The following is a 45206-nucleotide window of genomic DNA, read 5'->3' as shown; positions in this document are numbered from 1 at the left end:
GAGTGGTGGGTGATGACGGGATCGAACCGCCGACCCTCTGCTTGTAAGGCAGATGCTCTCCCGGCTGAGCTAATCACCCTTCGTCTCGGTGTGGCGCGCATTCTACGGAGCGCCCCGCACCCTGGCAAGCACTTTTTAAACTTTTTGCAAAAAAAACCTCAGGCCTTTCAAAGACCTAGCGTTGTCGGGCGATTCTTTCATGCATAAGCCACTGCTGGCCCTCTGACAGGGCTGGCCTGAATTCACCGCTCGGAGAATAATGCCCGCCTTATGCATTAAGGAGAGATTGCCCCTCATGTGGTTCAAGAACCTGCTGACCTACCGCCTGACCCAGGAAGTTCCGTTCGAGCCTGAAGCGCTGGAAGCCGCCCTGGCCAGCAAGCCGGCCCGCCCCTGCGCCAGCCAGGAGCTGACCACTTATGGTTTCGTCGCGCCGTTCGGCAAAGGCGAAGACGCTCCCCTGGTGCATGTCAGCGGCGAGTACCTGCTGATTGCCGCGCGCAAGGAAGAACGCATCCTGCCGAGCAGCGTGGTCAACGACGCGGTCAAGGAGAAGGTCGAAGAGATCGAGACCGAGCAAATGCGCAAGGTCTATAAAAAGGAACGCGACCAGATCAAGGACGAAATCATCCAGGCGTTCCTGCCGCGTGCGTTCATCCGCCGCTCGATGATTTTCGCTGCCATTGCCCCGCGCCTGGGCGTGATCCTGGTCAACTCGGCCAGCGCCAAGCGCGCCGAAGACCTGCTGTCGACCCTGCGTGAAGTGATGGGTTCGCTGCCCGTGCGCCCGGCCACGGTGAAGATTGCGCCAGTGGCCACCATGACCGACTGGGTCAAATCGCAGCAAGCCGCCGAAGGCTTCTATGTGCTGGACGAGTGCGAACTGCGCGACACCGCCGAAGATGGCGGTATCGTGCGCTGCAAGCGCCAGGACCTGACCGGCGAAGAGATCCAGCTGCACCTGAGCACCGGCAAAGTGGTGACCCAGCTGGCCCTGGCCTGGCAAGACAAGCTGTCGTTCATCCTCGACGACAAGATGGTCATCAAGCGCCTGAAGTTCGAAGAGCTGCTGCAGGAGCAGGCCGAGCAGGACGGTGGCGATGAGGCTGCGCAGCAGTTCGATGCCAGCTTCCAGCTGATGATGATGACCTTTGCCGAATTCCTGCCGGTGCTGTTCGAGGCGCTGGGTGGGGAAGAGATCCCGCAAGGGGTCTGATTGGTATGAAATGCCGGTGCTGGCCTGAATCGTTTTCTGCCAGCACCGGCCTCTTCGCGGGTAAACCCGCGCCTGCAAGTGGTAACCCCTTGCAGGCGCGGTCTTGCCCGCAAGGCCGCAGACAGGCACCATGGTGCCCACGGTGAGGACGACCTCACGACGCACCGCGTGACCACTCCGGGGACGGCCCCATCATTCAAACGATGGAGACACACTCATGTCCTGGATCATCCTGTTTTTCGCCGGCCTGTTCGAGGTTGGCTGGGCCGTCGGCCTCAAATACACCGACGGTTTCACTCGACCGCTACCCACTGTCCTTACCGTCGGCGCCATGGTCATCAGCCTGGGCCTGCTGGGCCTGGCCATGAAGGAGTTGCCGCTGGGCACCGCCTATGCCATCTGGACCGGCGTAGGCGCAGTCGGTACGGTCATCGCCGGGATCATTCTGTTCGGCGAGTCCATGGCCCTGGTGCGGCTGGTCAGTGTGGCGCTGATCGTCTGCGGCCTTGTCGGCCTGAAAGTCAGCGCCAGCTAACCCCTATCGCAGAGGGCCGCGCAGGCGGCTGACCTGTTCGCGCAACACCTCAGGCTGCGCCGCCTCCACCGGGACGGCGGCGCCTGCCACGATGGTCACCCGCGACCACAGGCGCTTGAAGAAGCCCTTGGCCGGGTCGCGGCTGAAGAAGCTACCCCACAACCCCTGCAAGGCCAGCGGAATCACCGGTACCGGCGTTTCTTCGAGGATGCGGCTGACCCCACCCTTGAAGACATCGATTTCGCCATCGCCCGTCAGCTTGCCTTCCGGGAAGATGCACACCAGTTCACCATCCGCCAGGTATTCGGCAATGCGCGCGAAGGCCCGCTCGTACGTCGCCTGGTCTTCGTTACGCCCGGCAATCGGGATGGCACCGGCAGTGCGAAACACGAAGTTGAGCACCGGCAGGTTGTAGATCTTGTAGTACATGACAAAGCGGATCGGCCGGCGTATGGCCCCGCCCAGCAGCAACGCATCGACGAACGACACGTGGTTGCACACCAGCAACGCTGCACCTTCGTCGGGGATGCGCTCAAGGTCTCGGTGCTGCACGCGGTACATCGAATGGCTGAGCAGCCAGATCAGGAAACGCATGGTGAACTCGGGCACGATCCTGAAGATATAGGTGTTGACCGCGATATTGAGCAGCGACACCACCAGGAAAAGCTGCGGGATGCTCAGCTTGGCCACGCCTAGCAGGATGATGGTGAGCACCGCCGACACCACCATGAACAAGGCATTGAGGATGTTGTTGGCCGCGATCACCCTGGCGCGCTCGTCCTCGGCCGTGCGGGCCTGGATCAACGCATACAGTGGTACGATGTAGAAGCCGCCGAACACACCCAGGCCAATGATCGACAGCAAGATCCACCAGGCCTGGCTCATGCCCAGCAGTGCCAGCCAGTCGTGCGGCGCTGCTGCAGCCGGTACATCACCGGAGTGCCACCACCACAGCAGGCCGAACAGGGTCAGGCCGAACGAGCCGAACGGCACCAGGCCGATTTCCACCTTGCGTCCACTGAGCCGCTCGCACAACAGCGAGCCCAGGGCAATGCCCACCGAGAACAGGGTCAGCACCAGGGTCACCACCGTGCCATCACCGTGCAGCCAATCCTTGGCATAGGCCGGGATCTGCGTGAGGTAGATGGCGCCGACAAACCAGAACCACGAGTTGCCGACGATCGAGCGCGACACCGCCGGCGGCTGGCCCAGGCCCATGCGCAAGATCACCCACGACTGCTTGAAGATGTTCCAGTCCAGCGGCATCTGCGGCGAGGCGGCAGCCGCCCGAGGGATCCAGCGGCTGGCGAGGTAGCCGAGTACCGCCGTGCCGACCACGCCACCGGCTACCACCGTTGCGTAGCTGTCGGCCGACATCATCATGCCCGCGCCGATGGTGCCGGCGAGGATGGCGAGGAAGGTGCCGGTTTCCACCAGCCCGTTACCGCCCACCAGCTCTTCCTCGCGCAGGGCCTGCGGCAGGATCGAATACTTCACCGGGCCGAACAGCGCCGAGTGGGTTCCCATACCGAACAGCGCCACCAGCATCAGCGCCAGATGGTTGGTGACAAAGCCCAGTGCACCAATCGCCATGATCACGATTTCGGCCAGTTTGATTGCCCGGATCAGCGCATCCTTGGCGAACTTCTCGCCAAACTGCCCGCCCAGCGCCGAAAACAGGAAAAACGGCAGTATGAACAGCAAGGCACACAAGTTGACCCAGATCGATCGGTCACCATCGCCCAGGCTGAGCTTGAACAAAATCGCCAGGATCAGCGACTGCTTGAACAGGTTGTCGTTGAAGGCACCCAGCGACTGAGTGATGAAGAACGGCAGGAAACGCCGCTTGCCGAGCAAGGTGAATTGCGAAGAGTGACTCATCGTCCTTGGTCCTGAGGGCTTTTCAATTGGAGGCTCGCCAAGCGCGCCGGGCCACAAATCTGCATGGGAAATGCGCTGGCTGGCAAGCACCGGCTCAGGCATGACCACGCAAGCTTGCGTTCAAGGACCTGCTGGCAGTTGCAGCACTGGCGCTAGGTCACTCGAAGCCAAACAACGCCCGCGCGGTATCCAGCAACAGTGCCTGGCGCAACTGCGCTGAACAACCCAAGGCCTCGAACTGTTCGACAGCGCTGCCGAAACTGACCTCCGACTCATGCTGGGTATGCGGCCAGTCACTGCCCCACATCAACCGCTCTGCGCCGTAATGGGCTTCCAGCGCGCACAGCGCCTGACGGGCGAATGCCAGGTTCTCCTCCGGCGAGCCCTGCAGCCTGTAGATGCCGGACACCTTCACCCACACCTTGCCCCGACCGCTCAGGGTCAGCAGTTCGGCAAACCCCGGCTGGCCCAGGCCACGGCGGGCATCCGGGCGGCCGAAATGGTCAATCACGATGTCCAGCCCATAGGGCTGCAATGCCCGCACCAGCACTGGAATGTCCGCCACCTGACGGTGCAGTTCCACGTGCCAACCCTGCTCGCCGATGCGCTCCAGCAGGGGCCGCCACTGCGCGCCGGTCAGGTCAGGCATGTCTTGCCCCATGAGGTTGAGGCGTACCCCCCTGACTCCCAATCGGGCCATTTCCGCCAAGGTCGCCTGCTCGACATCCCGCTCCAGCATCACCACCCCGCGCAGTTGCCCTGGCACGGTCTGCAAGGCGCTGAGCAGGTAGCGGTTGTCGGTACCCAGGAAGCTGGGCTGGACCAGTACGCCATGGCTGAAACCATGGGCCCGCAGTTGGCCCAGGTAGTCGCCCAGCGGCGCATCGTAGTTGGGCGCATAACGCCGCTGGCTGGCCAGGTTCAGCCCACGGCTGAACACGTGGGCGTGGCTGTCGATGGCAGTCAGGTGCAAAGCGGGTGCGTCGGGCATGGTTCTCATACAAACAGGTTCAGGTTACTTGGCGACGGCACCGGCCGTTTCCGGCGCAGGTGCAGATTCAAGGTTGCGGCCACGGGTTTCGGGCAGGCACAGGGCTGCAATCACCGCAACGCCATAGGCGATGCCGGCATCGATGCCGATGGCACTGCCCAGCGACATCGACTCGCTCATGTGCCCGACCAGGAACGGGAACACGGCCGACAGCACGCGACCGAAGTTGTAGCAAAAGCCCACCCCGGCGCCGCGCACGTCAGCCGGGTACAGCTCATTGAAAAACGCACCCAGGCTGGCCGGGATGCCGGCGGCGAAAAAGCCCAGCGGGAAGCCGAGGAACAGCATCTGCGTATTGGTCAGCGGGAAGAACACGTAGGCCTGCACGGTCAGTACACAGCACAGGGCGAACAGCAGGATGTTCTTGCGCCTGCCAATACGGTCTATCAGCAGGCCGCTGACCACGCAGCCGCACCAGAAGGCCAGGATGATCACCGCCAGGTAACCGCCCGAGTTCAGCACCGAAAGGTTGCGCTCTGTCTTGAGGAAGGTCGGCAACCAGGTCATCACCGCGTGGTAGCCACCGTGGGCACCCAGGCCGAGCAAGCCGCCCAGCAGGGTCACACGCAGCAGTTCAGGGCGGAAGATGCCAGCCATCGACTGCAAGAAGCTGGAAGGGATGGCTTTTTCTTTCTGCAGGCGCTGGAAGCTGTCCGGCTCAGGCACGTTGCGGCGTACCCAAATGATCAGCAGCGATGGCAGCAGACCGACGAAGAACATCACCCGCCAGGCAAACTCCTGCGGCACCAGCGAGTAGATCAGCATAAACAATGCCACCGCCAGGCCCCACCCCACAGCCCAGGCACTCTGCACTGTACCCATGACCTTGCCGCGATACTTCGGGTTGATGGTTTCGGCCATCAGCACAGCGCCGGCTGCCCATTCGCCACCGATGCCAAAGCCTTGCATGGCCTTGACGAACAGCAACGGGTAGAAGCCGGTGACGAACGCCGAAAGAAAGGTGAAGAACGAAAACCAGAGAATCATCCATTGCAGGGTACGCACGCGACCATAGCGGTCGGACAGTGTGCCACCCAGCCAGCCGCCGATTGCCGAGGTCACCAGGGTCAGGCCACTGATCAGGCCGGCATCGCCCTTGGTCAGGGAGAACGCGGCGATCAGCGCGGGGATGGCCAGGCCGAACATCTGCACTTCCAGCGCATCGAGCGACCAGCCGCCGAAACAGGCCCAGAATGTCTTGCGTTCCCGTGAGGTGATCTCGCGATACCAGCTGAACATGATTGTTATCCTTCTAGTCGTGGGTGTGACGGGCAGGCGAAGCCACTGCGCCGTGGCAGCACGGCGCAGACAGGTGAAGGGTGAAGCGACCGGTTTAACGAATGTCGATGCGGTAGCGGAAGTGCTGCGCATGGCCGCGCGAGCGGCGCCATTCCAGAGGTTTGCCGGCGTAATCGCGGGCCAGGCGCTCGATCACGACCACCGGGCTGTCGGCCGGCAGTTGCAGCAAGCGGCCATGCACCGCGTCGACCGCTTCGGCGGTCAGGGTTTCTTCGGCGTAGGCGACCACCTGACCGCACAGCGCTTCGTAGATCGGGTACAGCAGCGGGCCCTCGCTGTTCAGATCCACGTCCAGCAGCGGCTGGAAGGTTTGGCGCGGCAGCCAGATTTCTTCGGCCAGCACCGGCTGCGCGCCGAGCAGACGTGTGCGAATGATGCGGATCACTTCTGCCTCCCCTGCCAGGCCCAATGCCTCGGCCACCGCGGAAGGCGCCGGCAGCGACTCGATGGAGAGAATGCGGCTTTCCGGCACTATGCGCTCGCCATTGGCGGCCTCGAAACGGAAGAAGCGGAACAGCGACGACTGGAACTGTGGGCGGCGAATGAAGGTGCCGCGGCCCTGCTGGCGCTCCAGCACGCCTTCGGCCACCAGGACATCGACGGCCTTGCGCACGGTACCGATCGACAGGTCGAACTCGGTGGCCAAGGCTGCCTCGGTCGGGATCGCTTCCCCCGGGCGCCAGCGGTTGTTGGCAATTTGCGCGACCATGTGGTCGCGCAGTTGTTGGTAGCGGGGCAGTCGAGCATCACCGGTCAATGGGTGCATGGGTCTCGCTCTCGTCTTGTTATATAAACATATATATGAATTTTTCGAGAGTATTCCCTGAGCCTGTCGGGCTGTCAATCCTCCGCCTGTCGCCCTTTGGTAGGCGAAACAGCCTTGTGTCGGGAGGACCGCATGTGGCTTATGCTTGTGCTCGGCAAACCCGCACAACAAGGACGTGGCAATGCTCGCCGCCATAAAACGCTACCCGCACACCGTTCGCCTGCTGCTCACCACCACCTTCACGCTTACCGTCGCCCGCGCCCTCACCCTGCCCTACCTGGTGGTTTACCTGGCTGACAATTTCCAGCTGCCGATCAGCCAGATCGGCCTGCTGATCGGTGGCGCGCTGATCGTTGCCTCGCTATTGAGTCTGTACGGTGGTCATCTGGTCGACACCTTGAGCAACCACACGCTGGTCAGCGCCAGTACCCTGCTGTTCGCCCTGGCCTTCGTCGGCGCGGTCGCCAGCCGTTCGGCACTGCCGTTCTTCTTTTGTCTGGTGTTGATCAACCTGGCCCTGGCAGTGGTCGACATCGCCGCCAAGGCAGGCTTCTGCGCGTTACTGCCGGTGGATGAGCGGGCCGAGGTATTCGCCATCAAGTACACCCTCAGCAACGTCGGCTACGCCGCCGGCCCGTTGCTGGGCGTGGCCATGCTTGAACTGAACGACCATGTGCCGTTCCTCGCCTCTGCGCTGCTTGGCCTGGCCATGTGCCTGGCTTATTGGCGCCTGGGTGATCGCAGCCTGCAGGCCAGCGCGCCGGACAAACCTGCGGCCGGCTTCGGCCAAGTGGCGCTGGGGCTGGCGCGGGATCGTCGGCTGGTGTGCTTTACCGTGGGCGGGGTGCTGAGCGCGGTAGTGTTCGGCCAGTTCACCGCCTACCTGTCCCAGTACCTGGTGGTCACCAGCAACCCGGCCGAAGCGGCACGGCTGATCGGCTATCTGGTCACCACCAACGCCGTGACGGTCATTGCCTTGCAGTACCTGATTGGCCGGCGTATCAGCCGCCAGCGCCTGATGCCGTGGCTGTTGGCCGGCATGGGCCTGTTCATCGCCGGCTTGCTGGGTTTTGCGCTGGCAGGCTCGGTACTGGCCTGGTGCCTGGCGATGCTGGTGTTCACGCTGGGCGAAATCATCGTGATCCCGGCCGAGTACATGTTTATCGACCTGATCGCACCGGAGCACTTGCGCGGGGTGTATTACGGCGCGCAGAACCTGTCCAACCTGGGGGCGGCGCTGGGCCCGGTGATGGTGGGTTTTGCACTGGTACACCTGTGGCCGGGGGCAGTCTTCTACCTGCTGGTGTTGTCGGTGATACTGGCAGGGGTGTTCTATTGGTTGGGTACCCGAAGGGGTTGATGTTGCCTGTTCCGGCCCATTCGCGGGTGAACCCGCTCCTACAACCATCGTCTGCGCTGACGAAGCGGCACTTGCGTGCCAGACTGATTGATCGGGACCGCGTTACCTTTTTGCTTCGGAGTCTTCATGTCGTTGTCCAGCGGGCTGATCGCCGTGGTCGCCCTGGCCTATATGGCCATCATGTTCGCCATCGCCTTCTATGGCGACCGCCGCAGCACGCCATTGCCGCCAAAGCTGCGTGCCTGGGTGTACAGCCTGTCGCTGGCCGTGTACTGCACCAGCTGGACCTTCTTCGGCGCGGTCGGCCAGGCCGCCGAACAGCTTTGGGCGTTCCTGCCCATCTACCTGGGCCCGGTACTGCTGCTGATCTTCGCCCCTTGGGTGCTGCAGAAGATGGTGCTGATCAGCAAGCAGCAGAACATCACCTCGATCGCCGACTTCATTGCCGCGCGCTACGGCAAGTCGCAGACCCTGGCAGTGGTGGTGGCACTGATCTGCCTGGTCGGTGTGCTGCCGTATATCGCCTTGCAGCTCAAGGGCATCGTACTGGGCGTGAACCTGCTGATCGGCGCCAACGCCGACGCCACCGGCACCCGCGTGCAGGACACCGCGCTGGTGATATCGCTGGTACTGGCGCTGTTCGCCATCGTCTTCGGTACCCGCAGCCTGGATGTGACCGAGCACCACCGCGGCATGGTCCTGGCGATCGCCTTCGAATCGCTGATCAAGTTGCTGGCGTTCCTTGCCGTGGGCATCTTCATCGTTTTCAACCTGTTTGACGGTTTCGACGACCTGTTCAGCCAGGCCCGCCAGTCGATCCACTTGCAGGACTATTGGAAAGAAACCATCAATTGGCCTTCCATGGTGGTGCAAACCGCCGTGGCGATGATGGCAATCATCTGCCTGCCCCGACAGTTCCACGTTACCGTGGTGGAGAACATCGAACCGCAGGACTTGCGCCTGGCGCGCTGGGTATTCCCGATGTACCTGGCACTGGCCGCGCTGTTCGTGGTGCCGATTGCCCTGGCCGGGCAGATGCTGCTGCCCGGCACGGTGATCTCCGACTCGTTCGTCATCAGCCTGCCCCTGGCCGAGGCGCACCCGAGCCTTGCCCTGCTGGCGTTCATCGGCGGTGCCTCGGCGGCTACCGGCATGGTGATCGTCGAGGCCGTGGCGTTGTCGACCATGGTGTCCAACGACATGCTGCTGCCCTGGCTGCTGCGCCGCAACAACGCCGAGCGGCCTTTCGAAGCGTTCCGCCACTGGATGCTTTCGGTACGCCGGGTAACCATCGTGGTGATCCTGCTGCTGGCCTATGTCAGCTACCGCCTGCTGGGTTCCACCGCCAGCCTGGCGACCATCGGCCAGATTGCCTTTGCCGCTGTGACCCAGCTCACCCCAGCCATGCTTGGCGCGCTGTACTGGAAGCAGGCCAACCGTCGCGGTGTGTTCGCCGGCCTGGCCGCTGGCATTTTCCTGTGGTTCTACACCTTGGTGCTGCCGATTGCCGCGCACAGCCTGGGCTGGTCGTTGCAGTTGTTCCCTGGCCTGGCGTGGCTGCACGGCAACCCGCTGAACCTGCCGATCAGTCCACTGACCCAAGGTGTGGTGCTGTCACTGGCGGGCAACTTCACCCTGTTCGCCTGGGTTTCGGTGCTGTCGCGCACGCGGGTTTCCGAGCACTGGCAGGCCGGCCGGTTCATTGGCCAGCAGACCAGCGCGCGGCCCAGCAGCAAGCCGCTGCTGGCGGTGCAGATCGACGACCTGCTGACCCTGGCCTCGCGCTTTGTCGGGGAAGAGCGCGCACGGCAGAGCTTCATCCGCTTTGCCTACCGCCAGGGCAAGGGTTTCAACCCTAACCAGAACGCCGATGGCGACTGGATCGAGCACACCGAGCGCCTGCTGGCCGGGGTGCTCGGTACCTCGTCGACCCGCGCGGTGGTCAAGGCGGCCATCGAAGGCCGCGACATGCAACTGGAAGACGTGGTGCGCATCGCTGACGAAGCCAGTGAGGTGCTGCAGTTCAACCGCGCCCTGCTGCAAGGCGCCATCGAGAACATCAACCAAGGCATCAGCGTGGTCGACCAGAACCTGCACCTGGTGGCCTGGAACCGCCGCTACCTGGAACTGTTCAACTACCCGGACGGACTGATCAGCGTTGGGCGACCGATTGCCGACATCATCCGCTACAACGCCGAGCGCGGCCTGTGCGGCCCCGGCGAGGCACAGGTGCATGTGGCGCGGCGGCTGCACTGGATGCGCCAGGGCCGCGCGCACTCCTCCGAGCGGCTGTTCCCCAATGGCCGGGTGATCGAGCTGATCGGCAACCCGATGCCGGGCGGTGGCTTTGTCATGAGCTTCACCGACATCACCCCGTTCCGCGAGGCCGAGCAGGCCCTGCGCGATGCCAACGAACGCCTTGAGCAACGCGTGGCGGAGCGCACCCACGAACTGTCGCAGTTGAACCAGGCGCTGTCCGAAGCCAAGAGCCAGGCCGAAGCGGTGAGCAACTCCAAGACCCGCTTCCTGGCCGCCGTCAGCCATGACCTGATGCAACCGTTGAACGCCGCACGGCTTTTCTCTGCCGCCTTGTCGCAACAGGCCGAGGGCATGAACGAAGAGGCCCGGCAGTTGGTACAGCACATGGACAGCTCGCTGCGCTCGGCTGAAGAGCTGATCAGCGACCTGTTGGACATCTCGCGCCTGGAAAACGGCAAGATCACCCCGGATGCCAAACCCTTCGCCCTCAACGAACTGTTCGACACCCTGGGCGCCGAGTTCAAGCTGCTGGCGGCCGAGAAAGGCCTGGAGTTCCGCCTGCGCGGCAGCCGCCTGCGGGTGGACAGCGACATGAAACTGCTACGCCGGGTGCTGCAGAACTTCCTCACCAATGCCCTGCGCTACGGCAAGAGCCCGATCCTGCTGGGCGCGCGCCGACAGGGCGAGCGCCTGTGGCTGGAGGTCTGGGACCGTGGCCCGGGCATTGCTGACGACAAGCTGCAAGTGATCTTTCAGGAGTTCAAGCGCCTGGACAGCCACCAGACCCGTGCCGAGAAGGGGCTAGGCTTGGGCCTGGCCATTGCAGACGGTCTGTGTCGGGTGCTGGGGCATCCGCTGGAAGTGCGCTCATGGCCAGGCAAGGGCACGGTGTTCCGCGTCAGCGTACCGATTGCACGCCAGGCCGCCGCGGCGCCAAGCACGCCCGTGGAACAACAGGGCGGCCAGCCACTGGCCGGGCTGCAAGTGCTATGCGTGGACAACGAAGACAGCATCCTGATCGGCATGAACAGCCTGCTGAGCCGCTGGGGTTGCCAGGTATGGACCGCGCGCAACCAGGCCGAATGCGAAGCCCTGCTGGCCAAAGGCATGCGCCCGCACCTGGCATTGGTGGACTACCACCTGGACGACGGCGAGACCGGCACCGGGCTGATGGGCTGGCTTCGAGCACGGCTGGGTGAGCCGGTACCCGGTGTAGTGATCAGCGCCGACGGCAGCAAGGAAACCATCGCCCTGGTACATGCATCAGGGCTGGACTACCTGGCCAAACCGGTCAAGCCTGCGGCCTTGCGCGCCCTGCTCAATCGCCATCTGAGCCTGGCTCAGTAACCGCTACCTCGGGCAGCGCCTCATCGGACAGCGCCCGCTCCAGCAGGTCTGCCGGCAAGCTCTTGCTGGCACGGGCGCCCAGCAGCTTAAGCTGCTCGCTACGGCTAACCAGGTTGCCACGCCCTTCGCACAGCTTGTTGCGCGCTGCCGCATAAGCCTTGTCCACCTGCTGCAAGCGGCTGCCCAGTTCGTCCAGGTCCTGAATGAACAGCACGAACTTGTCGTAGAGCCAGCCGGCCCGCTCGGCAATTTCGCGGGCGTTCTGCCCTTGACGCTCCTGCTTCCACAGGCTGTCGATAACCCGCAAGGTGGCCAGCAACGTGGTAGGGCTGACAATCACGATCTGCCGGTCGAAGGCCTCCTGGAACAGGTTCGGCTCGGCCTGCAGGGCCGCCGAAAAGGCCGCCTCGATGGGCACGAACAACAACACGAAGTCCAGGCTGTGCAGGCCTTCGAGGCGGCTGTAGTCCTTGCTCGACAGGCCTTTGACGTGGCTGCGCAGCGACTGCACATGCTGCTTGAGCGCAACTTCGTCGTTGCCGGCAACGAACTGCTGGTACGCCGTGAGGCTGACCTTGGCGTCCACCACCACCTGCTTGTCGCCGGGCAGCATGATCAGCACATCCGGCTGGAAACGCTCACCATCGGCGCTTTTCAGGCTGACCTGGGTCTGGTATTCGCGGCCCTTTTCCAGGCCGGCATGTTCCAGCACACGTTCGAGGATAAGCTCACCCCAGTTACCCTGGGTTTTCTGGCCCTTCAAGGCCTGGGTAAGGTTGGTGGCTTCGTCGGACAGGCGCAGGTTGAGCTGTTGCAGGCGCTCCAGCTCCTTGCCCAGCGAGAAGCGCTCGCGGGCCTCTTGCTGGTAGCTTTCCTCCACGCGTTTTTCGAAGGCCTGGATGCGCTCCTTGAGCGGGTCGAGCAACTGGCCAAGGTGCTGCTGGCTGGTCTGGGCGAAGCGCTGCTCGCGTTCGTCGAAAATCTTGGTGGCCATGTCGGCGAACTGGGCGCGCAAGGTGTCACGGGCCTCCTGCAGGTCTTCCAGGCGTTGCTGGTGGCTTTCCTGCTGTTCACGCAGCTCTGCGTCCAGGCGCGCGGTTTGCGCCTCCAGGCGACGCAGTTCGGCTTCGCGATTGGCGCGCTCAAGGCTCCAGGCGTGGGCGGCATCACGGGCGTTGTCGCGATCGATCTGCAGCAGCTCCAGCTCACGGCCTTGGGCGGCCAACTGGGCCTGCTTGACGGCGTTGGCCTCACTGAGGTCGCTGACCTCGTCGCGACTGGCGTCCAGTTGCGCCTGCAGGCCAGCCTGGGCCAGTTGGGCTGCATTGAGGCGTTCTTCGAGCAAGGCCTGCTCAGCTTGCCATGCGCCCTGGCGGCGCTGCACCTGCATGACCCACACCAGGCAGGGTATTGCGCCTGCCACCAAGCCCAGCAGAATGCTGGCCAGATCCACTGTCATGCTTACCCCGAACGCTCTGATGCAAATTGAGTGCAGCTTATCAGCCTGATGGGTGTGTTGCCTGCATCCGCCTCTTCGCGGGCAAGCCCACTGCGCAAGCCTGAAGGCAGAGGTAATGCCTGCACGGTCGCCCGTAGGGGCGGGTTCACCCGCGAAGAGGCCGGACCTGCTGGCCAATCCCCACCGGCCGTCCACCGTTGCCGCCGCCACCGTATTCGCGGGTAAACCCGCTCCTACCACGGAGGTAAACACACATCAGTGATTGCTCGCGAATGGGCCCGCGCAGGCAACAAGGCTCAGGCAGGAAACCACTGTCGCAGCAACCGCCGCGCTTCCTGCGATCCCTGCCCTGCCGCAAGCTCAAGCCAATAGCGCGCCTGCTCCGGCTCGTTGTGCTGACACAGCCGGGCGTACTCCAGCTGCGCCCGCCGATCCCCTGCGCGGGCAGCCTGACGCAGCAGCTCATGGCCTATACGCCGGTCACGGGCGTTGCCACAATCTCGGCACAGCATCTGCCCCAGGCGGCTCTGCGCCACAACCACACCTTGGCGCGCCGGCTGCTTCAACAAGCGCCCGGCCAGGTGCTTGACCTGAGGGTTGTCGCCCAGGCGCGGACTGTCGAGCAACCACAGGGCCACTTTCAGGGAAAAGCGTTTGGCGGGAGGTGCAGGTGTCGATGCAGCGGGGCTGGAAAGGTGTTTACCGCGAAACTTCATGAGCAACAGGTTTGGTAACTCGAAAGGCGCGCCACTCTACTCTTTTTTTTTCGCCCTGGCCTGTCGATTTCTGAAGGATTGAAAAAAAATTCAATGATCTTTTCTTGACGTTTTCAGGTGGATGACCAACCGGTCTGTTGGAGCATGGCGATTGTCGGACAGTCCATCCCATTGCTGGCACGCCCGTGCTAGAGCAAGCGCTCGGGACAATCCACAGTTCCTGTGGATAACTCGGTGGACAACCCCCTCTCATACCCCTCAAACCCCCGTGAAATGGGGGCTTTGGTCAAACTGACGATTTTTTCACCAGCTAAAAATAGTGTTTTTTTTCATTGACTTAACCACGCAGTCAAGGCATTGGCGAGGCTGCTGGGTGGTGTTGCCAAGCCGTTACAAGCGCTGCCCCGAATGTGAACAAGTGCACCATAAACCTCCATTTGGGTGCACGAAAAGGGCACATCGGACGGCATTTGGGCCATTTGCCCCCTCTTCCCAGCAGCGAAAATTCGCGCCATACTGCGCGGCTCACCTGAACAAACGTAGTGCTTGCCAAACACCTTCGCTTCCGGTAAGGTGCCCCTCGTTAGTACCAAGCTGAAAGTCAATTCTGGCCGCAAGCGTCCTTGCAGGCTCGCTCCCCCCAAGAGCGTCCCTGCTGAAACAAGGACCGGCCCATTCAATGATTCCCTCGCCAGCCTTACGCTGCGCAAGCACGAATCACATGACAGATTGATCAGGATCCCACCTCGACGGCCTAGAACCTTGGCCCCGGCGTGCTGCCTGCCTTCCGAAGTACCTACCAGTCAGCCCAAGCGCCTACATTTGATTGCGCCCCCTCTGGCTGCCCTGTTCCAGTCAGGTTCGTTCGTCCCTTAATAAAGGCGTCACTGGAACGTTTCTATCATGCACGGATCATAACCCCCGTGTTTAAAGCAGGAACCTCCAACAATATGCAAACTCATCATCAGATTCAGGCTGCCATTGGCACCCTCTCCCAGGCCTTCTCGCCGTTGAAGTGCCTTATCGTTGCCCCACGCAAGGGCAGCTTCAGCTTTACCTTGGTAGACGAACACGGCGTTGCCTGCCACACCGAACGCCTGTACCACGAGCAGTACAGCCGCCATGAACCGCTGCAGGCGGTGATCGCCCGGACGCGTCAGTCGCTCACCGCGTGACCGGCGAATACCGGGGTATTCAAGCGCTGAATCCTCCGATCGCAAGACTGCCTGAACGCCTTTGGCGTAATTGCCTTAGGGCATATAGCCCAGAGCATCAGGCAGTAATCGATTTAAAAACAGCTCTTTACACCACGATTATCACACTACACTTCAACTCGAGCGGTGCTTTCCGCTCCCGGCGGGCCTGATCATTCACCAGCTGCCAAGCTCCAGCGCCCGTCCGGCCCTTACCTGCTCGAGGGCATCATGGGTATTGCGGCGAATGAATTGTGTCAGTATGTGATCCGACCCACCCTGGTCTACCTGAACCGTCACTGCGCCAGCGCCGAAGCCTTGCTCCTGGGTATCGCTGCCAGCCAGTCAGCACTCGGCTCAGCCCTGCACGACCGACGCGGGCACGGCCTCTACCGCATCGGCGAACATCGTCACCAGGCGCTCTGGGACGAATTCCTGGCCCGTGACCCCGACCTCGCCAGCCTGGTCCGCGGCCTGGCCAGCCAGCACGCCTTCCTTGGTGGCCCGCACCTGGAGCTCACCGTCAACCTGCGCTATTCCACTGCCATTGCCTGGATGCTCATCGAAGAGCAGGCCACCCCATTGCCTGCGGCGGACGATCTGCTGGCACTGGCGCGTATCTGGCGACAGATTTTCAACCCCCAGGGTCGTCTGCGCGACTTCACCCATGCCTGGCATGCCTGCATAGATCAGAAATTGCCACAGGTATCTTGAGACGCGTCCTACAAGTAAACCGGAAAAAATGGAATTTTGGTCGGATTGTCCTACAAAATCGCTCTAACTCCTGCGATTGAGCCTATAGCGCAGCGCGTGATTTGTTGGTAGCTTTTCGCCCCGGAGATCCCAAGGAGTTTTCTAATAATGAAAAAAGTAATGCTCAAAACCTCCCTCGGCGTAGCCGTTGCGCTTGCTTCCAGCCAACTGTTCGCCAGCGGCTTCGCGCTCAACGAACAGAGCATCAGCAGCATGGGGACAGGTTTCGCGGGACGTTCTTCCTCTGCCGAAGATGCCAGTACCGTATTCGGCAACCCGGCCGGCATGTCCCGCCTCAAGCGCGAACAATTCACCGTGGGCGGCGCTGCCGTCATCGCCAAAACCGACATATCGGGCCCAGGCAGCAACCTCGGGGGGGAAACCGATGGTGACATGGTGCCTGTCGTTGGCGTACCCATGGGTTACTACGTCAAACCGATCGATGACCACTGGAGCGTCGGTTTCGGTATCTACGTACCGTTCGGCCTGGTAACCGACTATGGCAGCGATGATGCCGCGCGTTACTGGGGCAAGAAGAGCCACGTACAGGTTGTCACCTTCCAGCCGACTGTCAGCTATGCCTTCAACGACAAGGTCTCGATCGGTTTTGGCCCAACCATCAACCGCATCGAAGGCGAACTGGGCTCTAGCCTGATCAACCCGTTCACCCCGGGCCGTAACGACGGCGAAGTGAAGATCAAGGGCGACGATACAGCCGTTGGCTACAACATCGGCATCCTGGTACAGGCCACCGACCGCACCCGCGTAGGCCTCACCTACCACTCGATGGTCGACTACGAGCTCGAGGGCAAGACCCGTGTCAGCACCCCGCTGATCGGGCCATTCAACGGCAACAAGTTTGACGCCAGCCTGAAGATCAAGACGCCAGAATCCGTCGACCTTTCGGTTACCCATGAGCTGGATGACCAGTGGACCCTGTACGCAGGCAGCACCTGGACGCGCTGGAGCCGCCTGGAAAACATCACCGTGCAAAACGATGTCCCGGCGCCACTGGCAGGTTCGGCGTTCCAGACCATCACCGAAGAGCAGAACTGGCATGACACCTGGGCTCACGCCATTGGTGCATCGTACAAGGTCAACAAGGAGTGGGTACTGCGTACCGGCTTCACCGTCGACCAGTCGCCAACCAACAACCACGACCGCTCGCCGCGCATCCCGACTGGCGACCGCCGGATTTTCAGCCTCGGGGCCGGCTGGAGCCCGAACGACGACATGACCATCGACGTCGCGTACTCCTACCTGTGGGAGGAAGACACCAAGGTCAATCAGGTCAGCGCAACCAAAGGCAGCTACCAGGCCAAGTACGAGAACAGCGCTCACGGTATCGGTGCATCCCTCACCTACCGCTTCTGATTCCTGTGCGTTACATGAAAACCGCCTTCGTGGCGGTTTTTTCATGCCTGCACTTGCCAGCTGTCGCCCAGGCATTCGCGCAGGTAGTCCATGAAAGCGCGCACCTTGGTGGTCATGGCAAAGCGATCGGCCAGGCACAGGTAGATGTCCATGGGCTCGGTCTGGGCGTAAGCCTGGCTGCTGTCGCAGTATTCGAACAGCGGCACCAAGGCCCCCGATGCCAGGTGCGGTCGCACGATGAACTCGGCCAGACGGGTGATGCCACCATCGTGCAGGGCCATCTGGGTCAGGGCATCGATATCGTCGCTGATCAATACACTGCCGAATTCCGCTTCGAAGCGCAGGCCGTCCCGCATGAAGCCCCAGCGCAGGAAACGGCCATCCACCGGATAGCGAAACACAAGGCAACGGTGCCCGCGCAAGGCCTCGGGCGTGGCAGGTACACCAGCACTTTGCAGGTAACCGGGTGAGGCACAACAAATGAACGGGATGCGGGCGATGCGCCGGGCCAGCAGCTGGTCTTCGAGCTGCGGGGCAATGCGCAGGCTCACGTCAACGTCTTCACGGGCATGGTTAACCCGACGATCAGTCGTTACCAACTCTATCGAAAGTAAAGGGTAGCGGGCACTGAAAGCAGGTATCAACGGCGCCAGCACATGGCGCCCAAAGGCAGAGGTCGAGGCGATGCACAGCCGCCCCTGAGGCTCGCTGTCGGGTGTTGTCACTGCCTGTTCGGCCAGGGCCAGATCACGCTCGATATGCTTTACACGCTCGTAATACTGGGCGCCAGATGGCGTCAGGGCCATGCTGCGTGTGGTTCGGCTGAGCAGGCGTACTTGCAGGTGGCCTTCCAGCCGCGCCAGGTTCTGGCTGACGGCTGCCGGACTGAGGCCGAGAATACGGGCACCAGCAGCGATGCTACCGGCCTCGACCACCTTGATGAAGCAGCGAATGGCGTTGAGCAGGTCCATGGTGAGCGCTTGGATTCGTAAGAATTTCTTTATAAAGAACTCAATGCTGCCGGTCTACAGCTGTAGGCGCGCAGGTTGCTAATCTGCGCTTCCACTCAGCTTTCAGGAGTTCGCATGAGCAATCTGTCCCGGTCGCGCGGTCGACGTAAATTGCACCCGGTCGCTACACCCTACGTTTTCGCGTTCTACATGTCGTCAATCATGGCGCTGTTGATGTGCTTCGTGATCACGGCGGCCAATGCCGGGTTTACCCCTGAGTATCTGGGCAATGTGCTCAAGGCCTATCAGTTGGCGATGCCGGTGGCATTTGTGTGTGTGCTGGTGGTCCGGCCGGTGGTGGTACGGTTGGTGGCTATTACCGTGCATGCACGGTGAAGTGCCCCGCAGCCAGCCACTTCCTGTGCTTGATCTTGATCCCGCAACTTCAGGAGAACGGCCTCCTGAAGTCGCAATCTGCGTCGCCTGAACTGCCTCGCGCTTTAAAGCAACGCCGCAGCAAGCGCAGCCTGGTCACGGCTGTGAGGCAATGGCCTTTTCGATAGCAGCGCGGAACGCGGGATCATCCGGTTTGGTCAGGCTGGAGAAGTTACCGATCACCTTGCCCTTGCGATCGACAACATACTTGTAGAAATTCCACTTCGGCGCACTGCTTTGGCTGGCCAGCTCCGCAAACAGCGGTATCGCATCCTTGCCCCGCACCGCCTGTGTCTTGGTCATGGTGAAGGTGACACCGTAGTTGGCATAGCAAACCTTGGCAGTCTTCTCACTGTCGGCGTCTTCCTGCTTGAAGTCATTGGACGGCACGCCGAGCATTTCCAGGCCTTGCTCGTGATATTCCTTGTACGTCGCCTCGAGCCCCTCGAACTGCGGGGCAAAACCGCAATAACTGGCAGTGTTCACCACCACGAGCGGCTTGCCGGCAAAGCGCTCGCAGAGGTCGACCTGCCCCTTACCGCGCAACTCCGGCAGGCTGCCCTGCAACAACGCAGGGCAATCTGCAGCCCAGCTCGATGTACTGGCAAGCAGGGCCAGCACCGGCACCGTCAACCAATGTGCACGCATGACTCGTTTCTCCCGCATGACAATCCTTGAGCTTGCAGGGTAGCGCCTAACACACACTCATGCCCAGTTGCATCAGCGCCATCCCACCCTGATGCCAGCCCCACCACACCAGTGCCAGCAGCAACAGAGCGGCAATAGCCAACAGGCCGCGTATCAGGTAGCGGTTCATACAGCCTGGGCCTGAAGGCGTGAAACCGGACGTTCGCGCACCGGCCAGTTAAGGGCAGCGGCCAGCAAGCTGAGCAGGATGGAAATCTGCCAGACCAGGTCGTAGCTACCGGTGCGGTCATACACTATCCCACCCAGCCAGCCCCCCAGGAACGCGCCCAACTGATGGAACAGGAACACGATACCGCCGAGCATGGACAGGTTGCGCACCCCGAACACGGTGGCCACGGTCCCATTGGTCAGCGGTACCGTGGACAACCACAGAAGGCCCATGGCAATACCGAACAGGTAAGCACTGAACTCGCTCACCGGCGCCCACAGGAACAGCACGATCACCACCGCACGCAGCAGGTACAACCCGGTCAGCAGGCGCGGCTTGGACATGCGCCCGCCCAACCAGCCAGCGGTGAAGGTACCGACGATGTTGAACAGGCCGACCAGCGCCAGCACTGTCGTACCGGTGGCCGCAGCCAGATGCTGGTCAACCAGGTAGGCCGGCAGGTGCACGCCAATGAATACGACCTGGAAGCCACAGACAAAAAAGCCCAGTGCCAGCAACCAGAAGCCGGAGTGCGTGCACGCCTCGCGCAGCGCCTGGCCCAGGGTCTGCTCGGCACCGTGACTGGGTAACGGGCGATCGCGCAGCAGACAGACGAAAGGCACGATGAACGCCACCAAAAGGCCCAGTACCAGCAACGCTGCCGACCAGCCCAGCCACTGAATCAGGCCTTGGGTGCCCGGCAACATGGCGAACTGGCCGAACGACCCGGCGGCGCTGGCGATCCCCATGGCAATGCTGCGCTTTTCGGCCGGCACTGCACGCCCGACCACACCGAGGATGACCGAGAACGACGTGCCGGACAGGCCGATGCCGATCAGCAAGCCCGCACTCAGCGACAACGACCAGGGCGAATCAGCCAAGCCCATCAAGATCAAGCCGACGGCATAGAGAATACCGCCGATGATGACCACCCGCGCTGCGCCAAGCCGGTCGGCCAAGGCGCCAGCGAACGGCTGCGCCAGGCCCCAGATCAGGTTCTGCAGGGCAATGGCGAAGGCAAACACCCCACGCCCCCAGCCAAAATCAGTACTCATCGGCTCCAGAAACAGGCCAAAGCCGTGCCGTACGCCCAGAGACAGCGCCAGTATCAAGGCCGCCCCCACCAACACCCATCCGCTGGTTCGCCACACCGAAGTCATTGTCGTTATCTCCAGCACATCGCAAGGTTTACGGGTATATACCCGCTTATAGTCGTATCAAATCAGGCCAGTTGTTCCAGCAGTCGCACCAGTTCATCCCGCTGCCCCACCCCGAGCCGTTCAACCAGCTCTTTCTGGGCCTGCTCCCAGGCCGGGTGGGCAACGTGCAGCAGTTGCTTACCCGCCGCGGTCAACAGCACCACGCGGTTACGCTGGTCGTCGCCCTCGCCCAGTGCTACCAGCCCATCCGCCTCCAGCACACGCAGGTTGCGGCCCAGGGTACTGCGCTCGAGCCCCATGGCTTCAGCCAGGGCTGTGATGCTGGGTCGGTCGAGCCGCTGCAGGTGCCGCAGCAGGGAAAACTGGGCGACATTGACCCCGAAGCCGGCAAGGGCTTCGTCGTAATGCCGGCTCACGCCGCGGGCGGCGCGACGCAGGTGGGTACAGATGCATTCACTGGTCAGCATGGATACGTGTATATACCCGCGTACGGAGTGTTGCAAGAAGTTTCACGAAAGATTGAGAAGCGTCAGTCCGGGTTCAAGCGCCTGCGGATCGGCTCGAACTCAACCGTGGCCTTGCGCGCCAAGGGGTCCGGCGCGCCCTGCTCGACCGCCTGCCAGTAGCGCCACGGCACCTTCGCCGTGCCCAGCTCGTAGTCCATGCCATCCCAGTTGTCTTCACGAAAGCTATAGAACGCCCAGTGCAACCGGTTGCGATCCAGCACGACGAGTACATCTTCAAGGTACTGCCGACAACCCGGCAGCCTGCGCATGCAGCCAAACTCGCCCACCACCAGACGAGAAAGCGGCAGCCCCATGGCCTCGGCCCATGCCAGCGGCTGGCGCAAGTAGCCTTCAACTCGCCGCCCATCCCACAGCTGTGTCTGCCCGGCAAAAGATACGGGGCCTGGATAGGCGATGGGCTGTTTGCGCGCCATGTTCGGCGCACTGGTTGCGGCATAGGGCTCATACATGTGCACGCTGTACAGCACTCGCGGGTCTTCCAGCGGCACCGGCCAGTAGCCGAACGCGTCTGCGCCTGCATACCAGCCGGCATCGACCATGATCGGCGTATCAGCGTCTTCTTCGCGGATGGCCGCTATCAGTTGCCGGTACAGCAAGGGCAGATCGCGCGCACCGCCCTGCGCTTGCGCATACCACTGCTGCATCTGCCCGAGTTCGGCATGTTCAGCCAGGCCACCCTGTTTCTCCGGTGCTGGCTCATTGATCAGGTTGTAGGCCGCGATGGCCGGATGACTTTTCAGTTCGCGCGCCATATCTCGCCAGAACGCCGCAGCCTGGGACCAGTAGCGTTTGTCTTGCCACAGGCGATCATCGAACTGGCCCTGGTTGTTTTGCGACCAGCGCATACCCGGTAGCGAGAGTGGCGCGATGACCACCTTGAGCCCCGCCTGGTGCGCCCGGTCGAGGGTGGCACGCAGCACCGCCAGGTCGGCGTCGGACAGGCCTTCATAGGTATCGGCGCTGCCAAGGAGGAAATCACGTTTCACCGGATGCCATTTGTCGTACGACAGCCGCACCCATGTGGCGCCGTACCCCCTCAGGGCATCGAAGTAGGCTTGATCGGGTGGCAGCCGGTTGAAGCTGTTGCCGCCGTGGCGTGGGGTGTCCCAGAACGCCATGAGATCTGCAGCAGTGGCTGGGAGGGTGGACAGGACCAATAGACTGGCAAAGATCCAGTGACGCACGGGAAGCCTACCTGGTTGCTGGGGGGAGGCTGAGGATACGCCGACAAGCAAGAGGCAGGCGCTACCGGACCGTTTCTGGAAGTTACTGGCCCCCTCCCCCCGTATGGCCTGCTGCGAAAGCACTGCAAAGCGGCCCCGAAAGGGCCGTCCAGCTCAAAGCCCCAGCGCCAAACCGAGTACGACGGCCAGCTCCAGCAGCTCCAGCAACGCACCGGCGGTATCACCGGTGGTCCCGCCCAGGCGCCGGCACATCAGATGCCGCAACCAGGCAAACACCGCCAGCGCCAGCAGCACGCTCCATCCGCCCAGGAAGAGGCAGAACAGCACACAAACCAGCAATACCCACCCTGCTGCGCGCCGGGGCATATGTTCGGCCAACGCCTGGCCCAACCCGCCAGGTCGCACATAAGGTGTACAAAGGAACAGACCCAACATCGCCGCCCGCCCGATCAACGGCGCCAGCAGCAATTGCGCCCCGATGCCCTGCCCGACCAGCACCCACAATGCGCAAAACTTCAGCAACAACACCAAGACCAGCGTGACCACGGCAATCGGCCCACTGCGCGGGTCTTTCATGATCCGCAAGGTGCGCTCACGGTCGCCGAAACCACCGAGCCAGGCGTCGGCACTGTCCGCCAGGCCATCCAGGTGCAAGGCACCACTGAGCAGTACCCACAACGTCAGCAGCAAAGCCGCATGCAGCGGCGACGGCGTACCCTGTAGCAGATGACTGGCCAACCACAGCAGCAAGCCGAACAGCAGCCCGACCAGCGGGTAGTACAGCAGCGAACGCCCTACCTCGCGCGGTGCCGGCATGCCCGGCAGGCTCACCGGCAGGCTGCTGAGAAACTGCAGGGCGATCCAGAACGGCAACATCTCAGGGCGCCTCGACCAGTTGCCCATCGCCACCCGGCACCAGCCGCATCAACGCGCCATGGCCAACCTCGACCTGCAGCAACTGCTCCCTGGGCAAGCCACGGGCACGGGCCAGTAACAGCCGCATCACGCCGCCATGGGTCACCAGCAGCACGCGCTTGCCGGCATGCTGAAGGCGCAAACGCTCGACAGCCGCCAGCACCCGTTCGGCAAACGCCTCGACCGGCTCGCCATTGGGCGGTGTGAAGGCGTAAGGGTCGGCCCAGAAACGGCCCAGTGCATCGGCCTGGTGCTCCATGATCTGCGCGGCACTTTGGCCCTCCCAATCACCGAAGTGCAGTTCCTGCAGGGCGGGCTCACGCTGCACAGGCAGGTTCAACTGCGCACCCAGCTCATCGGCAAAGCGCCCACAGCGTTGCAGCGGCGAGCTGACCAGCACCTGCCACGGGCCGGCGTCTGCCACGGCGCCGCGCATTTGCGCCCAGCCCTTGTCGGTCAAGGCATCATCAAGGCTGCCACGCAGGCCGCCCTGTTCCGTTTCACCATGGCGCAGCAAGTCGAGGATCATGCCGGGCGGTCCGCCACCGCGGCCTCGGCAAAGGTCGCCATCTGCCCATGCAGTGCACAGGCCAGGCGCAACAGCGGCACCGCCAATGCAGCGCCACTGCCCTCACCCAGGCGCAAGCCCAAGGCCAGCAAGGGCTCGGCCTGCAGCGCAGCAAGCAAGGTCTTGTGCCCAGGCTCAGCCCCCTGGTGAGCGAACAACAGCCAGGCTCGACACTGCGGGTTGAGGCGCACTGCCACGAGCGCAGCGACACTGCAGATAAAGCCATCCACCAGCACCGTGACACCCGCCTGCGCGCAACCGAGGTAGGCCCCCGCCAACGCCGCGATCTCGAAACCGCCAACACAAGCCAGTGCCTGCAACGGGTCTTCAGCACGCAGGCCATGCAGGCGCAGCGCCCTCTCAATGACTTCAGCCTTGTGCTGCACGCCGGCGTTGTCCAGGCCGGTGCCAGGGCCGCTCAGCTCCGATGCCGGACAACCCAGCAGAACGCTGGCCAAGGCTGCGGCGGCTGTGGTGTTACCGATGCCCATCTCGCCACCGATGAACAGCTGTGCGCCCTGTTCGGCAGCGCGCTGGGCACTGTCGCGACCAGCCTGCAAGGCCGCTTGCAGCTGGTTTTCGGTCATCGCAGGTTGACGGGCAAAGTTGGCAGTACCGGTGCCCAGCCGCAGATGGCGCACGCCGGGCAGTTCCAGCTGCGCGTCAATGGTGCCCAGGTCGACCACGTCCAGGCTGGCCTGCAGCTGCCGCGCCAGCACACTGATCGCCGCGCCCCCGCCGACGAAGTTGCGTAGCATCTGCCCGGTTACCGCCTGCGGATAGGCCGAGATGCCCTCTTCGACCACGCCGTGGTCGCCGGCAAAAATGGTGATGGCGACCTGATCGAGCGTGGGTCGTTCAAGCCCCTGAAGGCCAGCCAGCTGAATCGCCAGCGCTTCAAGTTGGCCGAGCGAGCCAGCAGGTTTGGTCAGTTGCTGCTGACGGGCGCGGGCCTGGTCCATGGCGGCGTTGTCGAGGGGTTGGCAGGCGTCACGCCACCAGGCTTGGGTCATAGTGCAGGTCCTTTGAGGATTAAGGGCAGGCCGGCCACGGTCAGCACGACACGCTGACAGCGTTCGGCCACCGCCTGGTGCAGCCAGCCGGCCAGGTCGACATAGCGCCGGGTCAGCTCGCCCATGGGCACGACGCCCAGGCCGGTTTCGTTACTGACCAGGATAAGGGTGCCAGGTAACTGTTCCAGGCACGCCAGCAGGGCATCACGCTCCTCGGCCAGGCGCTGGTCATCTTCCAGCATCAACAAATTGGTCAGCCACAGGGTCAGGCAATCCACGAGCAGGCAGCGCCCTTCGGCCGCTTCGGCGCGCAGTACCGCGGCCAGGGCCAAGGGCTCTTCGATCAACCCCCAGTCATCCGGCCGGCGCTGACGGTGCAGCAACACGCGTTCGTTCATTTCGCCATCCAGCGGCTGGCTGGTGGCGATGTAGGTCACCGGTAAGCCGCTGGCGCTGGCCAGTTGTTCGGCCAGACGGCTTTTGCCAGACCGGGCGCCGCCGAGAATCAGGTTACGCATGTCAGGCTACCCCACACAGTTGGCGCAACTGCGCGGTGTCCAGGTGCTTTTCCACCAGATCGGCCAGGCGCTCGATGTCGTGTTCGCGCAACGCTTCGTAGTCGATAACCTGCACATCCTCCAGCCCGGCCCAGCGCAATAGCGCGGCACACGACTGGCTGCCTTCGAACAGGCCATGCAGGTAGGTGGCGAGGATCTGGCCATCGGCACTGACAGCGCCATCATGGCGGCCATCAGCCAGTTGGACCGCGGGTTGCGCCAGCGCAGGCCCCGTCGTAACGCCAGCATGAATTTCATAACCGGTTACCGTTGCCGCTTCAAGGCTCAGCGTGCCGGCCACATTGCGCAGTTGCTTCTCGGCTTCGAGCACCGTGGCATAGTTGAGCAGGCCGAGCCCCTGGCTAGAGCCTGCGGCCCCCTCCAGCCCCAGCGGATCATGCACTTCCCGCCCCAGCATCTGCAGGCCACCGCAGATACCGATCAGCTTGCCGCCATAGCGCAGGTGCCGCTCGATGGCCTTGTCCCAACCGCGCTCGCGCAGTTGTGCCAGGTCGCCGCGCACACTCTTGGAGCCCGGCAAGATGATGAGGTCGGCAGCCGGAATCGGCTGGCCTGGGCCAATGAACTGCAAGTCCACCTGCGGGTGCAGGCGCAGCGGGTCGAAGTCGGTGTGGTTACTGATGCGCGGCAGCACTGGCACGATCACCTTTAGCACTCGCTCGTGCTTGACGCCTTGGCGCACATCGATGCCATCTTCGGCTTCCAGGTGCAGGTCGGTAACGTAAGGCAGGACGCCCAGTACCGGTTTGCCGGTGCGTTGTTCCAGCCAGTCCAGCCCTGGCTGCAGCAGAGCAATGTCGCCACGGAAGCGGTTGATGACAAAACCTTTGACCCGCGCCTGTTCAGTGGTCGACAGCAATTCCAGCGTGCCCACCAGGTGGGCGAACACACCACCGCGGTTGATGTCGGCCACCAGGATCACCGGGCAGTCCACCGCTTCGGCAAAGCCCATGTTGGCGATATCGCCGGCACGCAGGTTGATCTCTGCCGGCGACCCCGCCCCCTCGACCATGACCACCGGGTACGCGGCACTCAGCCGATGGTGAGACGCCAGCACCGCTTGCATGGCAGTGGTTTTATAGTCGTGGTAGGCCACTGCATTCATGCTGGTGACCGCGCGACCGTGGATGATGACCTGGGCGCCGGTGTCGCTGTTGGGCTTGAGCAGCACCGGGTTCATGTCGGTGTGCGGTTGTAGCCGGCAGGCCTGGGCCTGCACCGCCTGGGCCCGGCCGATTTCACCGCCATCAGCCGTCACCGCGCTGTTCAGCGCCATGTTCTGTGGCTTGAAGGGCACCACAGCGACGCCCTGGCGCAACAGCCAGCGGCACAACGCGGTCACCAGTGTGCTCTTGCCTGCGTCGGAGGTGGTGCCTTGCACCATGAGGGTCGTCATGCCGTTTCCTTCTGATAAGCCGCCAGGGCCTGGGCCAGGCGCTGTTCGTCCGCCGCGCAGGCAGGCAACCCCAGGCGCACGGCCGCTGGCTGTTCGAACAGCCGTACCAGGATGCCGCGCCGGGCGAGAAATTCATGCAGGCGTGCAGCATGCTCGCTACGCACGTACTGGAACAGGTCGCAGCCACCACTAGGCGCCAGGCCGGCACTGCGCAACACGTGCGCAAGCCGCTGGCTGGCAGCAGCACAGCGTTGGGCCTGCGCGCGCTGGGCAGTCTCATCAGACAGGCTGGCCTGGGCCAGCACCCGGGTCGGGCCGTTGACGGTCCAGGGGCCGAGCAGCTCGGCCAGGCGCAGCAGCAAGCTGTGTTCGGCGGCAACGAAGCCCAGGCGCACGCCGGCCAAGCCGAAGAACTTGCCAAACGAGCGCAGCACGATCAGCCCCGGGCGTTCGGCGCAGTCCACCACGCTGTCCGCCGGGGTGTTGTCCATGAATGCTTCGTCGACCAGCAGCCAGCCACCGCGGGCAGCCAGGCGAGCATGCCAAGCCAGCAGGCGTTCGCGCGACACCCGCTGGCCGGTCGGGTTGTTGGGGTTCACCAGCACCAGCACATCGAGGCCGTCGAGCGCAGCCTCGACTTGCGCTTCATCCAGCGCCAGCAGTTGATGCCCCGCCCGTTGCCAGGCATAGGGGTGTTCGGCATAGCACGGCGTCAGCACGCCAACCCGGGCGGTTGTACGCAGCAGCGGCAAGGCCTGGATCGCGGCCTGGGAGCCGGCTACCGGCAGCAACTGGCGGGCGCCGTAATACGCGCGCGCGGCGTCCTCCAGGCCGTCCTCGGTTTCCGGCAGGCGGGCCCAGGCGTCGACGGGAATCGGCGGGACAGGAAATGGCCAGGGCGCAATGCCGCTGGACAGGTCGAGCCACTGCTCACGGGGGATACCGTATTGCTGCACCGCGCGTAACAGGCGGCCACCATGTTCAAGCATTGATATAGGCCCCCAGGCAGATCACCAGCAGCCACAGCCACACGCCGCGCTGCACCAGCTGCCAGCCGCGCTCGATGGCATCGGCATCGGCCACTGGCCCCTCGCCCAGACGCGGCCGCTCATGCAGTTCGCCGTGGTACACCGCCGGGCCACCAAGCTCCACGCCCAGCGCACCGGCGCCGGCAGCCATCACCGGCCCGGCGTTGGGGCTGTCCCACAGCGGGCCCTGCTTGCGCCAGCAGGCCAGGGCCAGACGGGTCTTGCCCAACAGTGCATAAGTCAGGGCCACCAGCCTTGCAGGTATATAGTTGAGCACATCGTCGATGCGCGCCGCGCACCAGCCAAAGCGCTCGAAACGTTCGTTACGGTAGCCCCACATGGCATCCAGCGTGTTGCTCAGGCGGTACAGCACCACACCGGGCGCACCGGCCACCACAAACCAGAACAACGCGGCGAACACTGCGTCGCTGCCGTTCTCCAGCACCGACTCGGTCGCCGCTCGGGCCACCGCGGGCTCGTCCAGCTCGCGCGTTTCGCGGCTGACCAGGTAGCCAACCCGGCGCCGCGCCTCCGCCAGGTCGCCCTGGCGCAAGGCATTGGCCACCGGCAGCACATGCTCGCCCAGGCTGCGCAGCCCCACGGCGCAGTAAAGCGCCAGCACATCAACCAGCCAGCCGATATACGGCAGCCACGAAAGGACCAGCGCCACCAGGGTCAGCGGCACCACCGCCAGAATCCACGCGCTCACGCCGTGGCTGCGCCAGCCGCGCCCGCCCGCATTCAGGCGGCGCTCCAGGTTGCCGGCCATATTGCCGAACGCCACCAAAGGGTGACGGCGCTGTGGTTCGCCCAGCAAAGCGTCCAGGGCCACCCCGGCCACGGTCAGCAAGGCCACGCTCATTGACGCTCTCCCCATTGGTTTTCGTAAAGCATTTCACTCAGGGGACGCTCTTCGGCCCAGCTTTCCTGCACCAACATCGGCACCGGATAGAACTCGGCGACCGGCCCAAGGCACAGTACCGCCACCGGCTTGGCCCCGGCGGGCATGCCCAGCAGCGCGGCCAGCGCCTGCGGGTCGAACAGCGATACCCAGCCCATGCCCAGCCCTTCGCCACGCGCGGCCAGCCACAGGTTCTGGATGGCACAGGCCAGCGAGGCCAGGTCCATCTCCGGCAGGGTGCGGCGGCCGAAGATGTGAGGCTCGCGGTTGTCCATCAAGGCCGCCACCAGCAGCTCGGCACAATCGTTTATGCCCTCCACCTTCAATTTCATGAAGGCATCGGATCGCTCGCCCAACGCCTCGGCCGTGCGTACCCGCTCCGCCTCAACCAAGGCCTGGATGCGCCCGCGCAGGTCACGCTGGGTGATACGGATAAAGCGCCACGGCTGCATAAGCCCGACACTGGGCGCCTGATGCGCGGCGGCCAGCAAGCGGCCAAGCAGTTCGGGCGCCACCTGGCCACCCGCAAAATGGCGCATGTCGCGGCGCTCGCCGATGGCCCGGTAAATGGCGGCGCGCTCGGCGTCGCTGTAGGCGTGATCATTCATGGTCGCAACAGCGCCGCCGCCGCATCCGGGCAGGAAGGGAAATAGAAGTGCACGTAAGAGGCCGTCAGCCGGCCCAGACGATAAACCGCCTCGTTGCCACGCCCGCCGTTGGGGCTCAGGCCCCGGGCAATCGGTTCCAGCGCAGTGCTGGTCAGCGAATGGTGATAGGTGTGACCGCGCAATGTCCCCTCCGGCAGCTCCACCGCCTGCAGCGCCAGGGCAGCCAGGCGCTTCTGCATGGTCGCCTCACCCGGCAGCAGGCCGAGCAGTTCGGCACGTTCGCCGGCCACGTCAGTCAGGGCATCGAGCAGGTACAGCATGCCGCCGCACTCGGCCAGCAATGGCTTGCCCTGCGCGTGGTGGGCGCGGATCGCCTCGCACATCGGTGCGTTGGCGGCCAGCGCATGGTGATGCAGCTCAGGATATCCACCCGGCAGATACAGGCTGTCTACCGCCGGCAGTTCGTGGTCGTGCAGCGGCGAGAAGAACACCAGCTGGGCACCCAGGTTGCGCAACAGGTCGAGGTTAGCGCCATAGATGAAGGCGAACGCCTCGTCCCGCGCAACGCCTATGCGCACACCGGCCAGCGAGGCAACGCAGGCTTGCGGTTCCGGCTCGGCAAAGCTGACTGGCGGCGGCAACGCCGCATCGCAACTGGCGCCCAGCGCTTCGGCGGCGGCGTCCAGGCGGGTGTCCAGGTCATTCAGCTCGCTGGCCTGCACCAGGCCCAGGTGGCGGCTGGGCAGCTCGATGCCGCGCTCGCGGGACAAGCCGCCATACCAGCGCAAGCCCTCGGTCAGGCTGCCTTCGAGCAGTTGCGCATGACGCAGGCTGCCTACCCGATTGGCCAGCACGCCGGCGAACGGCAGATCGGCCTGGTACCGCGCCAGGCCCAGGGCCAGGGCGCCGAAGGTCTGGGCCATGGCTGTGCCGTCGATCACCGCCAGCACCGGCACGCCAAAGTGGCGTGCCAGGTCGGCGCTTGACGGGGTACCGTCGAACAGCCCCATCACCCCTTCGATGAGGATCAGGTCAGCCTCGCCAGCAGCTTCCCACAGCAGACGACGGCTTTCCTCGGCACCGATCATCCACAGGTCCAGCTGATACACCGGCGCGCCACTGGCCCGTTCGAGAATCATCGGGTCAAGAAAGTCGGGCCCGCATTTGAACACCCGCACCTTGCGCCCGAGGTTGCGGTGCAGGCGGGCCAGCGCAGCAGTGACGGTAGTCTTGCCCTGGCCAGAGGCCGGCGCCGCGATCAACACGGCGGGGCAGTGGCGCGATCGACTCACAGTTCGACGCCTTTCTGTGCGCGGATACCAGCCTGGAAGGCGTGCTTGAGCATGCCCATTTCGGTCACGGTGTCGGCCAGTTCGATCATCTCGGGCTTCGCAGCGCGGCCAGTGACAATCACATGCTGCATGGGCGGGCGGGCCTGAATGTCGGACAGTACCTGGTCCAGGTCGAGGTAACCATGTTTGAGGGCGATGTTGAGCTCGTCCAGCACCACGAACTGTACACCCGGGTCCTGCAGCAACTGGCGCGACACCGCCCAGGCGGCTTGCGCAGCAGCGATGTCACGCTGGCGGTCCTGGGTTTCCCAGGTAAAGCCCTCGCCCATCACGTGGTAGCGCACCTGTTCGGGGAAGCGACGGAAGAACAGCTCCTCGCCGGTGCTGTTGCGGCCCTTGATGAACTGCACCACACCGCATTGCATGCCGTGGCCCAAGGCGCGCGCGAGCATGCCGAAGGCCGAACTGCTCTTGCCCTTGCCATTGCCGGTCAGCACCAGTAGCAGGCCACATTCGTTAGGGGAATTGGCGATGCGTTCGTCGATGACCGCCTTCTTGCGCTGCATGCGCGCCAGGTGGCGTTCGTCGCGTTCGGTGGAATCGCTCATCAGGGTTCTCCGCTGGCTGGCACCACGGCAATGCGCGGCGACAGGTAATAGGCAGGCAAACGGAGAACGCGCAGAGGCCATGGCTGGGCGCCACGGTGCACCGCGCATCACCCTCCGTGATGCCGTTGGCAGTATCAGGCCGGTCTCCGGGCTTGTGAGTGGGCCTTGGCCCTGGCCTGCGCGCCTTCCCGGATGCTGGCATCCAGTGGCCCTGCGCGGCCTTTTACTCATCCACCGTTGCGGGGGCAGCGCCGGAATCGCGCCATGCTGGCGCCCACCGGCTTCCCAGTTTCACCCTGCCCAGTCGGGGCTGGCAGGGCACCTGAAACACGCCGCGAAGGTTAGAGGGTTGCACCGGGAGCGTCAATCGAAGCGGGTGGTCTGGCGGGTGAGCAAACCACCTTGAATCCAGGCAGCCGGTATCGGCCCCGAGCTCGAGGGGCCGCTAAACAGGCATGGATATCAAGGGTTCTGTGCCAGATGCCCTTGCGGAATCACCCGCTTGGCCTGCAGGTAGGCCTTGGCCCAGTAGCTGTTCGACAGGTAGTCCAGGCGCACGGTGCCACCGGTGGAAGGTGCATGCACGAAGCGGCCGTCCCCGACATAGATGCCGGCATGGCTGACCTGCGAGCCGCCACTGGTGGCGAAGAACACCAGGTCACCGGACTGCAGCGAACTGGCATCCACCGTGGGTGCGCGCATGACAATCATCTCTCGCGTCGAGCGCGGCAGGCTGATGCCAGCAGCATCACGGTACACATACTTGATCAGGCCGCTGCAATCGAAGCCGGAGTCCGGGGTATTGCCCCCCCAACGATAGGGCGTGCCAACCAGACCAATGGCGCGAATCAGCACGTCATCGGCAATCGGTGAAGGACTGGGCTGGCTATAGGTAACCTGCGGCTGTACCACAGGGGCCGGCGCAGGCGCACGGCTGGAGCATGCAGCCAGCAAGGCTGCCAAGGAGAGAAATGCGAAGCGCGCCATCTTTACCATGGCCAGAACATCCTGTCTGAGACCGCTGCGCTGCAGCCGAAAAAGAGTTGAGAATTTAGATTAGACGCTTTCTGTAAATGCGCACGGCGGTGAGCTTTTTTTTCAAAGCATCACCGCCGCGGCAGGGTACATCATTTTGATATCAGTTGCGCGCGATGTTGGTCGGCGCCATGGCCAAGGCGCGCTTGGCTTCAATGAAGGTCTTGCTCCAGTAGCGATCACCGAGGCTGTCGATGCGCACACCACCACTGCGGCGGCTGCTGGAGTGGATGAACTGGTTGTCACCCAGGTAGATGCCGGCATGGCTTACCCGGCCGCGGCCATTGGTGCTGAAGAACAGCAAGTCACCTGGCTTGAGCTTGTTGCGGGCCACTTTCGGCGCATCGACGTTGATCATTTCACGCGTGGAGCGCGGCAGCGTCATGCCCGCCTCTTCGCGGAACAGGTAACCGATGAAGCCACTGCAGTCGAAGCCAGACTTTTCCGAGGTACCACCAAAGCGGTAGCGAGTGCCGATCAACGACATACCGCGCTCGAGAATGCTGTCAGCCAGAACCGGCAATTGGTAAGGCTTGCCGCCGGAGAAAGACGCCAGGTCATCTTCGGTGGCCAGCTCTTCCGGCTCGCCGAATACCGACGAGGAAGAGGCTTTGGCGTTGATTGCCGATTGGGCAGTGATCGGGGTGTGATCCTGGGGCTGAGATACCGGGCCTTGGGCCGCGCAGCCAAAAAGCAGGGTCACGAGTGCGAGTGGCACGAGGGGTGCGAAGCGCTTCAGCATGGGCACGACCGTGTCTGTAATCCTTTAGAAGGGTGAAACTATGCCCTCTATCATGGCCATTTGCAAATTTTATCGAAAAAGATGTGACTTTTTTGTTTTACCGCTCTGGCCCAGGGTTTTCAGGGGGTTACCAGCCGAGGGTTTCCTTGAGAAAAGGAATGGTGAGCTTGCGTTGGGCCTGCAGCGACGCCTGATCGAGGCGCTCTAGCAAGTCGAACAACGCGCTCATGCTCCGCGCGCCGCGGGTGAGGATGAAATGGCCGACTTCGTCGGTCAGGTGCAGGCCACGGCGCGAAGCTCGCAGCTGCAAGGCGCGCAGCTTGTCTTCGTCGGACAGGCCACGCATCTGGAACACCAGCGCCAGGGTCAACCGCGACTTCAGGTCCGGCAGCTTGATCGGCAGCTCACGCGGTGATGCCGAGGCAGCCAGCAGCAAGCGTCGGCCGCTGTCGCGCAGGCGGTTGAACAGGTGGAACATGGCCTCTTCCCAATCCGCCTTGCCGGCGATCACATGCAGATCGTCGATGCACACCAGTTCGTACTGGGCCAGGTAGTCGAGCAGTTCTACGCCACGGTCGAGCAATTGCGCCAGCGGCAGGTAGACAGCGGGCTCGCCACGTTGCTGGAAGCGATGGGTGGCGGCCTGCAGCAGGTGGGAACGGCCAACACCCTGCTTGCCCCACAGGTAGATAAGGCTCTCGGTCCAGCCGGCGTCGGCTTCGCATAGCCGCTCGACGTAACCCAATGCCGCAGCATTGGCGCCCGGATAGTAGTTGATGAAGGTGGCGTCATCGCGCAGGCGCACACCCAGGGGCAACTGGATCGGTGGTTTCATGCTCGCGGGCGGTCGATGGGACCGCTGGGGGCCTTTGGTGAACAATCTGCAAAGTCTATACCCGCAACGCGGGGCGCACAATCTCGACTGCAGATAGGGCAAGCAAAATCAACAAGTTGCGCTGCACAAGCGAACGACGGATGCAGGACAAACCGTGCTCAGCGCCCGCGAGATCGGGCGCCGCGAGGCGGCGCTCAATTTCGCGGGCGCGAAACAGCTCAAGACGAAACACGGGGTGTTCAAAGCTCCGGGTCGATGTTCCCGGCGTACATATCCGATTCCTTGTACAGGGCATGCACATGCCGCAGCAGCACCATGATCACCGCCGCCACCGGCAGCGCCAGCAGCACACCGGTGAAGCCGAACAGTTCACCCCCGGCGAGGATGGCAAAGATCACCGCAACCGGGTGCAGGCCGATGCGATCGCCCACCAGCAGAGGGGTCAGCACCATACCCTCCAGCGCCTGCCCAACCATGAACACCGCAACGATGCCCAGCATCGGATACAGGTCGCCACCGAACTGGAACAGGCCAGCCACCAGCGCGGCACCAATGCCAATGATGAAGCCCATGTACGGCACGATGGCCGCAAGGCCTGCAAGCATGCCGATCAGCAGACCGAGCTCGAGCCCCACCAGCATCAGGCCGGCTGAATAGATGACGCCCAGGGCCAGCATCACCATCAATTGCCCGCGCACGAATGCCCCCAGCACTTCATGGCATTCACCTGCCAGGCCCATCACTTGCGGCTCGCGCTGGCGCGGCAGCAGGCCGCGCAGCTTGCCCATCATCAAGTCCCAATCGCGCAGCAGATAGAAGCCCACTACCGGGATCAGCACCATATTGGCCAACCAGGCCACCAACGCCAGGCTTGAGGCAGTGGCCTGGGACAGCAGCATGCCGACGATATCGGTGGTCTGCCCCATGTGCGCGCCGATGGCGGCCTTGATCTTGTCGAATTTCCAGAAACCATCGGCCAGGCCAAGGCGGCCCTGTACCCACGGCAGCGCGACATGCTCAAGCCAGTCGAGCATCTGCGGGGCCAATTCGTACAGGCGCACCAACTGCTTGGCCAGCATCGGCACAAGCACCAGCAACAACGCCAACAGCAACAGCGTGAACAGGCCGAACACCACTACCACACCCCAGGTACGCGAAAGCCCCAGGCGCTCGAGACGATCGACCAGCGGGTCGGCCAGGTAGGCCAGCATGATGCCGACCAGGAACGGCGTAAGAATATTGTGCAGGCTATAAAGCAGCACAGCGATCAGCAGTGCAGCGCCCAGCCAGATCCAGCGACGCATGTCAGTCACGGTAAGCGCCCCTTACCAGCGAAAACGCAAGCCGTCGAACGGCTTGGGTGCTGGCTGCGCAGGCGCGGGCTGCGCAGCTGTGGCGTCCACTGCCGGTGCTGGCATGGCTGGCACCGCCTGTGCCTGCTCGACCGGCACTTCCTGCAGCTTGGCCAGGCCAAGCTGGGCACGCAGCTGTTCACGATTGCCCGTAACCCCGTAGGTCAGGGTAGTGCCTTCAGCCGCCTGCAAGCGTGGGCCATAGGGCTCCAGCACGCGAGCCAGTTCGGCATAGCGCTGCAGGTTCATGCCCTGCACTTGCACCTGCAACTGGCTGCTGGCACCCGGCCGGGTAACGTAGCGCGGCGCCAGGCGGCTGCTTACCGCCATCATCACCGCGTCAGCCAAGGCGGCCTGGTCGGCGCCCTCGGCAGTGCCCTGCTCACGCTGGTCGCCCAGCCACAGCTGCCACTTGCCCTGCCACTTGCCGTCGGCTTCCTGGGCATGTACCGCCAGCAAGGCATCGGCGCCGTAGCGCTCGGAAGCTTCGCGCAGCGGCGCTGGATCGTTGCCTTCGATCTGCTTGGCATTGGCGACCAGCTGCTCCTGCAAGTCGGCCAGCGGCAAGCGCAACGGCAGACCACGGTGCTGGGCGGCGCGGCGCAGGGGTTGGGCACTGGCCTGGCCATCACCGACCAGGCTGCTGCCCTCAACGGTGTCGTTCAACCACCACCCCAGTATCGAGGGCCGGTTACTGCCCCACAGTGCCAGGCCAGCCTTGCGCAAGGCCCGCTCGGTGCTACCTGGGTCGAACTCGACCACTACCGACTCGGGCGGGCCGGCTTCGCTGCCCACCTGGTTGATGATTTGCTGTGGGTCCTTGCGCAGCTCGGCCAATGCAGGGCTCTGCACGGCCTTAGGGTCACCGGTCAGACGCTGCACCAACGTGTCCAGGGCTTTGACTGTGGCCGCGGTACGGGCTTCGGCGCCCGGCCCGGTGACCGGCTCGCGCACCTGATAAAGGCCGGAGACATTTTCAGCCAGGGCAGTGGCCGAGATCAGGGCCAGGCAACCGGCTGCCAGAATATTGAACAAACGCATGGAGGATTCCTGTCCAGTCGAGCTTCAAGCCGTAAGCTTCAAGCTGCAAGAAAAAGCAGGCCGAGCGCCGGGCTGCATTGTCGTGCAGCGTGAAGCTCGTTGCTTGCAGCTTATACACATGCAACCACATCAACCACCCTCCAGCTTTTTTCAACAATTACCGCCCTGCCCGTCGGCCTGAGGATGGCCGCTGCCCGGCAACCCTGATAAAATCGCGCGCCTTCACAGACCACTGACGTTTCAGACCGCCGCCGCTTATCAGCCGGCCTTGGCCGTCATGGTCGTTTTTAAGAATCCCTCCCTCCTAAAGGCCTGGATCAATGAGCAAGCAACCCTCCCTGAGCTACAAGGACGCCGGTGTAGACATCGACGCCGGCGAAGCACTGGTCGAACGCATCAAGGGCGTGGCAAAACGCACCGCACGCCCTGAAGTCATGGGTGGCCTGGGCGGCTTCGGCGCCCTCTGCGAGATCCCGGCCGGCTACAAGCAGCCGGTGCTGGTCTCCGGCACCGACGGCGTCGGCACCAAGCTGCGCCTGGCGCTGAACCTGAACAAGCACGACAGCATCGGCCAGGACCTGGTCGCCATGTGCGTCAACGACCTGGTCGTGTGCGGCGCCGAGCCGCTGTTCTTCCTCGACTACTACGCCACTGGCAAGCTGAACGTTGACGTGGCTGCCACTGTGGTCACCGGCATCGGCGCCGGTTGCGAACTGGCCGGCTGCTCGCTGGTCGGTGGTGAAACCGCCGAAATGCCTGGCATGTACGAAGGCGAAGACTACGACCTGGCCGGTTTCTGCGTAGGCGTGGTGGAAAAGGCCGAAATCATCGACGGCTCCAAGGTTGCCACCGGTGACGCGCTGATCGCCCTGCCGTCCTCGGGCCCGCACTCCAACGGCTACTCGCTGATCCGCAAGATCCTCGAAGTGTCGGCTACCGACATCGAGAACACCCAGCTGGACGGCAAGCCGCTGACCGACCTGCTGATGGCGCCGACCCGCATCTACGTCAAACCGCTGCTGCAGCTGATCAAGAACACCGGCGCAGTCAAGGCCATGGCCCACATCACCGGCGGCGGCCTGCTGGACAACATCCCGCGCGTACTGCCGAAAAACGCCCAGGCCGTGGTTGACGTGGCCAGCTGGCAGCGCCCGGCGGTGTTCGACTTCCTGCAGGAAAAAGGCAACGTCGACGAGCACGAAATGCACCGCGTACTGAACTGCGGCGTGGGCATGGTCATCTGCGTGGCCCAGGACCAGGTCGAAGCCGCCCTGAACGAACTGCGCGCCGCCGGTGAGCAACCGTGGGTAATCGGCCACATCGCCGAAGCCGCCGAAGGCGCTGCCCAGGTCGAGCTGCAGAACCTCAAGGCACACTGATGCCGAGCAAGACCTGCAATGTAGTGGTACTGCTGTCGGGCTCCGGCAGCAACCTGCAAGCCCTGATCGACAGCTGCCAAGGGCAGGACAGCCCGGTGCGTATCCGCGCGGTGCTTTCCAACCGCGCCGATGCCTACGGCCTGCAACGCGCCGCAGCGGCCGGCATCGACAGCGTCGTGCTCGACCACACCCAGTTCGACGGCCGTGAAGCCTTCGATGCCGCGCTAATGGCGCGCATCGACGGCTTTGCCCCGGACCTGGTGGTGCTGGCCGGTTTCATGCGCATCCTCAGTGGCGGCTTCGTGCGCCACTATCAGGGCCGCCTGCTCAACATCCACCCGTCGCTGCTGCCCAAGTACAAGGGCCTGCATACGCATCGCCGGGCATTGGAAGCTGGCGACGCCGAGCATGGCTGCAGCGTACACTTCGTGACTGAGGAACTCGATGGCGGCCCACTGGTCGTACAGGCTGTGGTACCGGTGGCGTCTGATGACACCGTCGAAAGCCTGGCACAGCGGGTACACCATCAGGAACACCTGATCTACCCACTGGCGGTGCGCTGGTTCGCTGAAGGGCGCTTGCGTCTTGGCGAACAGGGTGCATTACTGGACGGCCAGCCACTGGCGGCCAGCGGTCACTTGATTCGATCCTAGGAGAATTTATGCGTCGCGCCCTGCTCTTGGCTCTCGCCGTGCTCGCCCTGCCCCTCCAGGCAGCTGATCTGAAGCCGTTCTCGGCCAGCTACACCGCCGACTGGAAGCAGCTGCCCATGAGCGGCACCGCCGAGCGCAGCCTGGTCAAAAATGCCAACGGTACCTGGGACCTTAACTTCAAGGCTTCCATGATGATCGCCAGCCTGACCGAGCAAAGCACCCTGCGCCTGGAAAACGACACCCTGCTGCCGCAGAAGTATCACTTCGAGCGCGGCGGCCTGGGCAAGGCCAAGAAGGTCGACCTGGACTTCGACTGGAGCACCAAGAAGATCACCGGCAGCGACCGTGGCGATGCTGTCAGCCTGCCACTGAACCGCGGCGTACTGGACAAATCCTCCTACCAGTTGGCCCTGCAGCACGACGTGGCCGCAGGCAAGAAGAGCATGACCTACCAGGTGGTCGACGGCGACGAGATCGACACCTACGACTTCCGCGTGCTGGGCACCGAAAAGGTCACCACCAAGACCGGCCAGGTCGATGCCGTGAAGGTCGAGCGCGTGCGCGATCCCAGCCAGAGCAAGCGCATCACCGAGCTGTGGTTCGCCAAGAACTGGGACTACCTGCTGGTGCAACTGCGCCAGGTAGAGACCGATGGCAAGGAGTATGTGATCGTGCTGCAGGATGGCACGGTCGATGGCAAGCCGGTGAAGGGCAACTGATCGCGCACTGCCTGCAATACCTGAAGCCCCGCCCAGTGCGGGGCTTTTCTTTGCTGCGAAAAAGCCCACCCAGGCAGCATCCCTTCGAGCTTCATGAAACTTGTTTCATGCCTGTTTTACTTACTTAGTCTGCTAACAAACTCTATAAAGAAGACGTGCGACACACTGTCGCAGCCATCTTGAAGAAGTGGAGTTTACCGATGACTGTCCAAGTAACCGAACGCGACGAATCGAGAATGTCCCACGAAGGCCTGGCCGCTGGCGTGCGGATCTGGGATGTGTACCAACAAGGTCAACTGGTGGGCATGTTCCATAACGAACACGAAGCACACCAATACCGCGTTGAGCTTGAAGACCTGGAAAACCAGCGCGCCACACAATGACCCTGCCCATTGCGGCGAACCCCTGACTCGCCTGGGCTCAGTGAGCAACCCCACAATGCTGCGGCATTGCCGGAGCATCGTGGGGTTGCCATGACAGGGCCTACACCGCCCCGAAACGCACCTCTACCGACAGGCTGCCCAGGTTATCGCTCAGGCCAGCCCCGTAACGCCCGTCCAGGTCGTCATTGATGCACAGCTGCAACTCACCTTGCTGGCCACGCGGCAATTGCACCTGGTTGCCGACCAGGAACGGCACGCCGCTGTTGCCGATACGCCCGATCAACGCCCCTTCCGGTTGACCAGGCAAGGCATAGCCGGGCTTGGCGATCAACCTTGGGTTGCCCGCCGCGCCAACCATGCCGGTGGCCGGGTTCGCCGTCCACTGCCCGCCCGTGCATACCGCCAACTGCCAGCTCTGCCCATTGACCTGCATGCCCGTGCCCTGCCATGCCTGGTTGGCCTGCACCTGCACGGTGCGCTTGAGCAGGTCGCTGGCCACCACGTCGGCGGCCTGGAACGTCAACGCGGTGATGGTCAAGGTCGGGTTGGCGGTGCCGGTAGTGGGGAACACGCCGTCGCCGACCAGGAACAGGTTGGGGTGGTCCCAGCTGCGCTGGTCCTTGTCCACCACCGACTTGGTGCGGTCCGAGCCCATGCGGTAGGTGCCCATCAGGTGGCCAGCGCCGTAGAACGCGTAGTTCTGGCCGTCGTACTCGAACACCGTTTGCGAGCCGGGCTCGAGCTTAGGGTTCAGGTCGGTCAGCTCGGTAGCGCCCATCAGCTCGGTGATGATGTACGTAGCGGCCAGGCGCGCCTGCTTGAAACCCTCCTTGGTGTAGTCGGACAGTTCGTAGGTGATCTGCGGCCGAGGCAGGCCCAATCCGTCGGAGAACTCCGTACTCCTCTCCACCCGGCACAGCGCATTATCGGGGTCTTTCTCCACCTGCTCGACCAAGAAGCCCAGACGGAACTGGCGGGTCAGCACGCTGTTGAGCTGCTGCACCAGCGCCTGGCCGGACAACGCCAGATTGCTGGGGTTAGCGCCGCCGTGGTTGGTGCCGTCGATGAAATCACAGACCGAGGTGTAGGGGTCGTTCACCGACCAGTTCCAGCCCTCGTTGCCGATTTCGATACGCCAGGCGGCACGCTGGCTGCGGAACGGGCCATCGCGCATGTCCTCGATCCCCGAGGTAGACAACGGCCCCCGGAACGGGAACAGCGGCTTGCCTTCGGGCATCAGGCCCCAGGCCAGGTACACCGGGTGGTCAGCCAATGCCTGGCCGACCTGGCCGCTGCTGTTGGCAACCCCTTTAGGGCTGTTCGGGCCGATGGAGTTGAGCAGCAGCTTCGGTGTTTCGATCGCGTGGGCGGCGATCACGTAGCGCTTGCCCTGGGCCGTGCCGTTCTGGCGCGTACCATTGTTCTGGTACTGAATGAAATCGATGCCCGTGACCCCATTGGCATCGACCTGCACCTGGCTTGCAACGGTCTGGTAGAGGATGCGCACGTTGCCGGTATCCAGTGCCTTGGCCATGGTCACGGTGGCGTCGTACTTGGCCTGGATCGGGCAGATCGGCGTGCAGCTGGTGTTGCCAGCGCACACCCGACGGCCGTTATCATTCTGCGAGTTGCGCCCGGCCGGGGTTTGCCGGACATTGAGGGTGACACCTGGGTACGGCTTGCCGTCAGGCCCCTTCTCCGGGCTTTGGTACACGGTGCCCGTGACGTGCTTGCCCAGGCCCTGGTCGACCAGCGACGGCGGGATGCCATGCATGCTGTATTTGTAGCCCTGCGGGAAGGTCACGCCCAGGTAGGTCTGCGAGGCGACATCGGCGGACACGCCCATCTCCTCCTCGGCGCGGCAGTAGGCGGTCTGCAGGTCGTCGTAACTGATCGGCCAGTCGACCCCGACGTTGTACGCAGTGCGCATGCGGAAGTCGTTGGGCAACAGGCGCAGGGCCGTGCCCATCCAGTGCCACATGGTGCCGCCGCCTACCCGCTCGTAGGTGCTGGCGAACAGGTGCGGCCCCTTCTGCACCAGGTAGCTTTTCTGCGCCTTGTTGGGGTCTTGGCTACCTGAGGTGATCAGGTCCTGGATGGTCGCCCGTGGCGCGAACTGCGTGGCCGGGGTCTGCTCGCTCTGCTCAGGTGGGTACGGCGACTCGGGCGCCTTGAGCACCGCGGTGTAGAAGCGCTCCAGGTACTCGCTGCGATTCGGTGGAATGGCCGGGCCCGATTCGAGCACCAGCACTTTCAACCCGGCCAGGCCCAACTGGTAGGCCATGACACTGCCGGCCATGCCGGCGCCCACCACGATCACATCGGCGGTTTCGATGTTCTGGGTTTGTACATTGCTCATGGCTGCTGCCCTTCCTTGGCGTCGACACCGGTGAATTGCTTGAGGGTCGGTGGCTGCTCACCCCAGTATCCGAAGTGGAACTGGCTGTAGCCCATGGGGTGGGATTGGGCGATCTTCCACGCCCAACTCTCCTTGTAGGCCTGGTCGGAGACCACACGCGTATCACCCGTGCGGGCGTTGCCCAGGTCGTAGGGTTGGTACCAACTGCCAAGCAGCCACAGCTTCATGATCGAGCGGGCGCCCTGGGCGATTTGCGGGTTCGCGTTATCGAGCACGGCGCTGGCGATTTGCGCGGGCGGCTGGCTCTGGATGCTGGCGTACAGCTCCAGCAGGCTGCTGAACGCCTCGAGGCCCATACCCTGCTGGGCGATGGCGAAGAACACCGGCGGCAGGTTGATCGGGTCGACGGAAGGCGCCAGCAGCTTGGCCGACAGGCCAGTGAGCACCGCGGACAAGCCGATGAAGTTTTGCAGGTTCTGGTCGCTCATGGCATCACTCCTTGGCGCCGGTGGATTGGGCACGTTCAAGCAGGAAAGTGAAATCGGCGAAGCTGGTGCGCGGTGACTGGGTCACGCGGGTGGTCGCGTTGTTGTGGCACTCCATGCAGCTGGACGAGGCCTGCGGGGTGGTGCCCTGGTTGTAGGTCTCCAGGGTGGCGTTGGCCAGGAAGTTCGGCGCAGGCGTACCTAACGGGTTGGTCGGCGACGGCACCTGGCAGTCATCGGCCGGGGCGGTGGGCCACTGGGTGCTGATCAGGTGGTAGTTGGCCCACACCGTGCCCTTGAGCGCGCCTTGCCACTGCGCGTTGAGCTGTTGGGTGGCGGCGGTGATGGGAATTTCACGCACGATCTGCGAGGGGATGGCCTTCTTCGACGGGTCCCACGGTGGCGCGGGCGGCTCGTTCACCGGGCGGTCGCTGGCCTGGGCGTCGTAGAACAGGTAGGGCCCCTTGCGCTCGTTCATTGGCGTGGTCTTTTCCGGCACGTTGCGCACGTGCTCGAACGTCGACCATACCCACTGAGGTGCGCCTTCGGTCTTGTGCACGATGTGCAGGCCTACCAGCCCGACCTTCTGCGCATTGCACGACTCGGGGATCACCGCCCCCTTGTTCGGGTCGGCGTTGCCGGGGGTGTAGACCAGCGCGTCGACGGCGTGGAACTCCTGCGGGTTGTCGCTGCCATCGAGCACTTTCCAGGCCGACTTGACCATGATCGCGCCGACCTGCTGGGCCTTTTGCGAACCGCAGGCGAAAGCGATGCGGTTGTCGGCCTTGCTCAGGAACGCTTGCTGGCCCTCCTTGCTGTACAGGCCATTGTTGACGATGTCATCGAACATCGGCTGGTTGACCATGATCGCGTTGCGCGTGTAAGTGCCGCTTTGGTCAACCAGCGGGCCGGTCTTGAACGGCTGGATGAACTCATCGAGCACACCGGCGACCTTGCCCATCTGTTGCAGCACCGGCAAGTCACCCTTGCCTTGGCAGGCCGCGGGCACGGGCGCCTGCTGGTCCCAGGCGACGGGCTTCTGACCCTTGGGCAGGAAGATCTCGTAGCTTTCTTTCCACGACTCCCACACGGTCTTGCCGGGCGCGCCGATCTTCGCCGAGGTGTTGGCACTGCCGTCGGCGTTGGCGGGCCAGTTCAGGGCGACGAAGGTTTGCCACGACAGCACGTCGAAATCGTGTTGCAGGTTGTCCAGGGTGAAGGGGGGATTGGCGGTGACGTCGAAGGGAATCGCAGGTGACAGCACCGGCGGGCTGGCCGCATCGGCCATGGCGAACGCACTGGTGAAACTTGCACCCAGGCACGCCAGCCGTTTCAGGGTTATTTTCATTGTCGTCTCCTCAGCAGATAAAGCGTCGGGACGACGAGGCGTAATGGCCCTTCCTGGACCGAATGTTCAGCGCTATCCCTGACGCTAAGCTGGAGGCTAGCCGTTGTGCCGGAACCCTAGGAAATGTCCGACGAACGGAGGGAACCAAGACGATAGTACAAGTGACTAACCGCGCCGGTTCGGCGAGCGACGAACCCTTCGCGACGCAAGGCCAGCGTCTTCTAGAGAACGCGCGTGTCGCGAAAGGGCCGCAGAGCGGCCCTGCGATCTTGAATGAACCGCATTAACGCCAAGGCGGGATTTTCGTGCTTACCACATCAGATCATCAGGGATCTTGTAAGCCGCGTACGGGTCGTCTTCGTCCGTTTCCTCGACATGGCTGTTGAGCAGCAGAATACGGCCAGGGTCGCGCTCCTGGATCTTCAATGCGGCCTCACGGGGGATAACCTCGTAACCACCGGCATGGGCTACCACGGCCAGCGCGCCGTTGCTCAGCTTGGTGCGCATCAGGGCGTTGACGGCAATGCGCTTGACCTTCTTGTCGTCGACGAAGTTGTAGTAATCCTCGGTGCTCAGTTTGGGCAGGCGAGTGGCCTCGATCAGTTGCTTGACCTGTGCGGCACGGGCCTTCTGCTCGGCCTTTTCCTGCTGCTGGCGGTTCAGCTCCTGGTCACGCCGGGCTTTTTCAGCCATGGCTTCCTTGGCCATGCGCTGCTGGCTGTCGTCGACTTCGACCTGGCCTTTGTGCTCCATGCGCTTCTGTTTCTTTTCAGCTTTGTTGGTCTGTGAGACCTGTTTCTGGTTGACCAGACCGGCTTTGAGCAATTGGTCGCGAAGGGAAAGGCTCATGAATATTCACTCACTTATGCAACAGCTCAGCCGCAGCTGGGCAGGTTCTTTTCCTGACGTTTGGCTTCCCCCCAAAGGGCATCCAGCTCGTCAAGGTCACAATCTTCAATGGGGCGGCCACTGTCGCGCAATGCCTGTTCGATAAAACGGAAACGTCGTTCGAACTTGCGATTGGCGCGGCGCAGCGCATGCTCTGGGTCTTGCTTGAGGTGGCGGGCCAGGTTGACCGCAGCAAACAGCAAGTCGCCGACTTCATCTTCCAGCGCATCGGCGTCACCGTCGGCCATGGCCTGCAGCACTTCATCCAGCTCTTCGCGGACCTTGTCCAGCACCGGCAACGCCGCCGGCCAGTCGAAACCGACCGTGGCCGCACGTTTTTGCAGTTTGGCTGCCCGCGATAGCGCCGGCAAGGTTGCCGGCACGTCATCAAGCAGCGACAGCTGTTCGGGCTGGCTCTTCTCCGCGCGCTCTTCGGCCTTGATTTCTTCCCAGCGCGACTTGACCTGGGCTTCGCTCAGGCTGGGCGTGTCCACCGGCGCGTACAGCTCGCCAGTCGGAAACACGTGCGGGTGGCGGCGGATGAGCTTGCGGGTGATGCTGTCGACCACGCCATCGAACTCGAAACGCCCTTCTTCGCGGGCCAGCTGGCTGTAGTAGACCACCTGGAACAGCAGGTCGCCCAGCTCGCCTTGCAGGTGCTCGAAATCGCCGCGCTCAATGGTGTCAGCGACCTCGTAGGCCTCTTCGATGGTGTGCGGGACGATGCTGGCGTAGTTCTGCTTCAGGTCCCACGGGCAG

44 protein-coding genes, 1 tRNA gene and 1 riboswitch (1 of these 46 cut by a window edge) are annotated in these 45206 nt (G+C 63.3%); of the genes, 12 read left to right on the top strand and 33 right to left on the bottom strand.

The window, feature by feature from the left end:
• Positions 1 to 3: 3 nt before the first annotated feature.
• Positions 4 to 79 (bottom strand) — tRNA-Val (locus tag ACF8FB_RS13350).
• Positions 80 to 295: 216 nt separating this feature from the next.
• Between ACF8FB_RS13350 and rdgC the strand changes: the two genes are divergently transcribed.
• Positions 296 to 1216, top strand: coding sequence for a recombination-associated protein RdgC (gene rdgC / locus ACF8FB_RS13345; protein ID WP_003252510.1), 921 nt, complete (start codon positions 296 to 298; stop codon positions 1214 to 1216).
• A gap of 217 nt (positions 1217 to 1433) precedes the next feature.
• A complete protein-coding gene (sugE, locus tag ACF8FB_RS13340) occupies positions 1434 to 1751 on the top strand; it encodes a quaternary ammonium compound efflux SMR transporter SugE (RefSeq protein ID WP_010952753.1) in 318 nt (105 codons plus the stop codon).
• Positions 1752 to 1754: 3 nt separating this feature from the next.
• Here the strand turns inward: sugE and ACF8FB_RS13335 are convergent, their stop codons facing one another.
• The 4 genes from ACF8FB_RS13335 to ACF8FB_RS13320 all read right to left on the bottom strand — a co-directional run bounded on the left by ACF8FB_RS13335 (position 1755) and on the right by ACF8FB_RS13320 (position 6748).
• Entirely contained in the window at positions 1755 to 3632 is a 1878-nt protein-coding gene (locus ACF8FB_RS13335; protein WP_129933916.1) for an MFS transporter, read from the bottom strand.
• Positions 3633 to 3789: 157 nt separating this feature from the next.
• Positions 3790 to 4623, bottom strand: a complete 834-nt coding sequence (locus ACF8FB_RS13330) for an amidohydrolase (RefSeq protein ID WP_049587235.1) — start codon at positions 4621 to 4623, stop codon at positions 3790 to 3792.
• Between the two features lie 24 nt (positions 4624 to 4647).
• Complete coding sequence (locus ACF8FB_RS13325) at positions 4648 to 5922, bottom strand: MFS transporter (RefSeq protein ID WP_010952750.1); 1275 nt, start codon at positions 5920 to 5922, stop codon at positions 4648 to 4650.
• 94 nt (positions 5923 to 6016) lie between these two features.
• Positions 6017 to 6748, bottom strand: coding sequence for a GntR family transcriptional regulator (locus ACF8FB_RS13320; protein WP_020189988.1), 732 nt, complete (start codon positions 6746 to 6748; stop codon positions 6017 to 6019).
• 181 nt (positions 6749 to 6929) lie between these two features.
• Here ACF8FB_RS13320 and ACF8FB_RS13315 point away from each other — a divergent pair, with 181 nt between their 5' ends.
• Both ACF8FB_RS13315 and ACF8FB_RS13310 read left to right on the top strand, forming a co-directional pair.
• On the top strand, positions 6930 to 8108 hold the full coding sequence (locus tag ACF8FB_RS13315) for an MFS transporter (RefSeq protein ID WP_010952748.1): 1179 nt from the start codon (positions 6930 to 6932) through the stop codon (positions 8106 to 8108).
• A gap of 126 nt (positions 8109 to 8234) precedes the next feature.
• The gene (locus ACF8FB_RS13310) at positions 8235 to 11714 is read left to right on the top strand and encodes a PAS domain-containing hybrid sensor histidine kinase/response regulator (RefSeq protein WP_010952747.1); all 3480 of its coding nucleotides are present in this window, start codon (positions 8235 to 8237) and stop codon (positions 11712 to 11714) included.
• Here ACF8FB_RS13310 and rmuC read toward each other — a convergent pair.
• Positions 11686 to 13059 carry a DNA recombination protein RmuC gene (gene rmuC, locus ACF8FB_RS13305; protein ID WP_392511449.1) on the bottom strand — a complete coding sequence of 458 codons (1374 nt, stop codon included), beginning with the start codon at positions 13057 to 13059 and terminating at the stop codon, positions 11686 to 11688. The genes ACF8FB_RS13310 and rmuC overlap by 29 nt on opposite strands.
• A gap of 410 nt (positions 13060 to 13469) precedes the next feature.
• Positions 13470 to 13889: a tetratricopeptide repeat protein gene (locus ACF8FB_RS13300; RefSeq protein WP_033726417.1), complete on the bottom strand. Its 420-nt coding sequence runs from the start codon at positions 13887 to 13889 to the stop codon at positions 13470 to 13472.
• Between the two features lie 950 nt (positions 13890 to 14839).
• Here ACF8FB_RS13300 and ACF8FB_RS13295 point away from each other — a divergent pair.
• From ACF8FB_RS13295 to ACF8FB_RS13285, 3 genes are all read left to right on the top strand, one after another.
• On the top strand, positions 14840 to 15064 hold the full coding sequence (locus tag ACF8FB_RS13295) for a hypothetical protein (protein WP_010952743.1): 225 nt from the start codon (positions 14840 to 14842) through the stop codon (positions 15062 to 15064).
• 249 nt (positions 15065 to 15313) lie between these two features.
• The gene (locus ACF8FB_RS13290) at positions 15314 to 15796 is read left to right on the top strand and encodes a hypothetical protein (protein WP_392511447.1); all 483 of its coding nucleotides are present in this window, start codon (positions 15314 to 15316) and stop codon (positions 15794 to 15796) included.
• Between the two features lie 147 nt (positions 15797 to 15943).
• Positions 15944 to 17209, top strand: coding sequence for an OmpP1/FadL family transporter (locus ACF8FB_RS13285; protein ID WP_010952742.1), 1266 nt, complete (start codon positions 15944 to 15946; stop codon positions 17207 to 17209).
• 41 nt (positions 17210 to 17250) lie between these two features.
• Here ACF8FB_RS13285 and ACF8FB_RS13280 read toward each other — a convergent pair whose 3' ends face one another.
• A complete protein-coding gene (locus tag ACF8FB_RS13280) occupies positions 17251 to 18180 on the bottom strand; it encodes a LysR family transcriptional regulator (protein WP_104962402.1) in 930 nt (309 codons plus the stop codon).
• 114 nt (positions 18181 to 18294) lie between these two features.
• Here ACF8FB_RS13280 and ACF8FB_RS13275 point away from each other — a divergent pair, with 114 nt between their 5' ends.
• Positions 18295 to 18555, top strand: a complete 261-nt coding sequence (locus ACF8FB_RS13275; protein WP_049587228.1) for a DUF2798 domain-containing protein — start codon at positions 18295 to 18297, stop codon at positions 18553 to 18555.
• Positions 18556 to 18690: 135 nt separating this feature from the next.
• Here the strand turns inward: ACF8FB_RS13275 and ACF8FB_RS13270 are convergent, their stop codons facing one another.
• The 20 genes from ACF8FB_RS13270 to ACF8FB_RS13175 all read right to left on the bottom strand — a co-directional run bounded on the left by ACF8FB_RS13270 (position 18691) and on the right by ACF8FB_RS13175 (position 36233).
• Positions 18691 to 19242, bottom strand: a complete 552-nt coding sequence (locus ACF8FB_RS13270; RefSeq protein ID WP_049587226.1) for a glutathione peroxidase — start codon at positions 19240 to 19242, stop codon at positions 18691 to 18693.
• A 46-nt stretch (positions 19243 to 19288) separates the two neighbouring features.
• Positions 19289 to 19411 carry a hypothetical protein gene (locus ACF8FB_RS13265; RefSeq protein ID WP_010952738.1) on the bottom strand — a complete coding sequence of 41 codons (123 nt, stop codon included), beginning with the start codon at positions 19409 to 19411 and terminating at the stop codon, positions 19289 to 19291.
• On the bottom strand, positions 19408 to 20610 hold the full coding sequence (locus ACF8FB_RS13260; protein WP_392511446.1) for an MFS transporter: 1203 nt from the start codon (positions 20608 to 20610) through the stop codon (positions 19408 to 19410). The genes ACF8FB_RS13265 and ACF8FB_RS13260 overlap by 4 nt, the downstream gene beginning before the upstream one ends.
• Before the next feature lie 62 nt (positions 20611 to 20672).
• A complete protein-coding gene (locus ACF8FB_RS13255) occupies positions 20673 to 21077 on the bottom strand; it encodes a MarR family winged helix-turn-helix transcriptional regulator (RefSeq protein ID WP_014592088.1) in 405 nt (134 codons plus the stop codon).
• A gap of 62 nt (positions 21078 to 21139) precedes the next feature.
• Positions 21140 to 22255 carry a glycoside hydrolase family 5 protein gene (locus ACF8FB_RS13250; RefSeq protein ID WP_392511448.1) on the bottom strand — a complete coding sequence of 372 codons (1116 nt, stop codon included), beginning with the start codon at positions 22253 to 22255 and terminating at the stop codon, positions 21140 to 21142.
• 219 nt (positions 22256 to 22474) lie between these two features.
• Entirely contained in the window at positions 22475 to 23197 is a 723-nt protein-coding gene (locus ACF8FB_RS13245; RefSeq protein WP_014860997.1) for an adenosylcobinamide-GDP ribazoletransferase, read from the bottom strand.
• 1 nt (position 23198) lies between these two features.
• Positions 23199 to 23765, bottom strand: coding sequence for an alpha-ribazole phosphatase family protein (locus ACF8FB_RS13240; RefSeq protein ID WP_350298686.1), 567 nt, complete (start codon positions 23763 to 23765; stop codon positions 23199 to 23201).
• A complete protein-coding gene (cobT, locus tag ACF8FB_RS13235; RefSeq protein WP_010952732.1) occupies positions 23762 to 24817 on the bottom strand; it encodes a nicotinate-nucleotide--dimethylbenzimidazole phosphoribosyltransferase in 1056 nt (351 codons plus the stop codon). Before cobT ends, ACF8FB_RS13240 begins: the two co-directional genes overlap by 4 nt.
• On the bottom strand, positions 24814 to 25335 hold the full coding sequence (gene cobU, locus ACF8FB_RS13230; RefSeq protein WP_003252463.1) for a bifunctional adenosylcobinamide kinase/adenosylcobinamide-phosphate guanylyltransferase: 522 nt from the start codon (positions 25333 to 25335) through the stop codon (positions 24814 to 24816). Before cobU ends, cobT begins: the two co-directional genes overlap by 4 nt.
• A 1-nt stretch (position 25336) precedes the next feature.
• Complete coding sequence (locus tag ACF8FB_RS13225; RefSeq protein ID WP_392509132.1) at positions 25337 to 26791, bottom strand: cobyric acid synthase; 1455 nt, start codon at positions 26789 to 26791, stop codon at positions 25337 to 25339.
• Entirely contained in the window at positions 26788 to 27780 is a 993-nt protein-coding gene (gene cobD, locus ACF8FB_RS13220) for a threonine-phosphate decarboxylase CobD (protein WP_010952730.1), read from the bottom strand. The genes ACF8FB_RS13225 and cobD overlap by 4 nt, the downstream gene beginning before the upstream one ends.
• Positions 27773 to 28681, bottom strand: coding sequence for an adenosylcobinamide-phosphate synthase CbiB (cbiB, locus tag ACF8FB_RS13215; protein ID WP_049587220.1), 909 nt, complete (start codon positions 28679 to 28681; stop codon positions 27773 to 27775). The genes cobD and cbiB overlap by 8 nt, the downstream gene beginning before the upstream one ends.
• The gene (gene bluB / locus ACF8FB_RS13210) at positions 28678 to 29328 is read right to left on the bottom strand and encodes a 5,6-dimethylbenzimidazole synthase (protein ID WP_010952728.1); all 651 of its coding nucleotides are present in this window, start codon (positions 29326 to 29328) and stop codon (positions 28678 to 28680) included. Before bluB ends, cbiB begins: the two co-directional genes overlap by 4 nt.
• Entirely contained in the window at positions 29325 to 30620 is a 1296-nt protein-coding gene (locus ACF8FB_RS13205; RefSeq protein WP_010952727.1) for a cobyrinate a,c-diamide synthase, read from the bottom strand. Before ACF8FB_RS13205 ends, bluB begins: the two co-directional genes overlap by 4 nt.
• Positions 30617 to 31228 (bottom strand): cob(I)yrinic acid a,c-diamide adenosyltransferase, encoded by a 612-nt coding sequence (gene cobO / locus ACF8FB_RS13200; RefSeq protein WP_003252448.1) that lies wholly within the window; start codon positions 31226 to 31228, stop codon positions 30617 to 30619. Before cobO ends, ACF8FB_RS13205 begins: the two co-directional genes overlap by 4 nt.
• A gap of 119 nt (positions 31229 to 31347) precedes the next feature.
• Positions 31348 to 31569, bottom strand: a riboswitch (cobalamin riboswitch).
• Between the two features lie 121 nt (positions 31570 to 31690).
• Complete coding sequence (locus ACF8FB_RS13195) at positions 31691 to 32224, bottom strand: C40 family peptidase (RefSeq protein ID WP_010952725.1); 534 nt, start codon at positions 32222 to 32224, stop codon at positions 31691 to 31693.
• A gap of 142 nt (positions 32225 to 32366) precedes the next feature.
• The gene (locus ACF8FB_RS13190; protein ID WP_049587217.1) at positions 32367 to 33005 is read right to left on the bottom strand and encodes a C40 family peptidase; all 639 of its coding nucleotides are present in this window, start codon (positions 33003 to 33005) and stop codon (positions 32367 to 32369) included.
• Between the two features lie 127 nt (positions 33006 to 33132).
• Complete coding sequence (hda, locus tag ACF8FB_RS13185) at positions 33133 to 33840, bottom strand: DnaA regulatory inactivator Hda (RefSeq protein WP_003252443.1); 708 nt, start codon at positions 33838 to 33840, stop codon at positions 33133 to 33135.
• 239 nt (positions 33841 to 34079) lie between these two features.
• Positions 34080 to 35153, bottom strand: coding sequence for an AI-2E family transporter (locus tag ACF8FB_RS13180; protein ID WP_020192009.1), 1074 nt, complete (start codon positions 35151 to 35153; stop codon positions 34080 to 34082).
• Positions 35154 to 35165: 12 nt separating this feature from the next.
• Entirely contained in the window at positions 35166 to 36233 is a 1068-nt protein-coding gene (locus ACF8FB_RS13175) for a DUF2066 domain-containing protein (RefSeq protein WP_392511444.1), read from the bottom strand.
• Positions 36234 to 36553: 320 nt separating this feature from the next.
• Here ACF8FB_RS13175 and purM point away from each other — a divergent pair, with 320 nt between their 5' ends.
• The 4 genes from purM to ACF8FB_RS13155 all read left to right on the top strand — a co-directional run bounded on the left by purM (position 36554) and on the right by ACF8FB_RS13155 (position 39367).
• The gene (purM, locus tag ACF8FB_RS13170; RefSeq protein ID WP_003252437.1) at positions 36554 to 37612 is read left to right on the top strand and encodes a phosphoribosylformylglycinamidine cyclo-ligase; all 1059 of its coding nucleotides are present in this window, start codon (positions 36554 to 36556) and stop codon (positions 37610 to 37612) included.
• Positions 37612 to 38265, top strand: a complete 654-nt coding sequence (gene purN, locus ACF8FB_RS13165) for a phosphoribosylglycinamide formyltransferase (RefSeq protein ID WP_010952721.1) — start codon at positions 37612 to 37614, stop codon at positions 38263 to 38265. The genes purM and purN overlap by 1 nt, the downstream gene beginning before the upstream one ends.
• A gap of 8 nt (positions 38266 to 38273) precedes the next feature.
• Positions 38274 to 38984 carry a DUF3108 domain-containing protein gene (locus ACF8FB_RS13160; protein WP_010952720.1) on the top strand — a complete coding sequence of 237 codons (711 nt, stop codon included), beginning with the start codon at positions 38274 to 38276 and terminating at the stop codon, positions 38982 to 38984.
• 200 nt (positions 38985 to 39184) lie between these two features.
• Positions 39185 to 39367 carry a hypothetical protein gene (locus ACF8FB_RS13155; protein ID WP_003252431.1) on the top strand — a complete coding sequence of 61 codons (183 nt, stop codon included), beginning with the start codon at positions 39185 to 39187 and terminating at the stop codon, positions 39365 to 39367.
• Positions 39368 to 39467: 100 nt separating this feature from the next.
• Here the strand turns inward: ACF8FB_RS13155 and ACF8FB_RS13150 are convergent, their stop codons facing one another.
• The 5 genes from ACF8FB_RS13150 to mazG form a co-directional block, all read right to left on the bottom strand.
• On the bottom strand, positions 39468 to 41726 hold the full coding sequence (locus ACF8FB_RS13150; RefSeq protein ID WP_010952718.1) for a GMC oxidoreductase: 2259 nt from the start codon (positions 41724 to 41726) through the stop codon (positions 39468 to 39470).
• Complete coding sequence (locus tag ACF8FB_RS13145) at positions 41723 to 42214, bottom strand: sorbitol dehydrogenase (protein ID WP_049587214.1); 492 nt, start codon at positions 42212 to 42214, stop codon at positions 41723 to 41725. The genes ACF8FB_RS13150 and ACF8FB_RS13145 overlap by 4 nt, the downstream gene beginning before the upstream one ends.
• 4 nt (positions 42215 to 42218) lie before the next feature.
• Positions 42219 to 43559 (bottom strand): cytochrome C, encoded by a 1341-nt coding sequence (locus tag ACF8FB_RS13140; protein WP_392511443.1) that lies wholly within the window; start codon positions 43557 to 43559, stop codon positions 42219 to 42221.
• 309 nt (positions 43560 to 43868) lie between these two features.
• Positions 43869 to 44408, bottom strand: a complete 540-nt coding sequence (locus ACF8FB_RS13135) for a DUF2058 domain-containing protein (RefSeq protein WP_003252424.1) — start codon at positions 44406 to 44408, stop codon at positions 43869 to 43871.
• Positions 44409 to 44434: 26 nt separating this feature from the next.
• Positions 44435 to 45206 carry the 3' portion of a nucleoside triphosphate pyrophosphohydrolase gene (gene mazG / locus ACF8FB_RS13130; RefSeq protein WP_003252422.1) on the bottom strand. 62 nt of this gene lie beyond the right edge of the window, so the window shows 772 of its 834 coding nt (coding positions 63–834); its start codon lies beyond the right edge, outside the window; its stop codon occupies positions 44435 to 44437.

The organism is Pseudomonas sp. yb_2 (genome assembly GCF_043103905.1).
Lineage (GTDB): Bacteria > Pseudomonadota > Gammaproteobacteria > Pseudomonadales > Pseudomonadaceae > Aquipseudomonas > Aquipseudomonas alloputida.
Note: the sequence above shows the minus strand (reverse complement) of the source record. Positions and strands in the feature narration are given on the sequence as shown.

What these genes read in the sequence shown, in the direction of transcription:
- cbiB (WP_049587220.1), bottom strand. Translation starts at nt 28,681, where the DNA reads ATGAGCGTGGCCTTGCTGACCGTGGCCGGGGTGGCCCTGGACGCTTTG.
- ACF8FB_RS13245 (WP_014860997.1), bottom strand. Translation starts at nt 23,197, where the DNA reads ATGTTGCCGTTCTGGATCGCCCTGCAGTTTCTCAGCAGCCTGCCGGTG.
- cobT (WP_010952732.1), bottom strand. Translation starts at nt 24,817, where the DNA reads ATGACCCAAGCCTGGTGGCGTGACGCCTGCCAACCCCTCGACAACGCC.
- ACF8FB_RS13270 (WP_049587226.1), bottom strand. Translation starts at nt 19,242, where the DNA reads ATGCGTGCACATTGGTTGACGGTGCCGGTGCTGGCCCTGCTTGCCAGT.
- purN (WP_010952721.1), top strand. Translation starts at nt 37,612, where the DNA reads ATGCCGAGCAAGACCTGCAATGTAGTGGTACTGCTGTCGGGCTCCGGC.
- ACF8FB_RS13320 (WP_020189988.1), bottom strand. Translation starts at nt 6,748, where the DNA reads ATGCACCCATTGACCGGTGATGCTCGACTGCCCCGCTACCAACAACTG.
- rdgC (WP_003252510.1), top strand. Translation starts at nt 296, where the DNA reads ATGTGGTTCAAGAACCTGCTGACCTACCGCCTGACCCAGGAAGTTCCG.
- ACF8FB_RS13255 (WP_014592088.1), bottom strand. Translation starts at nt 21,077, where the DNA reads ATGCTGACCAGTGAATGCATCTGTACCCACCTGCGTCGCGCCGCCCGC.
- ACF8FB_RS13335 (WP_129933916.1), bottom strand. Translation starts at nt 3,632, where the DNA reads ATGAGTCACTCTTCGCAATTCACCTTGCTCGGCAAGCGGCGTTTCCTG.
- ACF8FB_RS13315 (WP_010952748.1), top strand. Translation starts at nt 6,930, where the DNA reads ATGCTCGCCGCCATAAAACGCTACCCGCACACCGTTCGCCTGCTGCTC.
- hda (WP_003252443.1), bottom strand. Translation starts at nt 33,840, where the DNA reads ATGAAACCACCGATCCAGTTGCCCCTGGGTGTGCGCCTGCGCGATGAC.
- ACF8FB_RS13330 (WP_049587235.1), bottom strand. Translation starts at nt 4,623, where the DNA reads ATGCCCGACGCACCCGCTTTGCACCTGACTGCCATCGACAGCCACGCC.
- ACF8FB_RS13240 (WP_350298686.1), bottom strand. Translation starts at nt 23,765, where the DNA reads ATGATCCTCGACTTGCTGCGCCATGGTGAAACGGAACAGGGCGGCCTG.
- ACF8FB_RS13150 (WP_010952718.1), bottom strand. Translation starts at nt 41,726, where the DNA reads ATGAGCAATGTACAAACCCAGAACATCGAAACCGCCGATGTGATCGTG.
- sugE (WP_010952753.1), top strand. Translation starts at nt 1,434, where the DNA reads ATGTCCTGGATCATCCTGTTTTTCGCCGGCCTGTTCGAGGTTGGCTGG.
- ACF8FB_RS13275 (WP_049587228.1), top strand. Translation starts at nt 18,295, where the DNA reads ATGAGCAATCTGTCCCGGTCGCGCGGTCGACGTAAATTGCACCCGGTC.
- bluB (WP_010952728.1), bottom strand. Translation starts at nt 29,328, where the DNA reads ATGAATGATCACGCCTACAGCGACGCCGAGCGCGCCGCCATTTACCGG.
- cobD (WP_010952730.1), bottom strand. Translation starts at nt 27,780, where the DNA reads ATGCTTGAACATGGTGGCCGCCTGTTACGCGCGGTGCAGCAATACGGT.
- ACF8FB_RS13190 (WP_049587217.1), bottom strand. Translation starts at nt 33,005, where the DNA reads ATGCTGAAGCGCTTCGCACCCCTCGTGCCACTCGCACTCGTGACCCTG.
- ACF8FB_RS13290 (WP_392511447.1), top strand. Translation starts at nt 15,314, where the DNA reads ATGGGTATTGCGGCGAATGAATTGTGTCAGTATGTGATCCGACCCACC.
- ACF8FB_RS13285 (WP_010952742.1), top strand. Translation starts at nt 15,944, where the DNA reads ATGAAAAAAGTAATGCTCAAAACCTCCCTCGGCGTAGCCGTTGCGCTT.
- purM (WP_003252437.1), top strand. Translation starts at nt 36,554, where the DNA reads ATGAGCAAGCAACCCTCCCTGAGCTACAAGGACGCCGGTGTAGACATC.
- cobO (WP_003252448.1), bottom strand. Translation starts at nt 31,228, where the DNA reads ATGAGCGATTCCACCGAACGCGACGAACGCCACCTGGCGCGCATGCAG.
- ACF8FB_RS13265 (WP_010952738.1), bottom strand. Translation starts at nt 19,411, where the DNA reads ATGAACCGCTACCTGATACGCGGCCTGTTGGCTATTGCCGCTCTGTTG.
- ACF8FB_RS13260 (WP_392511446.1), bottom strand. Translation starts at nt 20,610, where the DNA reads ATGACTTCGGTGTGGCGAACCAGCGGATGGGTGTTGGTGGGGGCGGCC.
- ACF8FB_RS13195 (WP_010952725.1), bottom strand. Translation starts at nt 32,224, where the DNA reads ATGGTAAAGATGGCGCGCTTCGCATTTCTCTCCTTGGCAGCCTTGCTG.
- ACF8FB_RS13325 (WP_010952750.1), bottom strand. Translation starts at nt 5,922, where the DNA reads ATGTTCAGCTGGTATCGCGAGATCACCTCACGGGAACGCAAGACATTC.
- ACF8FB_RS13135 (WP_003252424.1), bottom strand. Translation starts at nt 44,408, where the DNA reads ATGAGCCTTTCCCTTCGCGACCAATTGCTCAAAGCCGGTCTGGTCAAC.
- ACF8FB_RS13310 (WP_010952747.1), top strand. Translation starts at nt 8,235, where the DNA reads ATGTCGTTGTCCAGCGGGCTGATCGCCGTGGTCGCCCTGGCCTATATG.
- ACF8FB_RS13295 (WP_010952743.1), top strand. Translation starts at nt 14,840, where the DNA reads ATGCAAACTCATCATCAGATTCAGGCTGCCATTGGCACCCTCTCCCAG.
- ACF8FB_RS13140 (WP_392511443.1), bottom strand. Translation starts at nt 43,559, where the DNA reads ATGAAAATAACCCTGAAACGGCTGGCGTGCCTGGGTGCAAGTTTCACC.
- ACF8FB_RS13250 (WP_392511448.1), bottom strand. Translation starts at nt 22,255, where the DNA reads ATGGCGTTCTGGGACACCCCACGCCACGGCGGCAACAGCTTCAACCGG.
- ACF8FB_RS13280 (WP_104962402.1), bottom strand. Translation starts at nt 18,180, where the DNA reads ATGGACCTGCTCAACGCCATTCGCTGCTTCATCAAGGTGGTCGAGGCC.
- cobU (WP_003252463.1), bottom strand. Translation starts at nt 25,335, where the DNA reads ATGCGTAACCTGATTCTCGGCGGCGCCCGGTCTGGCAAAAGCCGTCTG.
- ACF8FB_RS13175 (WP_392511444.1), bottom strand. Translation starts at nt 36,233, where the DNA reads ATGCGTTTGTTCAATATTCTGGCAGCCGGTTGCCTGGCCCTGATCTCG.
- ACF8FB_RS13160 (WP_010952720.1), top strand. Translation starts at nt 38,274, where the DNA reads ATGCGTCGCGCCCTGCTCTTGGCTCTCGCCGTGCTCGCCCTGCCCCTC.
- ACF8FB_RS13155 (WP_003252431.1), top strand. Translation starts at nt 39,185, where the DNA reads ATGACTGTCCAAGTAACCGAACGCGACGAATCGAGAATGTCCCACGAA.
- ACF8FB_RS13225 (WP_392509132.1), bottom strand. Translation starts at nt 26,791, where the DNA reads ATGACGACCCTCATGGTGCAAGGCACCACCTCCGACGCAGGCAAGAGC.
- ACF8FB_RS13300 (WP_033726417.1), bottom strand. Translation starts at nt 13,889, where the DNA reads ATGAAGTTTCGCGGTAAACACCTTTCCAGCCCCGCTGCATCGACACCT.
- ACF8FB_RS13145 (WP_049587214.1), bottom strand. Translation starts at nt 42,214, where the DNA reads ATGAGCGACCAGAACCTGCAAAACTTCATCGGCTTGTCCGCGGTGCTC.